At 53.9% G+C, this 57,671-nt stretch carries 47 protein-coding genes and 2 tRNA genes (1 of these 49 running past the window's edge); 22 read left to right on the top strand and 27 right to left on the bottom strand.

Annotated elements, in window-relative coordinates; translation table 11 throughout:
* Nucleotides 1-118: 118 nt before the first annotated feature.
* Complete coding sequence (tnpA, locus tag BM258_RS15565; protein ID WP_090073844.1) at nt 119-553, top strand: IS200/IS605 family transposase; 435 nt, start codon at nt 119-121, stop codon at nt 551-553.
* A gap of 119 nt (nt 554-672) precedes the next feature.
* Here the strand turns inward: tnpA and BM258_RS15570 are convergent, their stop codons facing one another.
* Nucleotides 673-2,070, bottom strand: coding sequence for a hypothetical protein (locus BM258_RS15570; protein ID WP_090073845.1), 1,398 nt, complete (start codon nt 2,068-2,070; stop codon nt 673-675).
* Between the two features lie 228 nt (nt 2,071-2,298).
* A tRNA-Arg gene (locus tag BM258_RS15575) sits at nt 2,299-2,375 on the bottom strand.
* Between the two features lie 444 nt (nt 2,376-2,819).
* Here BM258_RS15575 and BM258_RS15580 point away from each other — a divergent pair.
* Entirely contained in the window at nt 2,820-3,458 is a 639-nt protein-coding gene (locus BM258_RS15580) for a thermonuclease family protein (protein ID WP_342029360.1), read from the top strand.
* Nucleotides 3,459-3,552: 94 nt separating this feature from the next.
* Nucleotides 3,553-5,028, top strand: a complete 1,476-nt coding sequence (locus tag BM258_RS15585; protein WP_139229294.1) for a M48 family metalloprotease — start codon at nt 3,553-3,555, stop codon at nt 5,026-5,028.
* Nucleotides 5,029-5,139: 111 nt separating this feature from the next.
* On the opposite strand, the gene BM258_RS15590 is transcribed toward BM258_RS15585, so the two are convergent.
* The 5 genes from BM258_RS15590 to BM258_RS15610 all read right to left on the bottom strand — a co-directional run bounded on the left by BM258_RS15590 (nt 5,140) and on the right by BM258_RS15610 (nt 12,670).
* Entirely contained in the window at nt 5,140-5,694 is a 555-nt protein-coding gene (locus tag BM258_RS15590) for a CarD family transcriptional regulator (protein ID WP_090073851.1), read from the bottom strand.
* 505 nt (nt 5,695-6,199) lie between these two features.
* Nucleotides 6,200-6,535, bottom strand: a complete 336-nt coding sequence (fdxA, locus tag BM258_RS15595) for a ferredoxin FdxA (RefSeq protein ID WP_090073853.1) — start codon at nt 6,533-6,535, stop codon at nt 6,200-6,202.
* Between the two features lie 427 nt (nt 6,536-6,962).
* Complete coding sequence (locus BM258_RS15600) at nt 6,963-7,352, bottom strand: RNA-binding S4 domain-containing protein (protein WP_090073855.1); 390 nt, start codon at nt 7,350-7,352, stop codon at nt 6,963-6,965.
* A 99-nt stretch (nt 7,353-7,451) separates the two neighbouring features.
* Nucleotides 7,452-10,931, bottom strand: a complete 3,480-nt coding sequence (locus tag BM258_RS15605; protein WP_407062730.1) for a helicase-related protein — start codon at nt 10,929-10,931, stop codon at nt 7,452-7,454.
* Between the two features lie 872 nt (nt 10,932-11,803).
* Nucleotides 11,804-12,670 carry a DUF3108 domain-containing protein gene (locus BM258_RS15610; RefSeq protein WP_090073856.1) on the bottom strand — a complete coding sequence of 289 codons (867 nt, stop codon included), beginning with the start codon at nt 12,668-12,670 and terminating at the stop codon, nt 11,804-11,806.
* A 288-nt stretch (nt 12,671-12,958) separates the two neighbouring features.
* On the opposite strand from BM258_RS15610, the gene BM258_RS24500 reads away from it, so the two are divergent.
* From BM258_RS24500 to BM258_RS15620, 3 genes are all read left to right on the top strand, one after another.
* Nucleotides 12,959-13,117 carry a hypothetical protein gene (locus tag BM258_RS24500; protein ID WP_175528102.1) on the top strand — a complete coding sequence of 53 codons (159 nt, stop codon included), beginning with the start codon at nt 12,959-12,961 and terminating at the stop codon, nt 13,115-13,117.
* A gap of 72 nt (nt 13,118-13,189) precedes the next feature.
* Nucleotides 13,190-13,480, top strand: coding sequence for a 50S ribosomal protein L28 (rpmB, locus tag BM258_RS15615; RefSeq protein ID WP_090073858.1), 291 nt, complete (start codon nt 13,190-13,192; stop codon nt 13,478-13,480).
* A gap of 130 nt (nt 13,481-13,610) precedes the next feature.
* Complete coding sequence (locus BM258_RS15620) at nt 13,611-14,246, top strand: VUT family protein (protein ID WP_175528103.1); 636 nt, start codon at nt 13,611-13,613, stop codon at nt 14,244-14,246.
* A 122-nt stretch (nt 14,247-14,368) separates the two neighbouring features.
* Here BM258_RS15620 and BM258_RS15625 read toward each other — a convergent pair whose 3' ends face one another.
* The 4 genes from BM258_RS15625 to BM258_RS15640 form a co-directional block, all read right to left on the bottom strand.
* On the bottom strand, nt 14,369-15,433 hold the full coding sequence (locus BM258_RS15625; protein WP_175528104.1) for an esterase-like activity of phytase family protein: 1,065 nt from the start codon (nt 15,431-15,433) through the stop codon (nt 14,369-14,371).
* A gap of 4 nt (nt 15,434-15,437) precedes the next feature.
* Nucleotides 15,438-17,333, bottom strand: coding sequence for a cobaltochelatase subunit CobT (gene cobT / locus BM258_RS15630; protein ID WP_090073860.1), 1,896 nt, complete (start codon nt 17,331-17,333; stop codon nt 15,438-15,440).
* 51 nt (nt 17,334-17,384) lie between these two features.
* Nucleotides 17,385-18,362, bottom strand: a complete 978-nt coding sequence (gene cobS / locus BM258_RS15635) for a cobaltochelatase subunit CobS (RefSeq protein ID WP_407062733.1) — start codon at nt 18,360-18,362, stop codon at nt 17,385-17,387.
* Between the two features lie 276 nt (nt 18,363-18,638).
* Complete coding sequence (locus BM258_RS15640) at nt 18,639-19,271, bottom strand: J domain-containing protein (protein ID WP_090073863.1); 633 nt, start codon at nt 19,269-19,271, stop codon at nt 18,639-18,641.
* Between the two features lie 315 nt (nt 19,272-19,586).
* Here BM258_RS15640 and BM258_RS15650 point away from each other — a divergent pair, with 315 nt between their 5' ends.
* Nucleotides 19,587-19,847: a BolA family protein gene (locus BM258_RS15650; RefSeq protein ID WP_090073866.1), complete on the top strand. Its 261-nt coding sequence runs from the start codon at nt 19,587-19,589 to the stop codon at nt 19,845-19,847.
* Between the two features lie 29 nt (nt 19,848-19,876).
* Here the strand turns inward: BM258_RS15650 and BM258_RS15655 are convergent, their stop codons facing one another.
* The 3 genes from BM258_RS15655 to BM258_RS15665 form a co-directional block, all read right to left on the bottom strand.
* Nucleotides 19,877-21,148 carry an HlyC/CorC family transporter gene (locus BM258_RS15655; protein ID WP_090073868.1) on the bottom strand — a complete coding sequence of 424 codons (1,272 nt, stop codon included), beginning with the start codon at nt 21,146-21,148 and terminating at the stop codon, nt 19,877-19,879.
* A complete protein-coding gene (gene aroB, locus BM258_RS15660; RefSeq protein WP_090073870.1) occupies nt 21,148-22,266 on the bottom strand; it encodes a 3-dehydroquinate synthase in 1,119 nt (372 codons plus the stop codon). The genes BM258_RS15655 and aroB overlap by 1 nt, the downstream gene beginning before the upstream one ends.
* A gap of 167 nt (nt 22,267-22,433) precedes the next feature.
* The gene (locus BM258_RS15665) at nt 22,434-23,024 is read right to left on the bottom strand and encodes a shikimate kinase (protein ID WP_090073872.1); all 591 of its coding nucleotides are present in this window, start codon (nt 23,022-23,024) and stop codon (nt 22,434-22,436) included.
* Nucleotides 23,025-23,252: 228 nt separating this feature from the next.
* On the opposite strand from BM258_RS15665, the gene BM258_RS15670 reads away from it, so the two are divergent.
* The 4 genes from BM258_RS15670 to BM258_RS15685 all read left to right on the top strand — a co-directional run bounded on the left by BM258_RS15670 (nt 23,253) and on the right by BM258_RS15685 (nt 27,266).
* Nucleotides 23,253-23,393, top strand: a complete 141-nt coding sequence (locus BM258_RS15670; RefSeq protein WP_090074125.1) for a histidine kinase — start codon at nt 23,253-23,255, stop codon at nt 23,391-23,393.
* Between the two features lie 82 nt (nt 23,394-23,475).
* Nucleotides 23,476-24,438: a site-specific tyrosine recombinase XerD gene (locus BM258_RS15675; RefSeq protein ID WP_280141777.1), complete on the top strand. Its 963-nt coding sequence runs from the start codon at nt 23,476-23,478 to the stop codon at nt 24,436-24,438.
* Between the two features lie 277 nt (nt 24,439-24,715).
* The gene (locus BM258_RS15680) at nt 24,716-25,669 is read left to right on the top strand and encodes an acetyl-CoA carboxylase carboxyltransferase subunit alpha (protein WP_090073874.1); all 954 of its coding nucleotides are present in this window, start codon (nt 24,716-24,718) and stop codon (nt 25,667-25,669) included.
* Between the two features lie 355 nt (nt 25,670-26,024).
* Nucleotides 26,025-27,266 (top strand): L,D-transpeptidase family protein, encoded by a 1,242-nt coding sequence (locus BM258_RS15685; protein WP_090073876.1) that lies wholly within the window; start codon nt 26,025-26,027, stop codon nt 27,264-27,266.
* 151 nt (nt 27,267-27,417) lie between these two features.
* Here BM258_RS15685 and BM258_RS15690 read toward each other — a convergent pair whose 3' ends face one another.
* Nucleotides 27,418-28,875, bottom strand: a complete 1,458-nt coding sequence (locus BM258_RS15690; RefSeq protein ID WP_090073878.1) for a methyl-accepting chemotaxis protein — start codon at nt 28,873-28,875, stop codon at nt 27,418-27,420.
* 389 nt (nt 28,876-29,264) lie between these two features.
* Here BM258_RS15690 and BM258_RS15695 point away from each other — a divergent pair, with 389 nt between their 5' ends.
* The gene (locus BM258_RS15695; RefSeq protein ID WP_090073879.1) at nt 29,265-30,299 is read left to right on the top strand and encodes a zinc ABC transporter substrate-binding protein; all 1,035 of its coding nucleotides are present in this window, start codon (nt 29,265-29,267) and stop codon (nt 30,297-30,299) included.
* A 141-nt stretch (nt 30,300-30,440) separates the two neighbouring features.
* Here the strand turns inward: BM258_RS15695 and ppk2 are convergent, their stop codons facing one another.
* Nucleotides 30,441-31,283 (bottom strand): polyphosphate kinase 2, encoded by an 843-nt coding sequence (ppk2, locus tag BM258_RS15700; RefSeq protein WP_090073881.1) that lies wholly within the window; start codon nt 31,281-31,283, stop codon nt 30,441-30,443.
* A gap of 225 nt (nt 31,284-31,508) precedes the next feature.
* On the opposite strand from ppk2, the gene BM258_RS15705 reads away from it, so the two are divergent.
* Both BM258_RS15705 and BM258_RS15710 read left to right on the top strand, forming a co-directional pair.
* Entirely contained in the window at nt 31,509-34,178 is a 2,670-nt protein-coding gene (locus tag BM258_RS15705) for a DUF3772 domain-containing protein (protein WP_175528105.1), read from the top strand.
* Nucleotides 34,171-34,737 carry a CAP domain-containing protein gene (locus tag BM258_RS15710; protein WP_175528106.1) on the top strand — a complete coding sequence of 189 codons (567 nt, stop codon included), beginning with the start codon at nt 34,171-34,173 and terminating at the stop codon, nt 34,735-34,737. The genes BM258_RS15705 and BM258_RS15710 overlap by 8 nt, the downstream gene beginning before the upstream one ends.
* On the opposite strand, the gene BM258_RS15715 is transcribed toward BM258_RS15710, so the two are convergent.
* Both BM258_RS15715 and BM258_RS15720 read right to left on the bottom strand, forming a co-directional pair.
* On the bottom strand, nt 34,704-35,810 hold the full coding sequence (locus BM258_RS15715; RefSeq protein WP_175528107.1) for a GNAT family N-acetyltransferase: 1,107 nt from the start codon (nt 35,808-35,810) through the stop codon (nt 34,704-34,706). The genes BM258_RS15710 and BM258_RS15715 overlap by 34 nt on opposite strands.
* A 240-nt stretch (nt 35,811-36,050) precedes the next feature.
* A complete protein-coding gene (locus BM258_RS15720) occupies nt 36,051-36,590 on the bottom strand; it encodes a DUF924 family protein (protein ID WP_090073889.1) in 540 nt (179 codons plus the stop codon).
* A 155-nt stretch (nt 36,591-36,745) separates the two neighbouring features.
* Between BM258_RS15720 and BM258_RS15725 the strand changes: the two genes are divergently transcribed.
* The gene (locus tag BM258_RS15725) at nt 36,746-36,982 is read left to right on the top strand and encodes a sulfurtransferase TusA family protein (RefSeq protein WP_090073891.1); all 237 of its coding nucleotides are present in this window, start codon (nt 36,746-36,748) and stop codon (nt 36,980-36,982) included.
* A 13-nt stretch (nt 36,983-36,995) separates the two neighbouring features.
* Here BM258_RS15725 and BM258_RS15730 read toward each other — a convergent pair whose 3' ends face one another.
* Nucleotides 36,996-38,219: a D-alanyl-D-alanine carboxypeptidase family protein gene (locus BM258_RS15730; protein WP_090073892.1), complete on the bottom strand. Its 1,224-nt coding sequence runs from the start codon at nt 38,217-38,219 to the stop codon at nt 36,996-36,998.
* A gap of 316 nt (nt 38,220-38,535) precedes the next feature.
* On the opposite strand from BM258_RS15730, the gene BM258_RS15735 reads away from it, so the two are divergent.
* The gene (locus BM258_RS15735; RefSeq protein WP_090073894.1) at nt 38,536-39,702 is read left to right on the top strand and encodes a M20 aminoacylase family protein; all 1,167 of its coding nucleotides are present in this window, start codon (nt 38,536-38,538) and stop codon (nt 39,700-39,702) included.
* Between the two features lie 91 nt (nt 39,703-39,793).
* Nucleotides 39,794-40,561: a sulfite exporter TauE/SafE family protein gene (locus BM258_RS15740; protein WP_244544725.1), complete on the top strand. Its 768-nt coding sequence runs from the start codon at nt 39,794-39,796 to the stop codon at nt 40,559-40,561.
* Here BM258_RS15740 and BM258_RS15745 read toward each other — a convergent pair.
* From BM258_RS15745 to BM258_RS15755, 3 genes are read right to left on the bottom strand one after another with little or no spacing between them, the layout of a single operon-like run.
* The gene (locus tag BM258_RS15745) at nt 40,527-41,270 is read right to left on the bottom strand and encodes an ATP-binding cassette domain-containing protein (RefSeq protein WP_175528108.1); all 744 of its coding nucleotides are present in this window, start codon (nt 41,268-41,270) and stop codon (nt 40,527-40,529) included. The two genes, BM258_RS15740 and BM258_RS15745, sit on opposite strands and share 35 nt — an antisense overlap.
* On the bottom strand, nt 41,260-42,057 hold the full coding sequence (locus BM258_RS15750; protein ID WP_244544726.1) for an ABC transporter permease: 798 nt from the start codon (nt 42,055-42,057) through the stop codon (nt 41,260-41,262). Before BM258_RS15750 ends, BM258_RS15745 begins: the two co-directional genes overlap by 11 nt.
* A 3-nt stretch (nt 42,058-42,060) precedes the next feature.
* On the bottom strand, nt 42,061-43,074 hold the full coding sequence (locus tag BM258_RS15755; protein WP_244544727.1) for an ABC transporter substrate-binding protein: 1,014 nt from the start codon (nt 43,072-43,074) through the stop codon (nt 42,061-42,063).
* 552 nt (nt 43,075-43,626) lie between these two features.
* Between BM258_RS15755 and BM258_RS15760 the strand changes: the two genes are divergently transcribed.
* Together BM258_RS15760 and BM258_RS15765 are read left to right on the top strand one after the other, a co-directional pair.
* A complete protein-coding gene (locus BM258_RS15760) occupies nt 43,627-45,624 on the top strand; it encodes an FAD-dependent oxidoreductase (protein WP_090073898.1) in 1,998 nt (665 codons plus the stop codon).
* Nucleotides 45,625-45,627: 3 nt separating this feature from the next.
* On the top strand, nt 45,628-47,487 hold the full coding sequence (locus tag BM258_RS15765) for a [FeFe] hydrogenase, group A (RefSeq protein ID WP_090073900.1): 1,860 nt from the start codon (nt 45,628-45,630) through the stop codon (nt 47,485-47,487).
* A gap of 41 nt (nt 47,488-47,528) precedes the next feature.
* Here the strand turns inward: BM258_RS15765 and BM258_RS15770 are convergent, their stop codons facing one another.
* Together BM258_RS15770 and BM258_RS15775 are read right to left on the bottom strand one after the other, a co-directional pair.
* On the bottom strand, nt 47,529-48,713 hold the full coding sequence (locus BM258_RS15770) for a response regulator (protein ID WP_210186776.1): 1,185 nt from the start codon (nt 48,711-48,713) through the stop codon (nt 47,529-47,531).
* A gap of 72 nt (nt 48,714-48,785) precedes the next feature.
* A complete protein-coding gene (locus BM258_RS15775; protein WP_090073904.1) occupies nt 48,786-49,472 on the bottom strand; it encodes a phytochrome family protein in 687 nt (228 codons plus the stop codon).
* A 235-nt stretch (nt 49,473-49,707) separates the two neighbouring features.
* On the opposite strand from BM258_RS15775, the gene BM258_RS15780 reads away from it, so the two are divergent.
* Nucleotides 49,708-54,384, top strand: a complete 4,677-nt coding sequence (locus BM258_RS15780) for a CheR family methyltransferase (protein ID WP_090073906.1) — start codon at nt 49,708-49,710, stop codon at nt 54,382-54,384.
* Between the two features lie 17 nt (nt 54,385-54,401).
* On the opposite strand, the gene BM258_RS15785 is transcribed toward BM258_RS15780, so the two are convergent.
* From BM258_RS15785 to BM258_RS15795, 3 genes are all read right to left on the bottom strand, one after another.
* The gene (locus BM258_RS15785; protein ID WP_175528109.1) at nt 54,402-54,827 is read right to left on the bottom strand and encodes a response regulator; all 426 of its coding nucleotides are present in this window, start codon (nt 54,825-54,827) and stop codon (nt 54,402-54,404) included.
* Nucleotides 54,828-54,841: 14 nt separating this feature from the next.
* Nucleotides 54,842-56,062, bottom strand: coding sequence for a hybrid sensor histidine kinase/response regulator (locus BM258_RS15790; RefSeq protein ID WP_090073909.1), 1,221 nt, complete (start codon nt 56,060-56,062; stop codon nt 54,842-54,844).
* Nucleotides 56,063-56,456: 394 nt separating this feature from the next.
* Nucleotides 56,457-56,543, bottom strand: a tRNA-Leu gene (locus tag BM258_RS15795).
* Between the two features lie 250 nt (nt 56,544-56,793).
* Here BM258_RS15795 and BM258_RS15800 point away from each other — a divergent pair.
* A complete protein-coding gene (locus tag BM258_RS15800) occupies nt 56,794-57,375 on the top strand; it encodes a YqaA family protein (protein ID WP_090073910.1) in 582 nt (193 codons plus the stop codon).
* 109 nt (nt 57,376-57,484) lie between these two features.
* Nucleotides 57,485-57,671, top strand: partial view of a disulfide bond formation protein B gene (locus BM258_RS15805; RefSeq protein ID WP_175528110.1) — the start only. 398 nt of this gene lie beyond the right edge of the window; 187 of the gene's 585 nt are visible here — the first part of the coding sequence; it begins with the start codon at nt 57,485-57,487; the stop codon falls past the right edge of the window.

Genomic DNA, 57,671 nt, shown 5'->3' on the forward strand with positions numbered 1-57,671 from the left:
TTGTATCTACATTAAACCTCCACCTACGGTGGAGGATTGGACAAGTTCTACATTTTCGGTAAGAGACCTCCTCACTTGAACCATTGGCGTGGTTATAAGATCAAATGAGGAGGTTTTTATGGACGAAAATCACCTATCACACAGCACTTGGGACTGCAAATATCATATAGTATTCGGCTCTAAATATAGGACGAAACGTCTATATGGGGACTTGCGCCTTGAGCTGAGAGATCAATTTACCAAATTGGCATCACAAAAGGGCTGTCACATTGAGGAAGGGCATCTTATGCCCGACCACGTGCATATGCTGATCTCGATCCCACCCAAATATTCAGTGGCTCATATCGTTGGATTTCTCAAAGGAAAGACGGCTCTTTATGTGGCAAATAAGTATGCTAGAAAGCGCCGCTACAAGGGATATCACTTTTGGGCTCGTGGATACTTTGTCTCGACAACGGGCTATCAAGAGGAGGTCGTCAGACGGTATATCCGCAATCAGGAGAAGCAGGATAAGGCAACGGATTTTGCAGACCTGTTCAAGCCTAATTATTAAAGCGTAACAAAACCACTTCCAGTGGTTCAAGCGTAGCGTTTCAAACCTCCCCCTCTGGGGGAGGTCATGACTTGTTTGTGCCAGATCGCAAGAGGGCCTACGCAGCCCGGGTCAGATGCCTACACGATAAGATAGGCATAGATGAGAATCCAAACCGCCAATAAGCTGACAGCAACGAGAAAATAAGAACGGTTCCACACACGCCCGACATCAACAGTCGGGATACCACCAAAACGACCAATCATCATATTGGTTGCCGTGAAAGGAGATGTCAGCCCCGTAAGCGCCCAACCAGCCAGCATGGCAACGGCAAAGGTTGTCGGGTCCAGATCGAACAATGCCGCATCCGGCAAAAGCGGAGCAACCAGAGACAGGGTCAAAATCGGGTTTCCGCCCAATTGCCCCAGAACAGGCATGATCCACAGAAGGGCGATCAGCAGCAGCCAGGGTGGCAAGACCGTAAGATCGATCCCCGCGCGCGCCATCAGCGGCACCAGCACGGACGATCCGACCACGCCGATATAGCCGGCGCTCATCAGCAAAAGCAGATCCCCACGAAAGGCTGGCAGCTCCTTGTGCACATAATTGACCATCCGCGCGCGCACGACCGCCGCATCGCGAAACTGGATATAGAGCCAACCAACAGACAGCAAGGGCACCACCACCAGCACGATCCCCACAACGCGAATGCCCAGAAGCATTTCAAGTGCCAGCACCGGCAGCAGGATAACCACCAGCAACGCTGCCAGCGGCAAGAGTACCGTCCAGTGCAGATCGCTCTGCGCACGTTTGGGTGTGGCCGCGTTGGGTGAAAGCTTCGGCTTGAACACTGTATCCAGCGCCCAGCCGGTCCCAAGCAGGATCGCTGCCGTCCCAAGCCCTGGCAGCGCAATGCCCAGCCAGGTAATACCCGGAATGGTGGCTACAGCCATGGCTGTAGAAAAGGCCATCGGCGACCATGGCAAAGCTGAAATGAAGCCGCGCTGAATGGCCAGCAACATCCGTCTCGTGCGGATTTGCCGAATCTCCTCGTCAGGCTCATCCTTGCTACTGGCCAGCGCAAGCGTTCCCAACAGCTGGATCGAGCCGAAATTGAGCAAGAGTGCATAAATCTGCGTGCCGAAGGACAAAGATATATAACGGCGACCGGGAGGTTGAGCGGCAAGAAAGCCCCCCGCTTTACCCATGGCAGGAGAAGCCGACGCAGCCTCACGCAACACCGCAAGGGCACTGAAGAAAGAGGCCAGAAAACCAGTTTTGACAATAGCCGCCTGCAGCGCAGGCTGCCAGTCGTCATTCACAAGCACCATAGCCAGTGTAAGACCAGCACAAACAAACAGAAAGATCCGCCCGCCGCGCTTCGCGCTGATGGCCATCATCCCAACCATGAAAATGAGTGCCACCATCAAAGGCCACTGCACCCATTCCACTCCTGTCCACTCCAACAAGGCCTGCATCACGATAACGGAGACAACAACCCAGCCAAAGAAGGGATCAACCAAACGCGAAAAATTCATATAGGCCTGCTTTCGTAGGGAAAAAACAAGAAGACGAACGGCTGCACACCACCGAACTGCCGAACATTATAACTGATAAAAGGGATAGGACCCCAAGCCAAAAACCGGTTTCAGCAATCACTTCGGGTGCAAACATGGATCATTCTGCCTAAAACGCATAAACCGAAACCATAAAATGGATCAAGTCCGACTTTGCAGAAATATGACCATCAGGAGAAAAAGAAGAAATGGTGACCCCGGCGCGATTCGAACGCACGACCTACCGCTTAGGAGGCGGTTGCTCTATCCTGCTGAGCTACGGGGCCTCGTTTTATTCGCCGAACAACCAAAAGGTGCAACATCAACAAACCCACAGCAAAAGTTTACTCCGGGTTCGCCAAGGCTTATCCATGCTTGAAGAATTTGCTAAACTTCAACTCAGCAACACCAAGCACGGATCGGCATTTCAAAAACGCTGACGCTCTGTATCATTTCAACAATCCCAGATCAACCAGCCACACTCGCAATTCAGCATAACCCTTTCGATTTATTCAATTTCATGGTGCAACAGCTTCGTGCATAGATCTTCGTCCGCCCTCGCCATAAGCCTTTTTCTACTGACTGGTCATGCCTTTGCAGAAGAAAAGCATGTCGCAGCGTCTCCCTGCACTGAATCAGAAAAGCCTGTCACGCTAGGTAGCCCTCTGTCCTATAGCGCTCCTGTGGCTATCAAGCCGCGTGGGCAAGGCGGCTTCACCCTTAAGGGCCTTGTGCCGGACCTTTTTGCCAACTCCGAGCTTGAAAGACAAAAGCAAAAGGAAATCAGCCGCTTTTTAAGGAAAGCGCCAATAGAGGCCTATGTGACTGGCCATAAGAAACCAGACCGCTATGGACGACATGAAGCTTTTCTGGCTCACCTCAAAGATGGTAACGAGATCCTGCTTCAGGACAGTCTCGTCGCAAAAGGTCTGGCGCGGGTCTTGACCGACAGCCTTGAGGATGACTGTGCAGACCATCTTCTTTCTATCGAAGCAACAGCCCGCAAAACACAGAAAGGCTTGTGGAAAGAGGCTGCTTACCGCTTAAAAAAAGCTGATGATCTCCACCTTTCTGCCATTGTGTCCACCTACCAGATTGTGTCGGGCATCGTCTTATCCGTTCATCGCAAGGCAGATGGGACAAGCTATGTGAATTTTGGCGACAACTGGTATGAAGATTTCACAATCTCGCTAGGCAAGAAGGGCCTTCAAAGCTGGGAGGCCAAAAATAAATTTTTGGATGATTTACAAAACAAGCCCATATATGTTCGAGGCTGGGTAGAAGATCGTGGGGGGCCATTGATAGAGCTTCAGAATGCCAGCCAATTGACAGTGGCAGGCGAAACCAAAAGTCTCGGCGACACACGATAGCCAATCGGCGATCTTTCCGACAAAAAAGATAGCATTATCCGCTTTGCGAACAGAGCAGGCAGGCAGGCAGGCAAGCGAGCATGGGAACAAAGAAGTGAGCAAGAAACGCATCGACAAGTTGAAGATGGCAGGAGCCCTTTGCCTTTCGCTCATGCTTCTTGCTGGCTGCAAAAGCCTGATGACTGGCTCGGAAGAACCGACCATTTCTGGCGTTGCGCCCGCTGGCCTTTCTCCCAATGATAGCGTTGAACGGGCCATCGGCGCCAAAGAACACCCCAAAATCGTCAAAGCCTATGGTGGTGCTTATGAGAATCGCAAGCTGGAGCAGATGGTCTCCAAGCTGGTCGGTCGCCTTGTGGGGTCTTCCAGCGAGCCAAGCCGTCCCTACCGCGTCACCATCCTCAATTCACCGACAGTCAATGCCTTCGCTTTGCCGGGCGGCTATCTCTATGTTACGCGCGGGCTCATTGCGCTAGCCAACGACAAGGCAGAGCTGGCAGCTGTACTGGCTCACGAGATGGCCCATGTCACCTCTCGCCACGCCATCGCAAGAGCCGCAGCCCGACAGAATTCTGAACTTGTATCCAAAGTCATGGACAAGATGGTCAGCGAACGGACGAAGGGGGCGACCATCAAGGCGCGCCACTTGGTCACACTCGCCAGCTTCAGCCAGGTGCAGGAGCTCGAGGCCGACAAGATCGGTATAGAAACCGCTTATCTTTCCGGTCTGGACCCATTCGCCGCAAGCCGCTTTTTGCAAACCATGGGCGATTATGCCGCCTATCTGACAGGACGCTCAGAGCAGGGCAACAAGGCCAACTTCCTATCCAGCCATCCCGCCACACCGGAGCGCATCAAGGCTGCAGTATTCGCAGCCCGTCGATATGGCGGCCCCGAAATTGGAACGCGCGAAAGAGATGCCTATCTAGACGCGATTGATGGCATTCTATTTGGCGATGCGCCAGATGAGGGATTTGTGCGCGGCAATAGCTATATTCACCCGGCCTTGCGCATCCGTTTCAGCCCGCCAGAAGGCTATCGACTGGAAAACACGTCAAAAGCCGTGCTGGCAGTCGCTCCGGATGGCTCAGCCATGCGGTTTGACGGGGTCAATGTGAGCCCGGATGTTCCCCTGACCAACTATCTTACATCCGGCTGGGTAAGCGGCCTGATAACGGGTTCGATTCGCGAGCAGGTGATCAATGGCCATCCGGCTATTCTCGCGGCAGCTGAGGCCAAAGGCTGGACATTCCGCATTGCTCTTATTCGGGTAAAGTCAGCCACCTATCGTTTTGTCTTTGCGACCACCAAGCCCAATGCTACCTTCGAAAGCGCGATTGCGGAAACAGTCAATAGTTTCCAAACCCTCACGCATGATCAGGCGGCAGCTTTTAAACCGTTGCAGATCACGATCGTCACAGCCGGTTACGGCGATACGGTCCAGAAAATGGCGGCCCGCATGGCAGGTGCAAATGATGGCGAAACACTCTTTCGAATCTTAAATGACATCAAGACAGGCGAGCACCTCAAACGGGGACAAAAGCTGAAGCTTGTCACCCCCATGCGATAGCGCGCAATCTGCTTGAGCCAATGGCAGGCAAAAGAAAATCCCGGAAGCAAGCTTCCGGGATTTTTCAAACAACAACTGCCATTGCAGCAACCAAAGCCTTAAGCGGCTTCATTAGGCTGCAACTTCCTCTTCGCTCTTGCCAGCACCACGACGGGGGCTTTTGGAGAGGTTTTTCTCAATCAGATGCACAGCTTCCGTGGTGGACAGCTTGCGAATAGCAGCCACTTCACGTGCCATCCGATCAATAGCAGCTTCATAAAGCTGACGTTCAGAATATGACTGCTCAGGCTGGGTGTCGGAGCGATAAAGATCGCGAACGACTTCTGCAATCGAGTGCAGATCGCCGGAGTTGATCTTTGCTTCATATTCCTGCGCGCGGCGACTCCACATGGTGCGCTTGATACGAGCGCGCCCTGTAACCGTCGTCAATGCTTTCTCAACAGACTCTTCATCCGAGAGTTTACGCATACCAACCGAAGCAATTTTGCCCGTTGGAACACGCAAGGTCATTTTGTCCTGCTCAAAATTGATAACGAACAATTCAAGAGCGAGGCCAGCAACTTCCTGTTCCTCGATATTGACAATTTGACCCACACCATGAGCCGGATAGACAATAAATTCGTTGATTTTAAAGCCCTGACGTTGGGTGGCTTTTTTGATTGCCATACGCTTGAAACTCCCGCGTCACATAATTTCCAAGCGGACACATTGCCCGCCTGATCTTCCAAAAACAAAAGAGGGATCTCCCTCTTTGTCGGCATCCTTAAAAGGTAAAACCGGTCTAAGGCCCGCCTACAACCGCAAGCCCATTCCGGTTTCACATTTTCGCATCAAAGTCAGATAGGCACACGCATGTGGATTGCGTACTTTCACATTGCATCTTGCTCGAAATACGCATAAAAAAACTCCTGAAGTAGGAGCTGTGTGAACCTTCCTTTATCAGCTGATTGAGGGAGAATATCACATTTTTGCACATTTTCCAAACTTTGATTGTGATCAAAAGTGCGCCCTACCACCCCCCTAGCCTGCCAGACAAGTTGTATAATGCAGTAGAACGCAGATTTCTGCCGATTTCGACAGATTGAACGATGCTTTTTTATGCAAATAAAAAGCCGGTCGCTCAATAAATAGCGCCCGGCTTCGTTATACTAAAATTGCATAACTCCCATTCTTAATCCCCTTCTCCGGGATTGGTTGAGAGATATTGCAGTTTGTTTTCAACGCCGTCCCACTTCTTTGCTTCGGCCATCGGCTCTTTCTGAACCGTGATATTAGGCCAGACTTCACAATATTTCGCGTTGATCTCGAGCCATTCTTCAAGCCCGGGCTCTGTATCCGGCTTGATCGCTTCTGCCGGACATTCCGGCTCACACACACCACAGTCGATGCACTCATCCGGATTGATTACCAGAAAGTTTTCGCCCTCATAGAAACAGTCAACCGGGCAAACTTCCACACAATCGGTGTATTTGCATTTGACGCAATTATCGGTCACGACGTAAGTCATCACAAACTCCGCATACGATGCAGCTTGGTCTCTGCAATCGCAAAATTGGTCTATTACGGGAGTGCCTCACGGCCACATCCCGCTCCTTGCCGATCAAATATGTCATTGATCAAAAAGCCGGAGCGGCAAACTCAACGTGACTGTATAAAGACCACTCCCATTCGAGTTATCTTCTAGCTATCGCTTTTGCGCCCGGCGTTCAAGCAATATCAAATCTCTTCGGCTCCAGCACTGAACTCTTTCAGGCCCGATTCCTAAAGCCTCAGGGGCAGTTCGCTTCAAGACGCCCAGTAAACCGGTAGCCTTAAACCGCGCCCCACTTTTGCAAATGAAAGATGCATTCACAAGTCCACATTTAGGGCAAATGCGCAATTCCAACCGCAATTAAGAAACAGAATTGGCTACCAACCAACTCTTTCCATTTGCCTCATTCAAAAGGCCCTTGCTTCAGCCGCATCAGCTGTCGGCGATCCCTTTTGGTAGGGCGCCCGGTATGAGCCTCATGGGCAATGCCGGTGTCCGTTTCATCCTGCTTCTTTTCAGGAGCTGGCGAATGATCGGTATAAAGAAGCTGAGCCTCCGGAGCCGGCCCTCTGCGAGTACCAAGAGCCACAACTTCAAGGATGCGGATATGGCCAGCTCTGGCAATCGTCAGCACGTCGCCGGGCTTGATCTGGCGACTGGCAGCAGACACCTTCTCTTTGTTCACACGCACATTGCCAGCCGTGACAAGTTTGGCCGCCAGGCTTCTGGTCTTGGCGACTCGGGCAAACCAGAGCCACTTGTCTATGCGCAGTTTGGCACTTTCTTCGCTCATCACTCACCCAATAAAAAGGCACGCCGGAAAGCCGCCCTGTAATGCGACCTTGCGGCATGCCGATTGATTGATCCCGAACCGGTTCCCGTGGGAACAGGCTTATTTCTTGTTGTCCAGATTGGCCTTCAAGGCAGCCAATGCTGCAAATGGCGAATCTGGATCTGCAACCTTCTCTGGCTTGCGAGAGGACTGATCACGTGGTTTGCCGCGGCCCTTATCGCCGCCACCAGAGCGATTGCCGCCCTTGAAACCGCCTTCAGAGCGAGGACCATTGCGCTTTCCACCCTTGCGGAAATCCTTTTGGCCATCTTTCTGCCCCTCATTACGCCCACCGGCGCGAACACCGGGCTTCTGACGCTGACCGGACCGATTCGGACGGCGATCGCCACGACCACCCGGACGCCAGATTTCAAGCCACTGCTCTTCTTCCTCTGCGGTCTCGGTCGCAGCATCTGAAGGGGTAGCTTCTGCATCTGATGAGCCATCAGCTACAGGTGTACTATCCTGTGGAGAACTTGCCTCTGCAGCCGCTTCAGCCGGAGTTTCATCCGTTGAAGGAGCAGATTCGGCAGTCTTTTCAGCGGCCGCATCCCCATTGGAATCATCTTTGGCAGCATCCGCGTCAGCCGGTTTTGGCTCGATCTTGCGGCGCTCAACGCGATAACCCAACGACTTCAGGATGGTGGAGAAATCTTCCCCCGCACAACCCAGAAGAGACGTCATGGCAACCGTAACGGTGAAGCCACGATCCATTACCCCTTCAGGTGGTTCAGGTGATTCCTCGGTTGGACGCCAGCTCAGGAGCGGACGAATAAGGTCTGCCAGACGCTCGAGAATATCGATGCGAACAGCGCGCTTGCCATAGACACCAAAGCCCACGGTCTTGTAGAGCGCTGGAGAAACAGCCTCGTTGACCGGTATCGACGTACGCCCCGAAGCGGACAAGGATGGCACCTCAACGACGCCTTCCTGATCGATCCCGCCATTATGCAGAGCCCACATCATCACCAGCAAAGTGCTGGGGGCAGGCTTCAGCAGCGCCGGAATATAGATATGGTAGGCACCAAATCGAACTCCGAACTTGCGCAAGGAAGCACGGGCATCCTGATCCAGAGAACGCACGTCCTCCGCAACCGTCCTACGGTCCAGAATCCCAAGGTTTTCAACCAGTTGGAAAGCCAAGCCTTTGGCAATTCCATCCAATTCTTCCGTGCTGGACAGTTCAACCAGAGGCTGCAGCAGGAGATTGATATGGTTATTCAGCCAGAGGTTGATACGCGATTGGACATTTTCGAGTGCCACACCGCTTAGACCTTCATCTGCCAAGATGGTCAGACGCGGTTTCAAAACCGTATCGCCAGCCACCATTTTGGCAATCGGGGCTCCCTGCCAACGCAGCATGCCGTCACCAGACAGCAAGAACTGATCATTGGCCGCTCCGGCTATTTTTTCCGATCTGTTTTCGAATTCGACAGACAGGACCTTCTGCGCAGCGGCATGAATGGCTTTGGCATCGTTGCCTTCGGCACTCACATCGGGCGCAAAGCGAAATCCATGCAATTGACCAACATGCTGGCCTTCTACCAGCACGTCACCGGCAGGAGTAATTTCCGCTTCGAGCATTGCTTTTTCTCTCAGACGTTTCATCAATACACTAGTGCGCCTATCCAGGAAGCGCTTGGTAAGTCGCTCATGCAGGGCGTCGGACAGACGATCCTCCACAGCTCTGGTTTTCTCTTGCCACAAAACAGGATCATCTAGCCACCCCTTTTTGTTAGCAACAAAGGTCCAAGTGCGGATATGTGCAATTCTATTGGCGAGTGTGTCAATATCGCCATCAATTCTATCCGCATATGAAATTTGTGCAGCAAGCCATTCCTGAGACAAAGTGCCCCGCTCTTCAAGCTGCTGGAACAGCATACCAATCAATTCGGCATGATTGGTAGGCGCAATCTTGCGATAATCGGGAACTTGACACACATCCCACAGTAATTTGAGCTGATCGGGCTCATGAACCCGCCTTCGGATATCCCTGTTCTTGTATAACAGCTCCAAAGCCTGCACATCGCTGGCAGGTAAAGATCGCGTCAGACCCGGACGCCCCGGAGCGACTTCAAGCGACGCAATCAGATCGGTATAGCTCGAAAAGTCCAACAGCCGGTTACGCCATTGCAGCATCTTAATCGGTTGGAAGACATGCATCTCCAGCTGCTCGACCAGATCATCCTCAAATGGCGCGACCCGGCCCGTCACACCAAAGGTGCCATCGCGAGTGTGCCGCCCGGCACGACCCGCGATCTGGGCCAGCTCCGGCGCGGTCAGGCGTCGATGTTGGAAACCGTCAAATTTCTTCTCTGCCGCAAAGGCAATGTGATCAAGATCCAGATTGAGCCCCATACCAATCGCATCGGTTGCAATCAGATGCTCAACGTCTCCGTTCTGAAAGAGTTCCACCTGCGCGTTCCGCGTGCGCGGGCTAAGACTGCCCATAACAACCGCCGCCCCACCTCGCTGACGCCGGACAAGCTCCGCGATGGCATAGACATCATTGACCGAGAAGGTGACAACCGCAGAGCGTCTTGGCAGGCGAGACAACTTTTTCTGCCCGATATAGGAAAGCTGTGAGAGCCTGGGACGGGAAATGATGGTCGCATGAGGTAGAAGCATCTCGATCATCGGCTTCATGGTCTCTGCGCCAAGCAGGAGCGTTTCTTCCCGTCCACGCAAATGCAGCAGCCGATCGGTAAAGACATGCCCGCGTTCGAAGTCAGACGCCAATTGCACCTCGTCAATCGCCACGAAGGCGACATCGGCCTGGGCGGGCATCGCTTCGACCGTGCAGACATGATAGCGCGCCCCATCGGGAACGATTCGCTCTTCGCCTGTATGCAAGGCCACGAGATCCTTGCCCACCTTGTCCACCAGCTTGCCATAGACTTCGCGGGCCAGAAGGCGCAAGGGAAGCCCGATAATTCCCGAGGAATGAGCCACCATGCGCTCGATGGCCATATAGGTCTTGCCGGTATTGGTTGGCCCCAAAACAGCCGTTACGCGTCCCTGCGCCCCTGGATTGGAAGCCTTGCCCCCGAATTCATCGGCCCAGCCGGGCGCCCTGATGCCGAGCATCTCAGCCTGATTGGTCTTGTTCCGCGCAGAAGGGGCTGGCGCAGGCCGCACCACAGGCCTTGCAGGCTTGGCGGGTCGCTCACCCTCAAGATCTTTCGCAAATGCATCGGCAAAGGAAGACGATCCCGTCGCATCGGACGTCGATGCCTTGGCCGTGTTTGCCTTCTTGGCTGCACTGGCCTTTGCCTTCTCTTCCATCTTGCGAAAGTCAACAGCATCGGGATCTTCGCTCTGCCTCTTGGCCACTTGAGCGCCCTGCGAACGGGCGTGGCGCATAAGCTCCGCTTCGATGCCGGAAAATCCGCCAGCCGGATCGGCTTTCAATGCACGCTTCTTTTCCGCTGCCCGGCGGGCCTTGTCGGCCTCGGCCTTCCTGTCGAGTTCGGTTTTCAGGGATTGTCCGAATTCAGCCAGCGAAGCAAAGGGAGAATCGCTATCGTGTTTTTTGCTCATGGGCCTGGCAATAGCCTATCTCTGAGCCAATCATCGTCAAATGTCGGCTCAGTCATTGTCTTAATCCAAGCGAGGTGGCAACGGCTTAAAGCTTCGCCAACCCATTTCACGTCAGATAGTGGCCCAAACGCCTAAACGCAACAACAAAGCACCAAGTCACATCTGCTTGACCAATATCATGACAACAATTCACCCCATCCGCAACGGTCACGCGCATCTGCAGGCTTGACGAAGCCCTATTGGTAAAAACAATTACCCGCCGAGGCAAATTAATAATTAGAACGAGTCTGGAACGAATCATGGCCGAATCGGCGACTCCCGCAGATTCCTATTTTGTTCTCAACAGATCTGGATGACATTTTTACGTCAGCCACTAAATCTGGTGCCGCCCAAATTTCAGATGCGAACAGGGCTTGAAATTCCTTAACCCGAGCCTTCGGAATTTTTAATCAAGACGCTCCAATATGAAACAAACCCGCTTTTTCAATCCATTAAACAGATGGGCCCGCCGCCATGGCTGCTGTTAACCATTTGAACGCAGCCTGAACAAAATCAGCACGAATCGGCTATGTACGCATGTTTTTGATTTGTTCTCACCAAATATACACAGAAAGAGAGATTGGTTACCATATCTAGTGATGCCCCCACAGCATCAAGACTATGAGATATGGGCCTGTCGCAGCTTCGTTAAGACATTTTCCCGGAATGAGACACTTATGCAGGATTCCGCCAAAAGTCCGTTCGCAAATTGCAAACAGCCGGCTCCGGCCTTGTTGGCCACCAACAGCTTTAGCATTGATCTTAGGCTTTGAACTCAGGCAATAAAAAAGGGGCCCCAAGGCCCCTTGCACTCAATTCATATTGAAGACCATCTATTTGATGGTCAACTCCCGCGCTGACAACACCATGCGTCCAACCATCGTGCCGATCTGCAGCCTGTAGACGGCCACCACGGGTTCATCACCAACAGGAACGAACCAGGCTTCCAGATCCTTGTTCTCTTCCATATATTTGGTGCTCTTCTTGTTCGGGCGATGCCCAGCCACAAACCGGATGCGGGCACCACAGACCGTTGCCGGGCCAGAATAGGCATTCTTGCGCGACGAGCGGATCTCTTTGGTTTCCTTGTAGAACAGCTCGATATTATAGCGCCAGCGGCCATCGAACATGCGTACCGTGCGATTGCAGACAGACTTTCCGACCCTGTGCTTGTTGGAGCGCACTGACATCAACAGGCCGCTCAGCGGATCGACAATACCGCGCGTATGCACACGCCGCAGCGGAATACGGTCCGAATGTTTAGAGAGCGGTGGAGAGGCGGAAAAATCACTCACATTGCCCGACCGCATCGCGATCTGAACAATATTGTGGATCTTGTCTTCCTTGGAATTGAGGGCATACATGGAGGGCAACATGCGATCGCCACGGAAAGAGCCCTCACTGACAGCCCGCCCCTTGCTATCGATAAACAGGCGCGAGATACCAGACGTCTTGGCAAAAGCATCGATGGAATAGCGGTGCCCTTTAACCGAGGCCTCCACCGAGCCGCTTCCAACAGGGATGCCCGCAATGGAAATGGCAAATTTCGCATCGATGTCCGTGGCTTGGGCCTGAGGCGCAAAGGCAGCAAAGCCCAGCGCAGCACCGGCAATAGCCACTGCGCGCAAGGGCACCGTCCATTTTGCGGCCCCAGCTGGAAAATTTTTGCCAAGTGAGGTCATGCGTTTTCGTTCAAGCATGGTTTTCCCCAAACACCCTAAAATCTACAGCCCGGTTGTCTTATTGAACAATTCGGCTTTGTTGACCAATTGGATTTGATGACAATCTGTCCCCAGCCCTGAGAAACAAAGCGGTGCCAATAGACCAATCACCAGATATCTCTGTCCCACTCTCACTGAATATGGTTAACAAATTACAATCACGCGTCCTACGCAAAGTTCGGTATAAGAAAAGTGACCGGGAACTGCGCTACTTATGCAACGCTACACACAAGTCTGCAGCGCATCCGCTCAACAAGAGCGTGCATAATGAAGCGCAATCGCCTATTGAAAACCAACAATGGCGCAGGGGTTATTCGCAAAATAAGTCAGAATCTTGAAAAGAACACGCGAAACCACCCAGAAATGCTTGACGAGCGGCGCAAGGATCACTATACCGAGGCAACTTTCCGCCGTCGAGCATCCTAGCAAAACGGCAGAACACAGAACAGAAAATGAGCGGGCGCCATTGGCGTCCTACTAATTTGTGAGGGATTTTCCATGGCACGTCGCTGTGAACTGACCGGCAAAGGCGTTCAGTCCGGTAACAATGTCAGCCACGCAAAAAACAGAACCCGCCGTCGCTTTCTGCCAAATCTGGTGAATGTGACTCTGCTGAGCGATACACTCGGCACAGGTTTCAAGATGCGCGTCAGCGCTCACGCTTTGCGTTCTGTTGAACATCGTGGCGGCCTTGACGCTTTCCTGGCCAAAGCCAAAGAAGCAGATCTGTCAGCCAATGCGCAGCTGATCAAAAAGAAAATTGAAAAAGCACAGGTTGCTGCATCTTAATGCAGTTTCGGATTAGTCCGAAAATCTGGCTTGATCGTTAAGAAGCAGCGCCTCTTTTGGCGCTGTTTTCATATCCAACGCTGCTTTGGGCTATTCTCCCATTCGCGGCCAACATCAAGGAGGGTGACATATGGTTGCTACTCGTAAAACCCTTGGCCTTTCCGTTCTGGCCATGGTGGGCGTCGTTGCTGCGTCCAACTATCTCGTTCAATTCCCGTTCAAACCGTTTGGCCTGCAGGATCTGTTGACCTGGGGTGCCTTCACCTATCCGATGGCGTTTCTGGTAACCGACCTGACCAACCGCAAATGCGGCTCCAGGAATGCACGCATAGTGGTCGCCGCCGGTTTTGCCATCGCGGTTCTGATCTCTATCTGGCTTGCCACCCCGCGCATTGCCATAGCATCCGGCTCAGCCTTTCTGGTCGCCCAACTGCTCGATATCACGGTCTTCAACCGTCTGCGCCGCAACAGCTGGTGGAAAGCCCCGCTGGCTTCTTCCTTCTTCGGTTCGGTTCTCGACACGGTGATCTTTTTCGGCTTCAGCTTTGCTGCGTCCTTTGCCTTTCTTGATACAAGCTTTGGCATGACACCGGATGTCTTCCCGACAGAAGCCTCTTCTCTGCTGAGCCTTGGCCTGATTGATGCGCCGCGCTGGGTCAGCTGGGCAATCGTCGATTATTCCTGCAAGATGTTTGTCGCACTCCTGATGCTGGCGCCTTACAGATTGCTGCTCAGCCGTCAGGACGCTCTGCCAGCAACCGCTTGAAAGAAGCGGGAGTAAGAATAGAACCCCATCCATGCAAAAAGCCGGTCAATTCCAGACCGGCTTTTTCTATATCCCTTACCGTCATTGTCACCCGTTGTCAGCCATGTTTGCTTACATACGGGTTAGCGATTCGCAGGCAGACGAAACTGCAACAACAGTGTGCTCTGTAGAAAATTGAAATTATCATCAGACATGAGCGTAATCAGATTGTCTCCCGCCCCGCCCATCGGCTGAATATCCAGCGCTTCCATGTTATCCATACCATCGCCCAGATTGGCGCGGAACAGCAAATCGGTGTGAGCGATCGGTCCGGCCTGGAAGTCCTCTGCCCGCACCCGCCGCATTTGCACGACGAGCCCACCCAGAATGGAAAAATTCCGCTCAAGAATAACGAGGTCACCCTCTTGGGTGAAATCCGCATCCGCAGCCAGCAATTCCCCGGACTGAGGCAATGAGAAAGCCAGTGGAGCCCCTGCACCAACAATCCAGCCCAAGATGCGTCCATTCTTCGGCTTCTCGGAAAGAACCACAAAACCTCCGGCAAAAGGGTGTCCGTCGGGAATGGTCGCGATGGACTCCAGCCCCCGGTTGGCCTGATTGGCTTCACCGATCTCGCGCGACAAGGGAAGATGTCCCTCAAGCCGAAACAATTCGTTACCCTTGAGGCTATAGCGTGTCACCCGCGTCTCGCCCTCAAAGCTCACGAAGGCCTCACCGCCCTTGATCGCAAGTCCTTCGGAATCCCTGCGCCATCTTGGTAGCTCGACGCCGACACCGGGCAAGGGACGTATGGACGTATCCGCAAGCGTGATGGGGCGTTCCCCCTCACGGACAAGACGGGCAGACAGAACACTGCCCCTGTCACTGATCGCCAGAAAATGATCTGGATCCACGAAGGCAAGACCGGAAAAGCCACCAAAGGTCGGCTCATCGCTGGAAAGCGTGAGGCCACCAAGCCATTCCAACTGACCATAGGTTGTCCGCCCTGAAGAAAACCGCCCGAGACGGTCGATAATCTGGGCAGAAACATCAATGGCAATGCTGCTCGGCGCAGCCTTGGGCAACGCCTCCATAGGGGCCGTGTGCCCTTGCACAGAAAGGCTGGTCGCAATGGTCACCAAAATAGAAAAGCAGACTGACAATCGCAGTCTGCTTTTACTGAATAAGCCGGTCTTGCTGGACTGCATGCCCTTACCGCCTCCTGAGGCGACGCGACGGTGCATGGGGTTCCTGAGACACATTCTCGTCGAACAATTCCGCCAGCTTTTCGGTCATGGCGCCGCCAAGCTCTTCGGCATCGATGATCGTCAACGCACGCTTGTAATAGCGTGTCACATCATGGCCGATACCAATCGCCAACAAATTGACCGGAGAACGTGTTTCAATCTCTTCGATCACTTCGCGCAGATGCTTCTCAAGATAGGTGCCTGCATTGACGGACAGGGTGGAATCATCGACCGGTGCCCCGTCCGAGATCATCATCAGAATCTTGCGCTGTTCAGGCCGCATCAGCAAACGCTTGTGCGCCCAATCCAGAGCCTCCCCGTCGATATTTTCCTTAAGAAGACCTTCACGCATCATAAGGCCCAGATTGCGCCGCGACCGGCGCCATGGACTATCGGCAGACTTGTAGATGATGTGGCGCAAATCATTCAGACGCCCCGGATTGGCAGGCTTGTCAGCCTTCAGCCACGCCTCGCGGGATTGACCGCCCTTCCAGGCCTTGGTCGTAAAGCCAAGGATCTCGACCTTCACATTGCACCGTTCCAGCGTGCGCGCCAGAATATCGGCACAGACAGCAGCAATGGAGATCGGACGCCCACGCATAGAGCCCGAATTATCCAGCAGCAGGGTCACAACCGTGTCGCGGAATTCAGTCTCCTGCTCCCATTTGAAAGAGAGCGGCCGCATGGGATCGGTGACGACGCGGGTCAGCCTTGCGGTATCCAGCAGGCCTTCTTCCAGATCGAAATCCCAGCCGCGATTCTGCTGAGCCAAAAGCCGGCGCTGCAAACGGTTGGCCAGACGGGCAACAACCTGATGCATATTCTGCAATTGCTTGTCCAGATGTCCGCGCAAGCGATCCAGCTCGGCCTGCTCGCACAATTCCTCGGCATGAATGACCTCATCAAAGGCACGGGTAAACACCTTGTAGCCCTTGTCCGGTTCATTCTTGCCATAGTCCGGTGGCATGACGGATTCGCCGGTATCATCGCCATCCAGCTCATCAAAGTCATCCATGTCCTGACTGAGCTGCTCGTCAGCCTCGGACTGGCCACCTTCAAGATCGTCGGCACCGGCTTCTGCCTGTTGCTGTTCTTCCTGCTCACCGCCTTCGGCATCTTCGGAATTGTTGCTGCTATCAGCATTTTCTTCCGCGCCATTGTCGGTGTCGTCAGCATTCTCTTCGCTGTCTTCAGCCTCACCGCCAAGATCATCGGCCACATCGAGATCCGCCAGAACCCGCCGCAGATGCCGTGCAAATTTGGTCTGGTCGAGCATATCCTCGCCGATAGTGTCCAGACTGTCGCCAGCGGTCTCTTCCACCCAGCCGCGCCATTGCTCCACCAGATGATGGGCAGAATCAGGAATTGGCGCGCCGGTCAACTTCTCGCGCACCAAGAGGGACAACACATGATCAAGCGGCGCTTCTTCCACACGGGAGGAATCGCCACTAACAAAGCGGCTGTAGCGGTCTTCGAGCATGGCAGAGACATTTTGCGCCAATCCCGCCATCTGTTGGGAGCCGATGGCTTCCACGCGCGCTTGCTCAACGGCATCAAAAACACCGCGTGCCCTTGCCCCATCCGGAGCAAGCTTGGCATGCACCCGCGGATCATGGCAGGCCACACGCATGGCCAGACTGTCCGCCTGTCCACGCAGAATTGCCGCCTTTTCCTTGGTCAGCGCACGCGGCGGTTCAGGCAGGCGAGCCTGCCCGTTGATCAGCATCGGGCGGTCCGCCGAAAAATGCACATCCAACTCGACGGGCCCGGCAATCGCCTTGAGCGTACCGCCCACCGATTGCTTGAACCGTTCGTTTGGATCAACAGATCCGCCCAGTTTGGATGAAGACTTGCTCGACATGCCTTGTTATTCCTGCCTGTTCCCTCTTGATCGATGCAGTGACGACAAGCCTTAGCTTACGGCCACATTCAGGGATGATTCTGGCAATTCCTCACCGAAACACCGCTGATAGAATTCAGCCACCAAAGGCTGTTCTAGCTCATCGCATTTATTGAGGAACGTAACCCGGAAGGCAAAGCCAAGGTCGCCGAAGATATCGGCATTTTCAGCCCATGTGATCACCGAACGCGGGCTCATGACCGTCGACAGATCGCCATTCATGAAGGCATTACGGGTCAAATCGGCTACACGCACCATCTTGTTGGCGGTGTCCTTGCCATCGTCACCGATAAGGGATTTGACCTTGGCCAGCACAATATTCACTTCGTTATCGTGCGGCAGATAGTTAAGCGTGGTCACGATAGACCAGCGGTCCATCTGGCCCTGGTTGATCTGCTGCGTACCATGATACAGTCCCGACGTATCCCCAAGGCCAACCGTGTTGGCCGTTGCGAACAGGCGGAAAGCCGGATGCGGACGAATGACGCGGTTCTGGTCGAGCAGGGTCAGGCGACCGGCCACTTCCAGCACGCGCTGAATAACGAACATCACGTCTGGACGACCGGCATCATATTCGTCGAACACCAGCGCCACATTATTCTGCAATGCCCATGGCAGAATGCCATCACGGAATTCGGTGATCTGCTTGCCATCCTTCAGGACAATCGCATCCTTGCCGATCAGATCGATTCGGGAGATGTGGCTATCGAGGTTGACGCGCACGCAAGGCCAGTTGAGGCGCGCTGCGACCTGTTCGATATGAGAGGACTTACCCGTGCCGTGATAACCGGAAATCATCACGCGGCGGTTGTGGGCAAAACCCGCAAGGATCGCCAGCGTGGTCTCCCTGTCAAACAGATAATCAGGATCAAAATCAGGCACATGATCGCTTTTTTCACTGAAGGCAGGAACCATCAGATCGATATCAAGGCCGAATACATCGCGCACAGACACCTCGGTATCCGGCAAATTGGAAATCTCGTTGCTCATATCATTCATAACACTGCTCTGGATGAGGCCGCTCTCGACTCGCATATACGTCACTGGAAAGGGTTGTGATCAACACCTGAAGATGGCCTTCTGGAAAAGCCTAGCTGTTCAGTTGGGCAACTTAAAGCAAACGCGACCGAAAAGGAAAGGAAAGATTATGTCTTTCTGCCTACAACGCGAAAAAAGGATACGAAGCGCGAAGCAGACTAGAAGCGTAAAAAGGCACCAGCTGGGCCTCGGGTGGTCTGGCCAATGAAGGCCAGACACCGGGCATGACTATCCAACATAGCCGCCTGCACGCAAGGTATTATAGGCCGCGATCACGTCTTGCAGACGTTCTTCACAAGCCCGATCCCCTTTATTGAGGTCCGGATGGTTCTCTTTGAGCAGGCGCTTATAGGCGCGCTTCACATCATCTGCGGTAGCAGGCAGCGTCAAGCCGAGCGTTTCAAAAGCCTTGGCCTCCAATGGACGCAATTTGCGGGTTTGGTCCTGGTGACGGGAGCGACGTTTCATGCGCTCTGCGGCACGCTGGGCCCGACCATTGGAAAAGCCGGTTGTCTCCCAGCTCTTGCCCATGGTTTCACCCGCCTTGTCAGTCGCATTACCCCATGCGTTGACACCCATTTTCCAGGTTGGACGTTCGCCAGTGACCGTGCTTGCCTTGGCGGTATCGGCAGTGTCGTCATCCATACCGGTAAAATAGTTGTAGTTCTTGTTGAACTCACGGGCATGCGCCTCACAGAAATTGTGAAACTCGCGACCACCCGAGCCACGCTTTGGAGCCTTGCAGCCGCCCTTCTTTTCACACCCAGGCCACTCGCACGTTTCTTCTTGCTGTTTCTTTTTACGACGATCCGTATCAGGCTTGATGCGGATAGAGTCGAACAGTTTCGAGTCGAGGTTCATGAATCTAATCTTGTCTCCGGACGCCGGTTATCTCTCGTGTCGGTTTCTCTAGTGTATGATCATGGAGGCAAACTGCGCCGAAAACACAGCGCTGAAACACTCCAAGTTGCTCTTTTGGCAGCCATCTCGAAAAGAAAAGCCATCAAAGGCCCTTCCAAGATGCCGCCAAGGATGACAGGATCACAAATTGCAAATGAGCAATTCGAACTTGAACTCTATTGCAAAACGGGAAAATCGTTCCCATTTGCGTAAAGATAACAAAGAGACCCAAATCACCCCAAAATCAGGAAGTGCGACAGTTCACCATTCCCAGCCATGACCGTCAAGCAGAACATCGAGAAAAAATTGAACAATCAACTTCAGCCCACAATGTTAGAGGTGATTGATGAATCAGACCTTCACATAGGTCACGAGCACGCGCGCCCCGAAGGGGAATCCCACTTCAGAGTCCGCATAGCAAGCCCTCTCTTTGCAAACCTCTCTCGGGTCCAGGCCCACAGAATGGTGCATGATGTTATCAAAGAAGAGCTAAAAGGTCCAATCCATGCGCTCGCGCTGGAAACCATAAAGCCCTGAAGGATAAGCGGCGAGAAAAGCCGCCCCCCCTATTGTACCGGCTGCACCGGCGTGATCCGCAAAGACGTAATCCTGTTTCTTTCCTTGCGCAACACACGGAAGCGGAAATTATAGAAAGTGAAGCCCTGCCCCGGCTCGGGGATCTGGCGGGCTTCATGGATGACAAGCCCGGCAATCGTCGTGGCTTCTTCATCGGGCAATTCCCAATCAAGCGCCCTGTTGAGGTCGCGGATCGGTACCGATCCATCCACCAATACAGAGCCGTCAGGCTCCTTGCGCACACCCTTGACGTCGATATCATGCTCGTCGGCAATGTCGCCGACAATTTCCTCGATGATGTCCTCAAGAGTGACCAGCCCCATCACCTCACCATATTCATCAACCACCAGCGCGAAGTGACTCTTGCGCTTCAGAAAGGCATTGAGCTGCGCCTTGAGGCTCGTCGTATCCGGCACATACCATGGCTCGGATGCCACAGCGACAATATCCAGATCCTTGGCTTCGCCCTTCACTTCGGATAGCGCCCGCAACACATCCTTGGCATGCAGAATACCAATGAAATTGTCTTGCTCACCCTGCCAGAGGGGAATGCGGGTATATTGGCTCTTCAGCACCTGCTCGACGATGGATTCCGGCCCGTCATCCAGATTGATGGACTTGACGCCCGTGCGGTGAACCATCACGTCAGATACATCCAGCTCGGCCAAATCCAGCAAACCGCCAAAGCGGTCCTTGTCGGCCTTGACCACACTGCCTTCCATATGCAGCAAATCAACCGCACCGCGCAATTCATCCTGCCCCGACTGGGCATGATTGTCTTTGGCCTCAATGCCCAGCATGGCGATAATGCGCGTCACGATCCATTCAACAGCCGCCATGGCAGGGCCAAAGACCTTGGTGATCACATTGACATAGGGTCCAACCCGCAAGGCAAAGCTGTCCGGATCCGAGATCGCCCATGTTTTCGGCAAAACCTCGGCAAAGACCAGCACAACGAGGGTCATGACCAACGTTGCATAAACAACGCCGGTTTGCCCGAACAGATTGATGAACAGGCTGGTGGCCAGCGCAGACGCGAGAATATTGACCAGATTGTTGCCCAACAGCAGCGACCCGATCATCCGCTCTTTGATCTGGAGCAGTTGGTTGACGGCCTGCGCGCCCGGTTCGCCATTTTTCTCCTTCTGGTGCATGCGAGCACGAGAAGCAGCGGTCAGCGCCGTTTCAGAGCCGGAAAAGAAGCCCGACATCACAATCAAGATCAGTATAGCCAGAGCAATCAGCCAAAGCCCGGTAGCCATCAGCCCAGTTTCTCCTCAAGGAAAGCACGCACCGCAGCTGGCTCTACACCCTTCTCCACGAAGGATTGGCCAAGGCCACGCGTCAGAATGAAATTCAGATTTCCCCGGGACACTTTCTTGTCCTGAGCGATATAGTCCATCAAAAGGTCCACTTTCGGCAATTGTCCCGGAATGTCCCTTATATGGGTAGGCAACCCTACTGCTTGCAAGTGGGCAACCACACGATCTGTCACCGCCGCATCGCAAAGCCCTAGTCGGGACGAAAACTCATGGGCCAGAACCATGCCGATGGCCACGCCTTCTCCATGCACAATGCGCTCGGCATCATATTCGGCCATGCCTTCCAGGGCGTGCCCGAAGGTATGCCCCAGATTAAGCAAGGCACGCTGGTCGGCCTCTTTTTCATCGGCAGCCACCACATCGGCCTTTGCCTGACAGGAACGCGCAATCGCTTCTTCCCGCTCCGGTCCCCCATCAAAAATGCCCTGCCAGTGACGTTCCAGCCACTCAAAGAAATCCGGATCATTGATCAGGCCATATTTGGCCACTTCCGCATATCCAGCCTTGAAATCGCGTGGCGTCAGGGTATCCAGAACAGCCGTATCAGCCAGCACCAGATGCGGCTGATTAAAAAGCCCGATCAGGTTTTTGCCATGACTGGTGTTGATCCCCGTCTTGCCACCGACTGACGAATCCACTTGTGACAGCAGCGTTGTGGGCACCTGAATGAAGCGCATACCACGCCGGACAATTCCGGCGACAAAGCCTGCCAGATCGCCGATGACACCGCCGCCGAGCGCAATGACGATATCGCCCCGCTCCAGCTTGCTATCCAGAACGGCATCTGCGGCCTTCATCAGGCCCTTGTAGCTCTTGCTCTTCTCTCCCGGCTCCATGACGATCACATAAGGATCGACACCAACCTCCCGCAAAGAGGCCTCGGCGGTATCCAGATGCAATCCGGCCACGTTGGAATCGGTAATGATGACGGCTTCGGATGAGGGAAACAGCGTCTTGAATGCCTCCCCTAGGCCGGAAAGGATCGACCGTCCGATCAGGATGTCATAACTGCGTTCACCAAGATCGACGCGCACCGTGCGCTTCACACCATCTATCATTTTATTCCCTCAATCCTCAAAAAAGCCCCAGAAAAGCAACCTCGCCCCCCACCTAACGGTCGATCAGACCGTCGCGACAGACTGCTGCTGTCAGGCGCTCGCGCAGCGATCTCCAAAGATCTTTCATTCAGCACCATCATTTGCCAAGAGACCAAACGGCCTTCCGGTCACCCCTTGTCGGCAATACCGGTGTGGCTCTCCAGAGCCTCGATGACGGATGTTACAATACGATCATGGGGGGCCTCTTTCGAAAGCACCATAACATCGGCCGTTGCATAGACAGGATAGCGTTCATCCATCAGGCGGCGCATGACACCCTCGGGGTCGGGATCTTTAAGCAAAGGGCGATGGGATCTGCGCCGGACGCGCTCCATCAACACATCGAATTCGGCCTTCAGCCAAACGGAAACACCACGTTCGGCAACCAATGCCCGCGTTTCATCATTCATCCACGCGCCGCCCCCGGTGGCAATCACCTGATCGCCTTCATCAAGCAGGCGCGCAATCACGCGTTTTTCGCCATCGCGGAAATGAGCTTCCCCATGCTGCGCAAAAATTTCGGCAATGGTCATATTGGCAGCTGCTTCGATCTCATGGTCGGCATCGCGAAAAGGGATGGACAACCGTTTGGCCAGACGTCGTCCAATCGTTGTCTTGCCAGCGCCCATGAGCCCGACGAGCACGATCGGGCGCCCGCCAAGGGCTGCCACAACGCGTGCTTCCCGTTCTTTGTTACCAGCTGTCTTCGTATCCGCCATATGCGTCCCTGCGCCCGTACACCCTGTCCCGTTAACGATTGGCCCAGATTTGCGCTGGAAAGGTCAAATCTGTCAAGCAACCATTTCAAATTCAACGCTTTCAAAGCGCTACCGTCCCCAATTCAACCAAAAGGGATTGGAAAGGCTCGCCAAATAAATGACATTAACAAACTATTGATGCTAGGTTGGCACGATAATATCGCAAAAACCAAAATCAAGGATTGTTCAATGCCTAGTCTGATCAAAGCACTTGTGTTTCTTCTCGTTCTGGGCGGACTGGTCGCGGGGGGCATCTTTGCGCTGGCCAATTTTGTTGAGCCGACACAGCGCGAAATGGTCGTCCGCATCCCGTCCCGAACCATCAACTGATCCCTAGTCATTCTCTTGACCCGAGCAATTCTTGAACCCGACAAGCACCCAATCTGACGTCCCCTTTAGCTGAGATACCGACGTGACACTGGCAAACCATCAGGCCATTCATCTCTTTCTGGATTCCATGAGCGCGGAAAAAGGCGCCTCGGGCAACACGCTCGATGCTTACCAGCGCGATCTGGACGATCTGGACAGCACGTTATCAGCCAAGGGCATAAAATTCGAAAGCTGCGCCAGCGAGCATCTGCGTGACTATCTGGCGGATTTAGCCGATCGCGATCTGGCCGCCTCCAGCGTGGCACGCAAGATCTCGTCCATTCGTCAGCTCTTCCGCTTTCTTTATCGCGACGGTTTCCGCTCTGACGATCCCTCCACTATGCTCAAGGCCCCCAAACGGTCGCGGCCATTGCCGAAAATCCTGACCGTGCAGGAAGTGGATCGCCTGATTGAAGCGGCCCGTTTCAATGCATCGCTGGAAGGCCCTACCCCGAAACGGCAAATTCGCGCCATGCGGCTTTATGTGCTGCTGGAGCTGCTCTATGCCACAGGCTTGCGCGTCTCTGAACTGGTAACGCTCCCCAGTTCAGCCGCCCATATGGACGGGCAGTTTCTCTCTATTATCGGCAAGGGCAACAAGGAACGTCTGGTGCCTTTGTCTGAGCGGGCAAAGGAAGCCATGCGCGATTACCGCGCCATGCTCAAGGAAACTGGTGCCCCCAAAAGTGCCAGCGCACAGCCATGGCTTTTCCCCTCATCCGGCAAGGAGGGGCACTATACCCGACAGGCCTTCGCCCGCGAGCTGAAGGCCTTGGCAGGCGATGTTGGTCTTGATGCGGGCTCCGTTTCTCCCCATGTTCTGCGCCATGCATTTGCCAGCCATCTGCTGCAAAATGGTGCCAACCTGCGCGCCGTGCAAAAATTATTGGGCCACAGTGATATTTCAACAACCCAGATCTATACCCATATTCTGGATGAGAGACTGATTGAGCTGGTGGAGCACCACCACCCGCTGTCCGATCACTTCGAACCGAAAGCAGAATAAATCCGGCGCGACCTATTTCCGCCATTGTCTTAATCATAGTTGTTGTTAATGGCTCAAAGCTGAGACCGAACCATGTCTGTTGCTTGACAGCCGGACCGAAAAAAGGCCAACGTGGCCGCGACATTTTATTCATGCCTCCTGATGGATCAGGACGGGCAAGAAAATGGCCCCGCTCTGCCGTTCAGAGTCTCGTCCAATGTGCATCTGCGCTGGGCAAGACAGCCAGAGCGCAAGGTGCCTTGGATACCAATAGGAAAGAAGTTGGATCAAACCCGCTATGCATAGTTATCTGGAATTCGAGAAACCCGTCGCTGATCTTGAAGGCAAAGTACAAGAGCTGCTTGTCTTGCAGGAAACCGGGGAAGCCGTAGATGTGGGCGACGAGATCAAACGTTTGCAAACCAAAGCGGACAATGCCCTCAAGGACCTCTATGCCAATCTGACCCCCTGGCACAAAACCCAGATCGCCCGTCATCCGGACCGTCCGCATTTCAAGGAATATGTGTCCGGGCTGATTGAAGAGTTCACGCCTCTCGCCGGCGACCGCAAATTTGCCGAAGACGAAGCCATTCAGGCCGGTTTTGGCCGCTTTCGCGGACGTCCTGTTGCCGTGATCGGGCAGGAAAAGGGCAGCGACACCGAAAGCCGCCTGCGCCATAATTTCGGCATGGCCCGCCCTGAAGGCTATCGCAAGGCCGTGCGCATCATGGAACTGGCGAACCGCTTCAACATGCCCCTCATCACCTTTGTGGATACCGCTGGTGCTTATCCCGGTATCGGCGCAGAAGAGCGAGGCCAGTCCGAAGCCATCGCCCGCTCCACCGACGCCTGCCTTGCCCTTGGAACGCCAAGCGTTGCCACAATCATTGGTGAAGGCGGCTCCGGCGGCGCCATCGCCATCGCCACGGCCAACCGTGTTTTGATGCTGGAGCATTCCATCTACAGCGTCATCTCGCCAGAAGGGGCCGCTTCCATTCTGTGGCGGGATTCCACCCGCGCTGAAGATGCAGCCACCAATATGAAGATCACCGCGCAGGACCTGATGGATTTCAAGATCATCGACCGGATCATTTCCGAGCCGGTTGGCGGTGCCCATCGCGACAAGGAAAAGGTCATCAAGCGCGCAGGCAACATGATCGCTGATTGCCTTGCCGAATTTGACGGCTTGAGCTCAGACGACATTCGCAAACAGCGCCGCGAAAAGTTTCTGACCATCGGAACAAAGCTTTAAGCGCGCTTAGACAATAGCAGACAGTCACAAGGCGGCAGAGCACTCTGCCGCCTTTTTGCGACCTGCGCCAGATTTGCACCAGATCTTTGCCTGACCTATTCCCCTGACATCTCACAAACTTGCGATCCTGCCTGCCACACTCTGGCCCGATTGCCCTTGCAAAAGTCGGTAACCATCTATCAATCTGTTTTGGTTAACGTTTGGTCAAAGACTATTGCCCGGAGAATGGCTCTTTGCCAGTCTTGAGCCATCGGAACTGCTCCCGATTATGTGACCGGCTTCTCCTTGAATGAAACCGCACAGCATGGCAGAAGGGGAATAGTTGGAGCAAACAAACGTGAGTCAGGATTACTGCGTGAAAAAGCACCACCGGCATTGGGTCCGCAATATCGCTCTAGTGACAACGCTGATGGGCAGCCTTGCCTTGAGCGCTTGCAACCCTGAACTGATAGAAGATGGCAAGGCTTCGCAGCCACTGCCGATCAAGCTCAAACACGAAATCCAGAAAATCGGGTCCACCGAGGGCGCGCCGCTCTATATCCGCATCTTCAAGGAGGAAGCGGTGTTGGAGGCATGGAAGCAGACCAAGGATGGAACCTATGCGTTGCTGAAAAGCTATCCGATCTGCGCCTATTCCGGTAAAATCGGCCCCAAGAAGAAAGAGGGAGACCGACAGGCTCCCGAGGGCTTCTATACCATCACACCGGGCCAGATGAACCCGCATTCCAGCTATTATCTGTCCTTTAATATCGGCTACCCGAACAAGTTCGACCGTTCCTACGGGCGCACCGGCAAGCATCTCATGGTGCATGGGTCCTGCTCATCACGCGGCTGCTACGCCATGGAAGACGACCAGATTGCAGAAATCTATGCTCTTGGACGCGAATCCTTCGAGGGCGGACAACGCTCCTTTGCCGTACATGCCTTTCCGTTTCGCATGACGCCGGAAAATATGGCACGCGTGCGCAACAGCGACAACTTCGCCTTCTGGCAGAATCTGAAAAATGGTTATGACCATTTCCAGATCACCCATGTGCCGCCCAAGGTAGAAGTATGCAATCGCACCTATGTCTTCGACCCGCAAGGCGCCAACCATTTCAATGCCTCTGCCCCATGCCCTGATTATACGCTCGAGCCGACCCTTCTGGCCTCTTTGCAAAAGCTGCGCTCGCAAGAAAATGTCCGCTTCAGTCAGGCCGTGCAGAAACAGGATGCAGCCGACCAGAAGGCTGAAACCAAAGCCAACAACCAGATGCTTGAAGCACAGTTGGAGGTTTTGCAGCGCAAAGAACGCATTGCCGAAGGAAAAAATCCTGATGGCTTTCTGGCAGGCCTGCTAAAAGGCAATCCGGCTCCTGCCGCAGCGCCCGCTCAGCCGGTTGCAACGCAATCAACTCAGACATCAACAGCTCAGGCAGAGACACCTCAGACGGTTACTGCTCAAACGCAGCCCAATGCCGGGGCACCCGCCTCCAACAGCTTTTTCTCAAAGCTGGGCTCGGCCATCAGCAAGCCTTTCAAACCCTTGACGGGAGACAGCAGCCAGAGCACAAGCAAGGAAACCGCGACCCTGACAACGCTACCACAGGCCCGCTAGCAAGAGTGCTTGCACCTTCTGCCCATCTAGACCGATAGAGATAGTGTCGAGTGGATTTCAAGCTGAGTAGTGGTCAGGAAGCTGAAAAGAAATCAAAAGAATAAGGGGGCTTTCGCCCCTTTATTTATATCCTCTGACAATATATCGCGCGCTAGGTCACCCGGTATCCCATGCGCAGCCCGCCCCAATGGCGCCCCTGCACATAGATCGGGGCAGAAACATCCTTCATCAAAACATAGCTGCCGCCGCCCATATCCCGACGATAGGTTTGCAGCAGGAAGGGCTCGGTATTCTGCCCGGCGGCCAGCCCAACCCGATCATCAAAGATGCGACGGTTGCGGCAATTGGCGGCATTCCAGACAGGATCATCGCCTTGCGACTTGGAAAAGGCCTTGTTGTGGGTCGGCAGATAGCCGTTTTTGTCAACGGCCGCCACAAAGACCACATTGTCATTCTCAGCCACAATCGGTTCCTGAAACTGCGGCATAACCCTGTCGGTCATTTCAGTGAACGGCGTCATCACCTGCTCGGGATTGGTTCCCGGAATTGGCGTGTAAGAGGAGTCAAACAGATCAGCAAGGGAAATGCGCCCTGCCTTGACCTCTTCTTCAAAGGCCTGCCCGATCTCTCCGGCCAAACGCTGAATAGATTGGATACAGAAGGTATTTTCCGTCTCCACGCCGTCAAGGGAGGTTTCCGCGATCATCTTGTCGGACTTGGCCACGGACTGCAAAAGCCGCTTGCTGGCCTTGTTGAGACCGGAATGGGTAAGATCAAAGGCTTTGTGCACCGCATCCACATCCCCCACAAGGCTCCCCAGAGAGCTGTTATTCTCGGAGACCTGCGTTTCAATGGAAGCCGACGCCTCACGGATTGTCGAGAAGGCCTGATCCAGATCCTGAATGACGTCTTGCATCGAGGCCGTGCTGCTTTCAACCTCCCCCATGAAGCTTGTCGCTTCATCGCTGAGAGAAATGAGCGCCTGTGCCTCGCTATCGAGATCGCTGAGGGTCGCCCCAATCGTCTCTGTTGCTTTACTGGTCTGGCTGGCCAGCGCTTTTACCTCGGTTGCCACCACGGCAAACCCCTTGCCCGCCTCGCCTGCTCGGGCAGCTTCGATGGTGGCATTAAGCGCCAGAAGGTTGGTCTGTCGCGCGATTGCATCGATCACACCGGCCACATCCCGCACGGACGAAAAGGCCGTCTGCAACCCTTGCAACTGCTCACTAATGCCGGTGATCGCCTGCATCAGTTCTCCCACCTTTTCAAGCGTCGTCTCAGACATCTGGCGACTACGCCCGACATCACTGGAGGTCTGTTCGGCTATGGCAAAGGACCGGCTGGCGGAATCCAGAATCTGATCGTTGGTCTTCTGCACTTCGCTCGAAGCCGAGACCAGTTGCGACAGGGACTGGAAACAGGCTTCTGTTTCCATATTGATCATCTCGACTTCCCCGGCCACATCGGCCATATCCTGCCCCAAACCATTGAGGTCTCCCATCAGCCTGACAAGGCCGACATTATCTTTTGAAGATGTGCCCACCGCCTTTTCCAAGGCGTCGGCATCACCATATTGGTCTACAGAAGCATTATTCGCGCGCGTCACCATATTTTGGTTGTCTTTCGTGACTATTTTGTTTTTAGCGAAATTAAACAATTCCCGCTCCTCCCGGTGCGCTCTTGACGTTTCACATTTTATTCAAATTGCGAAACCTCAACCCGAGGTAAACAATGCTGGTTAATAAAAATATTTATTTCAGGAATACTGCTTCTCTTAACATAAGAAAAAACGAATCTATATTGTCTCAATGTGTTTAAAACAATATGGAAACCAAAATTTTGCTTGGACCTATTAAGAAACTCTTTTTGGAGATGTGCTCTAGAGTGAATAAAATGACGCTTGACAGGATCAAAGCAAGCCTATAAATGAAACGTTATAACATATCAATTCACTAAATACTCATCGCACAAGACACCTGAAGGGCATCGTATCAAACCATGAAAAACAGAACCAGACGGACCATGCTCGCTGCCGCATCGGCCTTGTTTCTCTCGACAGTTGCCAACCATGCCGCACAAGCAGCCCCAAAGGTCGCCACATCCATCGCGCCGGTCTATTCGATCACAGCTGCGATCATGAAGGATGTTGGCACCCCAAGCCTGCTCATTGATCAGGCCACCTCTCCGCATGCTGCGAAACTCCGTCCTTCGGACGCAAAGGCACTGCAAGAAGCAGACCTCGTTATTTGGATTGGTGGAAACCTGACACCAAGCCTGGAAAAACCTATCGAAACCCTTCCTGCGAAGGCGCAGATCCTCACATTGGGCGAGTTAGATGGCCTGATCGAACTAGAGGTTAGAACCGGCGGCAATTGGGAAAAGCATGTTCACGATCACGATGATCATCATGACCATGACGCCCATGAAGAAGACCATGATGAGCATGAGGCCGATCATGGCGACCACGAACATGACGAGCATGAGCATGAAGATCACGACCATGACGCTCACGACCATGGGGATCACGACCCGCATGTCTGGCTAGACCCGCAGAATGGCCTGACAATGGCAAAAGCCATTACAGCTGCACTCAGCAAGCTTGATGCTGAAAACGCGGACAAATATGCCGCCAATGGAAAGGCTTTCGAGGAAAAACTGACCAGCACGACGCAAAGCATCAAGGCCGAGCTGGCCGCGATCAAGGACAAGCCCTATATCGTGTTCCATGACGCCTATCACTATTATGAAAATCGCTTCGGCATTGCGGCCGTTGGTTCCGTGATGCTACAGCCCGGTGTCGCCCCTGGCGTTGCGCGTGTCCGCGAAATTCGCTCAAAGCTCAAGGAACTTAATGTGGTCTGCATCATGGCTGAGCCACAATTCTCCGACAAGATCCTCTCAACCCTGATTGAAGGAACGGATACCAAAATCGGCCAACTTGACCCGCTTGGCACCAATCTCGATCTTGGCCCGAACCTGTATGTCGAGCTGATGCGCTATAACGCAGACAAGCTGACCGAATGCCTCCAGTGAGATATCCGACAGCGATCCCGATCAGATTGTTGGATAGTGCCGCAGTTTCCCGATCAAGTCACGAGCGGCAGAGACATTTGGAACGAGAAAAGCGGGTAGCAATACCCGCTTTTCTTATATCTGGCGTATGTCCGCGCGCCCTCAATCGCCATCCTTGAGGAAGTCATAGCCAAAACCGAGAATTTTCGGATCGATCGGCTCAAGCAAGGATTGGTCTTTCTTTGGATAAGGCAACTCGTTGAGAAGATAGCGCATCATGTTGAGCCGGGCCCGACGCTTGTCATTGGCGCGAATGACGATCCATGGCGAATGATCCTTGTGCGTCTCCTTGAGCATCCGGTTGCGGGCAGCGGTATAATCGTCCCATTTTTCCAGCGCCTCCAGATCAATAGGCGACAGCTTCCAATGCTTTAGCGGACTATGGCGGCGATCATGGAACCGCTTCCACTGCATTTCCCGTCCGATATTGAGCCAGAACTTGAAAAGCCGGGTTCCGCTATCACGCACCATCTTTTCAAAGCGCGGCGCATCCACAAGAAATTTTTCCGTCTGCTCGGGTGTACTAAACCCCATCACCGGCTCAACACCCGCACGGTTATACCAGGAGCGATCGAACAAGACGATTTCACCACGTGTGGGCATTTGTGCAGCATAGCGCTGGAAATACCATTGCCCGCGCTCGACATCGCTGGGCTTGGAAAGCGCAACAGAACGTACATTTCTTGGGTTGGTATATTGGGTCAGCACCTTGATGCAGCCCCCCTTGCCCGCCGCATCACGACCCTCGAATACGCAGACGACCCGTTCCCCGGTTTCCTTAACCCACTCCTGAGCCTTCACCAGCTCGATTTGCAGAGCTTCAAGTTCCTTTTCATATTTCTTGCGTTTGAGCTTGCTCTTATAGGGGTACCCCCCGCTCTGCATGATTTCTTTTTCAATTTTTTCGGGAAATACCGGATCATCCAGATCAAATGATAGCGTCATCTTTTTGTCTCAACCTCTTTAATCAAGCATCTTGAAGGGAATCCTACTGCTGGGACAACCATGACACCAGTAGGGAAGTTCCAAAAAGACATATTTCCTTCATATTTGGCGTATGGTTTGATTGACCCATCGAAGCAATTGAGTTCACCTTCGATTTCCATTAGACAAAATATACACTTTGCTCAGCGGGCTCGGCCTGTTTCGTTTTTGCATGAGGATCACTGCGTGGCATATTTCAAACCTGTTCATCGCTTCCTGATCATTGCCAATCTGGCGATCTGTCTTTTTCTCGCGGCTTTCTCCTTTGCCAGCGCACAAGCCATACCAACCTCCGGAGCCAGCAGTACAGAGTCTCTCATTGCCCGGCTTGATCAGGTGGAAGCCACTCTGTCGCGCGCATCTTTATCCGATCAGACCTATGCCGAACTGAGGACAGAGCTCAACGCCATCAAGACCGAGGCAACCGCCCAGAAAGAACGTCTGGAGCCCCAACTGCAGGAGGCTCAGGCCCGGTTCGATGCGCTCAAACCGGCAGCGCCAGCGCAAGACGGAGAAGCCAAGAGCGACACGCAAGCCCCCTCTCTCACAGATCCCTTGCAATTGCAGCAATCCTCAGGCGATGAGCAGGACAATGCAGAGCCAACCACGGCAGCCGCACCGCCAGCCATCGCCGGTCCGAATAGCGAAACTGAAGAACTCGCCAAACGGCGCAATGAGCTTGAAGCCCATATCTCGGAGCTGGATGCCCAGCTGAAGCTGGTCACTTCCACGCTTGTGCGAGCCGAACAGCTGAGCAACCGCATTACGGTGGCCCGTCAGCAGCGTTTCACCAGCCAGTTGCTTGAGCGCAGCAACTCGATCCTCGATCCGACCCTCTGGGTGAAGGGGCTGGCTGGCCTTGCCACAACTTGGCGCGTCGCTGTGACCCTAATGACGGACTGGAGCCACTATATCTCCAACAAGGCCTCCGAACAGATCTGGCAGATACTCGCCACACTGACCTTCGTCTTCTTGTTGATCTTTGGCCCCTTGCGTATCCTGCTCTTTAGAGGCTTATCGCGCCTTGCAAGCCTTGAATCACCAACGGCCCTACAACGCAGCTATTTTGCTAGCTGGGCTATGCTGGTCTATACAATTTTCCCCATTTTCGTTTTCTGGGCGATCACACTCATCCTGATCAACGCGAATCTATTACCAGATCGCATTGAGCTATTGTTCAAGCATCTGTCCTTTGTGATCTTCGCTGGCTCGCTATCCTACGGCCTTGCGCGGGTGTTGCTGGCACCTGGACGACCAAGTTATCGCCCCCTCAATCTGGAAACAGGCGATGCGACCCGGCTCTTCAGCATTGCGTTGGCCCTGATCATCACCTTCATGGTGGAAACCCTATTTGATGAAGTGGACGAGCTGCTCTTCGCACCATTGGAAACCACCATTGTCATCAACGGTGTAACATCTTTCCTTGTTGCCCTGCTTGTTTCCCTCGGTTTGCGCATGCTGATTGCGGCACAGCCGGAGAATGATGGCACAACGGTACTGGAAGAAGAAAAACAGGGCGGCTTTTCCTTGCCGCGCTTCATCCGCTTTCTGCAACCGCTGATCTGGCTGATCTGCCTGATCACTGCCACGGCTCCTATTCTGGGCTATGTCTCGCTGGGGGCTTTCGTGGCCGAACAGCTGGGGCGCCTGTTCATCATTCTGGGCCTGTTGGGCATTTTCTCGGCCCTCATAGACAATTTCCTGCTCGAACACCTCAGCTCGGCGGAAGGCCCCCAAAAGCGCATCTCCAAGGCTATGGGCGTTTCTACCAGTGCAGTCAATCAGTTGGGCGTGCTGCTGAATGGTATCGTCCGGATCTTCCTTTATATCACAGCAGCCCTGTTGATCTTCACCCCGTGGGGCGTTGAATCAACCGATTTCATAACCTCTCTGCAAAACGCCATTTTCAGCGTCAAGCTGGGCGATTTGACCATATCGCCGATCAATATCGTTGGCGCTCTTGTGGTCTTTATCATTGCCATCGTTCTGCTCAAGAGCGTTGAACGCTGGATAGAACAGCGCTGGTTGCCGGCCACCAATCTCGATTCAGGGCTCAAAAGCTCCATCCAGACCAGCCTTGGTTATCTGGGAGTGATCATCGCGGCTATGGTCTCCTTCTCCTATATGGGGCTGGATCTTTCCAACATCGCATTGGTAGCCGGTGCCCTGTCGGTTGGTATCGGTTTTGGCTTACAGAGCATCGTCAACAACTTTGTCTCCGGCCTCATCCTGTTGGTTGAACGCCCCATCAAGACCGGCGACTGGGTCGTTGTAGGTGCTGATCAGGGCTACATAAAAAAAATCTCGGTGCGCGCCACCAAGATCGAAACCTTCGATCGGGCGACGGTTGTGGTGCCAAACTCGGAGCTGATCTCCAACCGGGTCATGAACTGGATGCATAATGGCTCCATGGGCCGCATCATCGTGCCCATTGGCGTATCCTATGATGCCGATCCGGACCGCGTACGCGAAATCCTGCTCGCAGTGGCCGATGCCAATGACTATGTTACAAGCTATCCGGCCCCTGTCGTCTATTTCATGGATTTTGGCGCATCTTCGCTCGATTTCGATTTGCGCTGCTACGTGCAGGACGTCAACAACTCGCTGACAGCAAAGAGCGATTTGCGCTTTGAGATTTTCCGCGCCCTGAAAGAGGCAAATATCGAAATTCCATTCCCGCAGCGCGACGTTCATGTGCGTTCGGTCACCCTTCCTGAAGAATTAAAGGCCGCCGCATCACAGCAGGCGAAAAAGCCGCGCAAAAGACGCGCGCGCCCTAAAGCCGACGAAATTGATATCGATGATGCCCAGACCATAGACACAGCAGAAGGTGACGCCGATGCGGCCGATGACTAAGACCAAAATGATGGCCGCAGCAATGGCGACATTGCTTGTTGCAAACTGCTCGGGCGGCCCAGGGCCAAGCTCTCCGGCCATGTATGACAATCTTGGCCGAGGCGATGTGAGCGTCAATCCGCAAGAGGCGCTGAATATGCTCAACGCCTACCGCAAACGCCATGGCCTCTCCACCCTCACGTTGAGTGAGAAGCTTAACGCAGCCGCTCAGGAAGAGGCTGACGCCATGGCCAAGGCCGTAAAGGTCAGCCACGCGCTCACGCCGGATCTCACCCTCATCAAGCGCCTCAAGCGCGCGAACTATGATCCGGTTCTGGCCACAGAGAATATCGGTGCAGGATACTGGACCCTTGCGGAAGCCTTTTCCGGCTGGCGGGATTCGCGCAGCCACAACAAGAATATGCTCAAGGAAGGTGTAACCGAAATGGGCATCGCCACTCAGTTCAGGGGTGACGCAAAATACAAGGTTTTCTGGTCACTCATTCTGGCCAAGCCGGATGATGGCATCAACCGACGGCCGCTCAGTCAAACGCGCCCAAGCGCTCTCTTTGCCCAATAGCGGGCACTGTCTCTGGCGACATATGCCGTGCGCAGTCCGCGCGCGGCAAGCGTTCCGCGCCGGTTGAGCGGAACAAACAACAAGGCCATGGACCGCCGTCCCGCCCAAATATGCTCTGCAATGGGGTGGCCACTATCTGCCAGACTGTCGATATAATCGATGCCCGGATCGGCGATGGCCTGCCGGCTTGCCTCCAGGAGAATCTGCACGCCGGGGGAATAGCGCTTATAGACATCGTCCATTCCGGTCTTCCACGTAAAGAGACCGCGCCCCACCCTGAAACTCACCAGACCGCCAATACACCGACCGTCAAGCGATAGTAGATCAATCCGCGCACGATCTTTAGCCATCATTTCAGAAAAGACCTTATGCACAAAGGCATTCAACCGCTCATCGACAGCCAGAGCCGTGCCCTTGGACGCCTTCCAGCCAGATGCTTCGACATGCAGAAAGCTCTCAATGGCCTCTCCATAGTCCAACCCATCTTGCGTCGAGAGAACCTCAAGCTTGCCAAGATCTGAAAGCCTGCGCCATTGACGCCCGGTGGTCTTGCGCTTGTTTCGGCTTAAACTCATCCCGCCATCTTCCGCAGCAACATTATCGGATGCACAATTGAGATAGGCCCGCTTATGGCGCCGGGCCATGGGAATGACGTCGGATGCATCGGAACGACCCAAACGAGTTACCAGCCATTTTTCCAGCCAGCCATATTCCCGCGCTTCCAGCGGGAAAAAGGGCCAAAGTAAAACATCTGCCCGCGCTTCAGCGGTGAGTTGATCAAGGGCAGCATGGAATGCCGCTTCCTCACGAACATGTACCCCGTCAGGATTGAAAAAGGCCCCGCCGATAGGACTACTGCCATGAGCAAGAAACCGCACGATGGGTACCCCAAGCGAACTGGCATTCCGCACATGCTCAAAGGGCAGACGATATCCGCCTGACTGCACACAATCGAGCGCGCTCGCCGTGAAAAAGCCCTCACTGGCGCGCATAAATGTGTCATCGACAAACGGATTATCAAACTGATCGGTCAAACTGGCAATTTTCTGAATGAACCTCGTTTGCTGGAGCATCTGATCAACTTCCCCAAAAACGGCGGTCATACGTTTGGATAATGGCTTTGCGTAAATCGCCATACTTTCACAATTCCGTTTCCAAATGGCAAACATTAGAAAGCTTCTGACGAACTACGGCTGCGACCGCCTAAATCGCACCTTCCCCTATTTGGCGTCCAAACTATACGCAAAAACCCAGAGGCGAAAGAAAATCCTTAAATTTTAGTTAATTGTGAGCCAAACACTTTGCTCGCTATGCTAGCCAGAAAAACCGCCACTGGTGAGGAAAGCACGCTCAGTCTCTGTCGTTTCCCGCCCCAATGCGGCATTGCGGTGCGGAAAACGTCCGAACCGCTCGATAATGTCATAATGCTCCTGCGCAGCATTGATCGCCGCTTCTATGCCAATCTGCTTCATCCATGCCAGACAATTTTTCTGATCCTCCAGTGCCTCCGAATGCATCATCGGCATAACTGCGAATTGCTGCTCGGCTGCATTGAGATCGTCCCAATCGGGCATATCAACCATCTCATAGGCCAGCCTCAGGGCGACCTCATCATGGGAGAATGCCTCGGGAAGCCCCCGGAAGAGGTTGCGTGAAAATTGATCGAGCAGAATGATCAGCGCCTGCTTGCCCCGAAGCTCCTCTTCCCAATGCTGAAGGCGCCCCGCACGGGCATCGTCCAGCGCCAACCCGAACGACACACGGATGCACATGTCAAAGGCCGCATTCTTGCTGAACCAGAGCTTCGGATCAGCGGAAAACCAGAAATTCAATACATCATGTGGTTCGGTCATATCTTGTCTCGCAAAATTATGTAAAAACGCATATAGATTTCTTGCAGAGTTGAATGAAACAGTGAAGACAAAGCAAGGCCTTTCAGAAGCCTCGCCCGAACATGTCTTCGTGCCTCGTCACAGGCAGCCCCGCGCAAGAGGAATAGGAGCCGCAGATGAAAGATCTGGATCTTACAGGCCTCAAATGCCCCTTGCCTGTTCTGCATACCCAGAAAGCCCTCGGACAAATGCCTGCAGGCACTCAACTGCGTGTTGTCGCAACCGACCCCATGGCAGCGATCGACCTACCCCATTTCTGCAATCAGAAAGGCCACAAACTGCTGGAAAGCAGCAAGAAAAGCAACGCCCTGACCTTTCTCATTGAAAAGGGAACACAGGCGACAGAAAGCTGAGCTCAAGAAAAAATCATGGCTTGGCGCGCGGCAGCTGAGCCAGCTTGATCTGCGAGCCCTTCTGCTGCTTGAGCGGCAGCACAGACTTGTCCCTCGGAGCATACAAAGGCAACTGAGCCAGATTTTCCGGCAAGATCACCGGCCGTTCCACCGACCGCGCCCCCGCATAGACCCGCACCGGCTCCATGAGTTTGAAGCGCGGCGACAGATAGCTGGAGCTATATTTCACGGTCGGATTCCATTTCACCTGACCATTGGGACAGACCTCAGAGCGCATATTGCCAGCCGAGGCGATAGGCCCGAAGGCGGCTTCCTGCGTGATCGGCACACCAGCACCACTGCGCATATCCTGCCGCTGGAAGCCTTCGCTTAGCAGAAAAGCGGCCGTTTCAGCGCGGATTTGCGCGTTGGGAGCCCCCATGACCACAGCCAGCAACTGTCGCCCGCCACGGGTGGCCGAGGCAACGATATTATACCCTGACGCACAGACAAAGCCGGTCTTCATGCCGTTGGCACCGCGAAAATGTTCCAGCAAGGTATTGTAGGAGCGCAGCACCTTCTTGCCATGCCGGATGGCCGGTATCTGGAACAGGGTGCGATATTGTGGAAACTCAACGAGAATCTGCCGCGCCACCAGCGCCATGTCCCGCGCCGAAGACACATGCCCCGAAGCATAAAGCCCGTTGGCATTGACAAAATGAGACGCATGCATGCCGAGCCGCTGCGCCTCGGCATTCATACGCTTGGCAAAGGCAGGCTCGCTACCAGCAACCCGCTCGGCGAGAGCGGCGGCAATATCATTGGCCGATTTAACCAGCATCATGCGCAGCGCATTGCCAACAGTGAGCTTTGTGCCCACCGGGAAACCCATTTTGGAAGGCGGATAGGAGAGCGCATGCTTGGAAACGGTCAACACACTGTCTTCGGAAATCTCACCCGCCTCGATGGCTTTGAAAATGACATAGGCCGACATCAACTTGGTCAGAGAGGCAGGATACCATTTCTTGTTAGCATCTCGCTGATAAAGCACATTGCCCGTGGCCACATCCATCAGCAGCAGCGGATTGGGGGAAATCTCCAGATCCGGCAAAGTCCCCTGTCCATTGGCGGCAGCATTGGCCAACGCAAGATGGGCATGAAAGATGCCAGCCAGCATGAGAAAGGCCAGAACAACGGGTCGGTAGACCGCCCGTTTGATGGACAGACGCGGGCATCTGATGACAGAAAGGTCGATCATGAAGAAAGAGAACTCCCAAAAGCAGCGGGCAATGGCTTGGCAAATTATCCTGTCCCTTCTCTAACCCAAGATCATGGCACGAACAAGAGAGCAGCGCGCCAAAGATCCATTCTTTGGCCTCCCATGATGGAGGCAAGAAAGGGAGCGAAGAAGGTTCGATTTTACAACAAAAGCGCTTGCCCCCTCCTAGCCATATGACTAATCTGCTCTCAAATGCATGGAAAACCTCATCACCATGCAGTCTTATCCAGACATAAAAATCGCCGTAAATTGACGACGTGCGAGAAGCCTCCCGGAAAAGCAAAAGGTTACTTCAATGCCTATCATCAACCGAATTGCCGAGTTTCAGAATCAGATCAAGAAAGTACGTCAGGACCTTCACGAATATCCGGAACTGCAATATGACGTCCACAAGACAACAACCCGCGTCATCGCCGAGTTGAAATCCTATGGCATTACCAACATCACCTCCGGCGTTGGCCAGTCCGGTGTTGTTGCCGTCATTCAGGGCAAGAGCAACAAGTCCGGCCGCACCATCGGCCTGCGCGCCGATATGGACGCCCTGCCGCTGCATGAGGCGACCGGCAAACCTTACGCCTCCAAGGTTGAAGGCAAAATGCATGCCTGTGGCCATGATGGACACACATCCATGCTATTGGCGGCTGCCAAATATCTTCAGGAAACCCGCAACTTTGATGGCGAAGTGGTGCTCATCTTCCAGCCTGCTGAAGAAGGGGGCGGCGGTGCCCGTGCCATGGTGGAAGACGGTTTGATGGACCGCTGGAACATCGAACAGGTCTATGGCATGCACAACTGGCCCGGCGTGCCTGCCGGTACGTTCCAGATTCGTCCCGGCTCACTGATGGCATCGGCCGACCGCATTTATATCAATGTTGAAGGCAGTGGCGGGCATGCAGCCAAGCCGCATGAATGCATCGACACGGTGGTGGTCATTTCCGCCATCATTCAGGCCATTCAGACCATCGCCAGCCGCAATGTCGACCCGCAAGATTCCATCGTCATTTCCCTTTGCCATGTCGAAGCAGGTTTTACCGACAACGTCATCCCGCAAACCGGCCTCATTGAGGGGACTGTCCGCACACTAAATCCTGAAACTCGCGCCTTGGCTGAAAAACGCCTGAAGGAAATAGTCGAAGGCACCGCAGCTATTTATGGCGCAAAGGCAAGCCTCAATTACAAGCGCGATTATCCAGTGACCGTGAACCATGAGGCCCAGACGGAAACTGCCGTCAAGGTGGCCAAGTCCATCGCGGGAGCGGATAAGGTGGTTGATGACGTGGTTGCCACCATGGGCGCCGAAGATTTTTCCTTCATGCTGCAAGAACGCCCCGGAGCCTTCATCTTTATCGGCAACGGCGACTCTGCTCCGCTTCATCACCCCAACTATGATTTCAATGATGAAGTCATTCCGGTTGGCGCTTCCTACTGGGCCAAACTGGTCGAAGAGCTGCTGCCAGCTTAACGCAAGCCATTTGAAAGAGCCGGCGTCACCCCCGGCTCTTTTTTTCAACGCGGCATAATCAAAATATCCAACGCAAAAGAGACAATCGCCTTTGCTGGAAACCTTGCCCCTCTTTGCCCATACCCAGCTTACCGAGGTGACGCTCTGGGGGCTCATCATCGCGAGCTTCTTCACATCTGCATTCACGGCCGCCTTTGGCATTGGCGGCGGCGTGACCCTTCTGGCGATTTTAGGCATGGTCATTCCCGTGACCACGCTCATTCCCGTGCATGGCACCGTGCAGATGGGGTCCAACGCCGGGCGCGCTTGGCATCTGCGCAATCACATCCATTGGCGCCTGATCGGCCTTATCGCGCTGGGCGCTATTGTCGGCACCCTTCTTGGGTCTCAGATCGTCGTCGCCCTACCCGATGCCCTTCTCAAGACCATTCTTGCCCTGTTTGTTCTGGCAATCACCTGGCTGCCCACCCCAAGGCGAGTGAAAAGCGGAGATCGCACTGTTGGAGTTGGCGCTTTTATCGCTTCTCTGGCAGGTATGTTTGTGGGCGCCACCGGGCCGCTGCTTGCTGCCCTCATTTCCGGCCGGATCGACAACCGGCAAGGGGTCGTTGCCACTCATGCAGCAGCCATGACACTCTCCCATGCCTTGAAGATCATCGCCTTCGGTTTTATCGGCTTTGCCTATACCAACTGGCTGGGCCTTATCGGCGCCATGATTCTGTCTGGATATCTGGGCACCCGCACCGGCAGCAAACTTCTCCATGTCATGGATGAGGTGCTGTTTCGCAAGATTTTCAGAGTGATCATCACGGCGCTGGCGCTGCTCATGCTTTTGGGCGCGGCCCGAAGCGTCCTGTGACATCCCCCATCAGAGCGTGCTCAATCTCATCGGCCAGCGCCAATTCCTGTTGCCGATTGCCCCGACCATAATTCTCAAAACGGGTCACGATGCGTGTCGGTGCGGATGTCAGCAACAAGATTTCATCGGCCAGCGCCACAGCATGGCGGGCATCATGGGTCACCATCAACAGGCCCATTCCGTGTGCATCAACATGATGACACAACAGCGCCTGCATCTGTTGGACCAAACTGAAATCAAGCCCGTGGAATGGCTCATCCAACAGCAGCATATCCGGCTCGACAACGAGGGCCCGCGCCAACGAGACCCGTTGACGCATACCGCCCGAAAGCTGATCGGGAAATTGCCGATAATGCTCCTCAGGCAACTCCACGGCCTTCAGCATAGCCGCCGCCTTTTCCTCCCGCTCACGACGAGCAGCAACCTGCCCCTTCAAGGCAAAAGCCACATTGTCGATGGCCGTCCGCCATGGCAACAAGAGTGGCTCTTGAAACATCACTGAAAGGCGCTGCACAGCACAGACAATCCGGCCAGCATCGGGATTCAAAAGTCCAAGCATCAGAGACAGCAAAGTTGTCTTGCCGCATCCCGAAGGCCCCATAAGCGCCACCACTCCCTGTGTCGAGCAGGTCAGCGATATATCCGCGAGCACCGGTTGGGAGCCATAGGCAAAATGAACATTCTCGATCAAGAGCAGATTATCCCCCATGATTGCCCCTTTCCTCCTGCCTGCGCCAGACATGCATGCGCTCGCGCACAAGGCGCAACAGCAGATGGTCAAGCACAATCAGGATAAAGACGACGACAACCACCCACGCCAGCAATTGGGCCGTATCCACCCGCGCCCGCGCAGCTGCGATGCCATCGCCGATGCCACCCGAGCCAGAGAGCAGCTCAGCCATAATGGAAACTTTCCATGACATGGCCAACGTTGTGGCCAGCGCCGGATAGAGATAGGCCAGCATATGAGGCCCATAGACATCGCTTACCATCGCCCGTGGTGGCGCATGGAAGGCGCGAGCCATCCGCGCCAGATCCCCATCAAGGCTGCGCACAGCTTGCAAGGCGGCAGCAAAGATCATCGGCGCGGTCGCCACGGCAACCGTGAAGACCACCGCCCACCGGCCACCAAACCACAGCAGAGCCAACACGATCCACGCGATCGCCGGAATGCCAAGAAGGATGATGGACACCGGCTGCAACACAAAACGCACATCTTTGAAGCGACCGGCCATACCTCCTGCCATCACACCCATCACGACACTGATGCACCAGCCTAAAAGCGCATTGAAGGTCGTGGTCTGAAGCGCAACCACCACCTCCCCTGCCCTGATCATCCTGCCAAGCATGACGAAGGTTTCGCCGACGCCGGGCAGCACGAGCGAGCCATAGGCAACATGGCCCGCCTGCCACAGCGCCAGCATTCCCCCAACGCCGACAGCAAACAGCAGCCACCGCTTCAGATATCCGGATCTTTGTCGATCACGCTTGGCCACCCGTTACCCCCAGTAAAAATCCGGCGTCGGCTTCCTACCACCAACAATGCCCGGATCAAGGCTCATCAGATGCTCAAAATAAAGCTCGATATCCGCACGCGCCTCTTTGGCCGACTGCACATCCAGATGTACATAGGGCAGAGACTGGGCGATCACCGGCGCAGGCAGGGGAAGAGATTGCGCAGCCAGCTTACCCGCCTCATCCCAGTTGGCCTTTGTCCACTCGCCCGCCTCAACGCAGGCCTGATGCACGGCGGCAACGACCTCCGGCTTCTCTTCAAGAAAGGCAGGGTTGACCGCCAACCCCACCTGCGGAATGCGTGGCCCTCGCCCCGTGTGAGCGCCGTAAACCTTTGTGATATCGATGGCGCGATAGAGAGGCAGCCCGGCTTTTTGGGCCCGAAACAGCGCCGCAGTCGATGCAGGTTCATGCAACACCGCCACATCGCCGCGCCCTGAGAGATAAAGCGGCACCGCTTCCCCCGGCGAGCCGACATAATCCAGCGTCACATCCTTGTCCGGATCCAGTCCGGCCCACATAAGCACAAGACGAAACAGCAAATCGGGCGCTTCATTCTTGTTGGACAGCAAAACCCGCTTGCCCGCCAGATCCTCAATTCTGGTTATGCCCTCCTCACGCGCCATCACATAGAGCACACCCCATGTCACCACATTGAGCATCACCGTGCCTGCGCCGCGATTGAAGAAATTGGCAGCAGCATAGGTGGAGGTTGCAAACAGCTTGAAGTCGCCAGAGGCAATGCCCGCGCGCATCTGGTCGGTGCTTTTCCAAACATCAAACCGTAAATCCGGCGCGATCCCCTCCAATGCACCAGAGGCCACTGCGCGGGCAAAGACGGCAGAAGGAGAGGCAGGAATGCCCCACAGGGTCAGACCACCAGAAGCGGCCTTGGCCGACAGACCACCCAGAGAGAAAGGAGCCCCCGCGATAGCCAACCCAACGGCCCATTTGAGCAACGAACGCCTTTCGAGCGGCATGTCCGACGGTAAAAACATCTCCCAACCTCCCTTTTTACCTTAAGCTGCCCCACCGACTAGAACACCACTAAAATCCAAAGAGAAAAACAGAATTCAAGGCAATTTCTGGCAAACCGACCCCAAAGGACCATATTCAACAAGTCTTTCACACTTATAAGACGAAAGTATTGAATACATCGTACTTCCGCCAAAAACAAACAATTCTCAGTATTCTTACCGCGACAAAACAACATTCTGGAAAAATTTGAGAATTTACCATAACACCCTCAATCTAATCACATTTTCAAAAAAATTATATAGATAAAAAACAAACAGATAAATATTTCACACATTGAATTAAAAATATTTCTCTTCAGATCCGACGGGTTGCTTTGTAGCAGTTTGACTTACCGCAAGATTTTTACCCTTTTCTGGCCGAACATAGCCACAGACAAGAAAACGGCTTTGTCCAAAGGGTGGATCTACAAGGAAGGCACCGTATCAGCTGCGGGGCGCTCTGCCTTCTTGCTTCGCATCTAACCATAGATGCCTTCCGGTTTATGATGGTTATTCTACGCGACGGGGGTCAGTGTGGCACAAGTGGTGTATGGCGTTTGGGATGGGGTTGTTCATGATGCACGGCGCAATTTGCCCGGCACGGACACGCCACTCGCAGCCTTGCGAAATTTCGACGAATTTGACGAAGGAAATGCAGTCCGTGCCTTTTTTGCGGACAGGGGCTTTTTCGTCTTTGATGAGAGCGTCAGTCTGGTCGACGGGCTTTTTCATTATATCAACAAGGCTGCGGAACAATCCTGCGGTGCCTGCACGCCCTGCCGCATGGGCACAGTGCTGATACGGGACGCGCTGGACAAGATGCGCCGCGGGCTGGATTCCCCGCTCGATTTCGATGATATCGAAATGCTGGCTGACCAAATGAAGGAAACCTCCCTTTGTGGCCTGGGACAGACCTGCTGCATCGCCCTGTTGGAGGTCATCCATCACTTCCGCGAGCAGATCGAGAAGGAAGTGGCCGATCATATGCCCATCCGCGCCCAGCATGGCATGGCCTATATGACAGCCCCCTGCATCGAGGCTTGCCCCTCCAAGGTCAATGTGCCGCGCTATATCGACTATATCCGCGATGGCAAACCGGAAAACTCACTGGGTGTGTTGCTACAGAAATACCCCATGGCCGCCACCTGTGGCCGTGTCTGTGTGCGCTATTGCGAGCAGGCCTGCCGACGTAAATTCGTGGACGAGGCAGTGGGTATCAAAACCCTCAAGCGCTTTGTCGCAGACCAGCAGAAAGGGCCGCATGCCCTCAAATTCACTCGGGAAATGATCCAGAAGCCCCTTGCCGATGGCATGAAGGTTGCCGTCATTGGCGCCGGACCAGCAGGCATTTCCTGTGCCTATCACCTGCTGCTACACGGCTATCATGTGGATGTGTTTGAAAAGCAGGATAAAGCCGGCGGCATGGCCCAGATCGGCATTCCGAATTATCGCCTGCCCAAGGATACCCTCGCCATGGAAACCGACATCATCGTTGATCTGGGGGGCCGTTTCCTGTTTGGCCAGCAATTGGGAGCCGATTTCACCATCGACGATCTGTTCCAGCGCGGCTACAAGGCGGTTTTCCTTGGCCTTGGCTGTCAGGAAGGCACCATGTTGGGCCTCAAGAATGAAGAACAGGTACGCGAAGGCTATTTCACCGGCATCGATTTCCTGCTCAAGGTACATGACCATGTGGATGGCATTAACACCTTCCAGCTCAAGGGCGATGTGGTGGTCGTAGGCGGCGGCAACGTTGCCATGGACTGCGTCCGCTCGGCGGTCCGCCTTGGTGCCGACAATGCTCACCTCATCTATCGCCGCACCCGCGATGCCATGCCCGCCGACACTGAAGAGGTGGAAGAGGCAGAGAAGGAAGATATCGACTTTCATACCCTTTGCACACCGACCCGTATTATCAGCGAGAATGGCAAGATTACCGGCATTGAACTGGTTGAGATGGAAGAAACGGAGCCGGACGAAAGCGGTCGCCGAAGCGTGCGCCCCATCCCCGGCACGGAACATGTCATGGCCTGCTCAACGGTCATTGCCGCCATCGGCCAGCAGGTGGAAAGTCAGGAACGCATTGCCGAGGAAGGCATCGACTTCAACCATTGGAAATGCGTGGAAGCGGACAAGTCTCTGACCACCTCCCGACCTGGCGTCTTTGCCGGTGGGGACTGCGTTACCGGCCCCTCTACTCTCATCTACGCCATGTCGGCAGGGTTGAAGGCCGCACGCAGCATCGACGACTGGATCCAGTTCGGCACGCCGCGCTTCTTCAAGCGCTCTCGTATGCGCGAGCTGATCAACGAGAATGCCTTCCTCGCCAATGACGCGGTGGAAACGCCGGTGCGCAATGGCTATCGGGTGCATAATCCGGCGCTTGATCCGGATTTGCGCAAGAAAATGTTCAGCGAGGTGGAACAGACCATCAGTCTGGAAGACGCCTATACCGAGGCGCAACGCTGCATGCGCTGCTATCGCCTCTATTCCGTCATCACCAAGCATTCCATCCCCGAAGGAGCGGCCTGAGCCATGTGCACCACTGAGCCCATCAGCTATGCCGGACGCGATCCTGCCGAGGCAACCATCAAGCTTCAGATCAACAACAAGCAGTGCATGGCCTTTCCCAACGAGACCATCCTGTCCTGCGCGCGGCGCCACGATATCTACATCCCAACCCTGTGCGAACTGGATGATATCGATCACACGCCGGGCACATGCCGCGTCTGCGTCGTGGAAATCACCCATTCAAAACACAATGGCGCGCAGATCGTTACCTCTTGCAACACTCCGGTGCGTGAAGGGATGACCGTCCAGACACGATCCAAAAAGGCGCGCGACATGCAGAAGCTGCAGGTCGAACTGCTCATGGCGGACCATCTGCAGGACTGCGCCACCTGCATCCGTCATGGTGATTGCGAGTTGCAGGACGTGGCCCAATATGTGGGCCTGACGGAAAACCGCTTCTTTGACCGGCTTCTGGCCGAGAGCCGCCCGGTGGACGAAGCCTCCACATCCATGATCCGCGACATGCGCCGCTGTATCCGCTGTCAGCGTTGCGTTGCCATTTGTCGCGATCATCAGGGCATTGATGCCCTCGTCATGGAAGGCACCGGCAACAACCGCGTCGTTGCTCTGCGCGATAGCACCGATCCGATGAGCAATATCTGCGTCTCCTGCGGGCAATGCGTTCTGGTCTGCCCCACCGGGGCGCTGGGCGAGAGAGACGAAATCGACAAGGCTCTCGATTATATCTGTGATCCGGACATCACAACAGTGGTCCAGTTTGCACCAGCCGTGCGCGTTGCCTTTGGCGAAGAATTCGGCATGCCTGCGGGCACCAATGTAGAAGGCCATGTCATAGCAGCCTGCCGCAAAATCGGCGTCGATATCGTGCTCGACACCAACTTCGCCGCTGACGTCGTTATCATGGAAGAAGGCACCGAGCTGCTCGGCCGCCTCAAGGAGGGCCGCAAGCCAACCTTTACCTCTTGCTGCCCGGCATGGATCAATTTTGCAGAAACTCACTATCCCGATATCCTGCCTCTGCTGTCGTCAACCAAATCACCCCAACAGGTGCTTTCGACCATTGCCAAGACTTACCTACCGGAAAAACAGGATATTGCAGCCGACAAGATCCGCGTCATCTCAATCATGCCCTGCATCGCCAAAAAAGACGAAGCAGCCCGCCCGCAATTGGGTGAAGCAGGCAAGCAGGATACGGATGTGGTGCTGACCACCCGAGAATTCGCCCGCCTTTTACGGCGTGAAGGGATTGACCTCAAGACCATCAAGCCTTCCAGCTTCGACAACCCGTATATGAGCGAATATTCTGGCGCTGCCGCCATCTTCGGCACCACGGGCGGCGTCATGGAAGCCGCCGTGCGGACCATTTATTCGGTGGTCAACGGCAAGGAGCTCGACAAAGTGGAGCTTACGCAGTTGCGCGGCTTTGAAGGGGTACGCGAAGCAACGGTTGATCTTGGTGGCCCGATCGGCGCGGTCAAGGTCGCCATGGTCCATGGGCTCGGTGACACGCGCAAACTGGTGGAAATGGTCCGCTCTGGTGAAGCCGATTATGACTTTATCGAGGTCATGGCCTGTCCGGGGGGATGCGTCGATGGCGGAGGCTCCTTGCGTTCCAAGAAAGCCTATTTACCGCTGGCCATGGCGCGGCGGGAAACCATCTATAATGTCGACCGGAAAACCAACGTGCGCCAGTCGCACAAGAATATGCAGGTGCAGGCCCTTTACAGGGATTTTCTGCAAGCACCAAACTCGGAAAAAGCCCATCACCTGCTGCATACGCACTATGAGGATCGCCGCAAGGACCTTCGGCATACGGTGAAGGAAATCTGGGACAATCTGTCCATGAGCTCGGTTCTTTACTGAAAGAGTAAAATCAGATCATTAAAACCAGTCGGGCCTGCGCATCAGGACAGGCCCGATCCCCGCTCCTGCAACAGATCCGCATTGAGCGGAATCCGGCAGCTGATTTCAAGATTGCGGTTCGCGTAGCCAACCGTCCAGTCTCCTCCCAGAATCTGCAGGATATGTTCAGCCAGCAGAAGGCTGCCCGCCCGTTCGGTGCCAAACAGATAGGCCAGACTGATGGTGCCGGAAACATCAAATTGACGAATATCCTGCGCCTGATCCTCTGCGGTGCCAAACTCGGAGATAAAGATATCGAGCGTCTCGGAGCCGAGTTCATAACTCACGGCGACATCAGAGCTTTCGCTCGCGTAGCGCACGGCTCCGCGCAGCAGAACAAACAGCAGTTCCCTGAGTAGCCCCTCGTCACTGAGAATGATCGAATCAGCAACATGCTCGCAAAAGCTCAGCGTCTTGCCAAATTGCTCGGCTTCAAAGCGACATTCCTCAACCACTTCGGTCAAGACGGTGCTGACGTCAAACGGCTTGAGTTTGAGGGCACTCTCCTTGTTCAGCATGGATATGCCCACGCCGACATAGGACACCTCATTCCGCAGCGCGGCAATCCGTTCGAGTGCATCGGAGATGAGGCCCTCGGCCTCCTGTCCGCGTCCAGCCTTAAGCGCATCAAGGGCCAGAACGGCGAATCCGTGAGACTGATCGAGCCCGCCATTGATATGCTTCAGCCAACCGCCAATCTTGTCCGCATCAAGCTGTTTCTGATGATAGTTCAAGCGGGTGTTCGATGCGATCTGGGCGATGTTGCGCAGCATCAGTTCAAGCGTCTTGGCTGAAAGCTCCTGTTTGGCCAGAAACATGTCCGCGCCGGAATTGAGGCTGACCTCCTGAAAAGACGTATCATCAAGCGACGACATGACAACGATCGTACCGGCAGTGTCGCCTCCCTCTCTCAGAGAGGAAACAAGGGAAACAGAGGAATCCTCCCCCATCCAGTAGTCGAAAAGATAGAGATCAAAATGATTGTCTGAGCAAAGTTTCTCAGCTTCTTTCAAACTGTCGGCAAAGGTCACGTCAAACCGAAACCCTGTCAGCTGTTGCAGCAACCAATGCACATAGCGCCTGTCAATCGGATCATCATCCAGCAGAAGACATGAAAGATGAATATCTTCTCCAGCGGCTTGAGATATCCGCTCGAGTTCGCTCGCCATTCCCTGAGAATAGCTCATCCAGGCCGCACACATCTGAAACCCCCGTGATCAGAATATCGGTCCAGAAGAGGATAGTTAAAAATCTGTAAATCACAAACAGATATTCACCCTGAGCACATCATCTCCGTTCTTCTCCATGTAAAGCGCCCAACCATGCCGGAGGCAAATCTCACTACACTCATGAAGACAAAGAAGTTCGAACAGATCTCCAGATTTATACTGCGCCAACTCGCTCAACTGGAGTTTCTCCGAAAAATCAATGCTGCAAGGCGAGAAATCGAGACGAATATGAGCGGCAGATGCCTCATCGTGACAAACGGAAAGAACCAGTTCTGCGGATTGCTCTTTGGCAACATCGAAGGGAATGCTTCTCAAGAGCCGCTGGATAAACTGCCGCAAAAACTGGGGATCGGCGGTCACCGAGATCGAATTTTCCCTTTTGAACAAAACTGTTTCAAATTGGAGTGATTCTATTTCCGTCGACAGAGCAGCCGCAAAATTGGCCTCCTGCAGTGCAAGAGGCTTGCACATGGCATCAGAATACGCACGCACGGCCTGTGTCATTTCGGACAACTGTCTGGTCTTGTCTTGCACCATCCCCAGAATGACCTGCGCATCCTCATCAAGCGAGTCAGCATGCTCTGCCTTAAAAATCTCGATCAACTGGGCAATCTGCCTGATGGGGGCCATGGTGTCATGGGCAATCCGGCGGCTAAGCTCATAGCGCGCTTTCATGCTCTGTTCGGAAGAGGATACGCCGCCGTCCTCATTGGTCATCACAATAGCCCTCCCGATACCGTGAAAAATCAACAACCAAACAACCTTAAGATGTATAGACATATTTAACTATGGTTAATTTGATGTTAATCTTCCCTCTAAGTTTCGGATATGTCTAGATAAAACTGATCATTTATAGTGATTACAAAAGCCTTCGCTCAATGGATCATCAGCCGAGCGCAAGGCGACATTGCATCGAAAACCGTGTTTTTCATTCCTTGGGGGAGGATTGATCATGAGTAAAGATACTGATTCCGAACAGCTTTCGGCGACACCGGCCCAAGAAGCGCTCGACCAGAAAGTGCAGAACAGCTCAGCCCCTTCGGAAAACACCAAAGTGGATGCATCTGAACAGCTATCGCATCCGCCCGCAGAAGAAACAGCTCTGGACGATCCGCAAACAGAGCCCGGTCAACAAGGCAATACGATTCGCATCGTTGCGATCGGCGCCTCGGCCGGTGGTTTGGAGCCAATAGAGCAGTTTTTTGATGCCTTACCCACAGATCCCAATGTGGCATTTGTCATCATTCAACACCTCTCCCCCAACTTCCAGTCGATGATGGATCAGTTGATCGCCCGCCACACGCATATGCGCATCGTCCATGCGGAAGATCAGATGGCCATCGAGCCCAACGTCATCTATCTCAATCCGCCCCGAACCGAGCTCTCGGTCAAAGAGGGCAAACTCTCGGCAACCGCTTATCCCGACAATGATATGCTGAGCCTGCCCATCGATGCCTTTTTCACCTCTCTCGCCAAAGAAGAGGGGGAACACGCCATCGGGATTGTCCTGTCGGGAACAGGATCGGACGGCACCAGAGGCAGCTTGCAGATCGTGCAACATGGGGGTGTCGTCATTGCGCAAGAGCCATCCAAGGCCAAGTTCGACTCCATGCCCCGCAAAGTCATCGACACCATCAACACCGCCTATGTTGCCGACGTGACGGATATGCCGGAAATCCTCGCGGCGGTGATCAGCGGCTCAGAAGTACCCCGCCCAGAACCGGAAGCCATTGATACGGAGATAGGCAATCCTGAATCCCGTATTCTGGCCATTTTGCAAAAATCCTACGGCACGGATTTCACCTTCTACAAGAACGCGACCATCCATCGCAGAATCCAGCGCCGCGCCCTGCTCAAGCGCGAGGCCAGCCTCGACAAATATTGCGAGAGCCTACTGTTTGACAAGGAAGAAATGGACACCCTTTATTGTGACTTGCTGATTGGGGTCACCGAATTTTTCCGCGACAAGGAAGCCTTCGAGGCAATCAAGTCGAAGGTTCTGCCCGACCTTGTTGCAAATATGACTGAGGAGAGACAAATCCGGATCTGGGTGCCCGGCTGTGCAACCGGTGAGGAAGCCTATTCCATCGCCATACTGGTGAGCGAAATCGCCAAGCGCAACGGTATCACGCCCAACCTCAAAATATTCGCAACCGACATCCATTTCAGATCCCTCGAAATTGCGGCAGAAGGAAGCTACAACGCCGAGAGCGTGGCCCATATTCCAGAGACATTGCTCAAAACCTATTTTGATTTTGTCGACAACCGCTATCAGGTGAAGAAAAGCCTCAGGCGCAAGGTCGTCTTCTCGACGCAAAATCTGCTAAAAGATCCGCCCTTTACCAAAATAGACCTGGTTACCTGTCGCAATTTGTTGATTTACTTTAATGAATTGGCCCAGCGCAAGGTGTTGTCGCTGTTTCATTTTGCCCTCAAGGAGAAAGGACACCTCTTCCTGGGATCAAGCGAAACCGTGGGCAATCTGGATGAAGAATTTACCTCCATCGACAAGAGATGGCGCATCTTCCAGAAAAAACACAACAGCCAGATCCGCGATGCAGCCTTCTTGATGCCCGCCACGTCACGCTCACAAGAGGACACGGAAAATGGCCTTTCCCTAAGAGAAACGCGCTCTCACAATCTGGCAGCAGCCAAAAAGGAAAGCCTCACCCGCCAAGCCCTCTATGGCGCCTATGACAGGTTGCTAGAGCGGTATGCGCCGACAGGGTTCCTGATCAATGACCTTGGCGAATTGATGCATATCTTTGGCAATGCGGACAAATTCCTGCAAGTCCGCAAGGGGTTGTTCAGCAATCGCATCACAGATCTGGTGCAGACGGATCTCAAACTCGCGATCACGTCTGGCATCGAACGCGCCATGACGATCAACCACGAACCAGACTTCGAACGCTCCGTCCAGATCAAGGAATCCGAAGACAATCTGACCCGTCTGACCATCCGGGTCACCAAGATCCTGAATGTGGAAAGCCACAGTGTTTTCCTGCTGATCACACTGGAAGAGAGGAAATCCCCGCTTTCCGAGCGCACAATCAAGAACAGCAACGCCCCCATATTGGGCCATGAAGAGATCTATGTCAGCCGCATTGCCGAACTGGAAAATGAACTTCGCTCCACGGGTGAAAGCCTTCAGACAACCATCGAAGAGCTGGAAACGAGCAACGAGGAACTGCAGGCGACAAACGAAGAACTAACCGCCTCCAACGAGGAACTGCAAAGCACCAACGAAGAGCTGCATTCGGTCAACGAAGAGCTCTATACCGTCAGCGCCGAGCATCAGCGCAAGATTGTCGAACTGACCGAAATGACGGATGACATGGAGAATCTGCTGCGCAGCACGCAAATCGGAACCATCTTTCTTGATGAAGAGGCGAGAATCCGCCGCTTCACACCAGCCTCAACAAAAGCCTTCAACCTGATGCCTCATGACGTAGGCCGCCCCATCGGCCATGTCACCTGCCGTTTTGACAGCACCGACTTGCTGACCCACACGCAGGAAACCATCACCAGAGGCACCGAACATTCAAGAGAAGTCGAATGCGATGGCATCATCTATCTGCTGAATATTCTACCCTATAAGACCGAGCTGGAAACCATCACCGGCGCCGTCATTACTGTGTTTGAAATTGATGAATTGAAACGCGCGCAGGAGCGTGTGAAACAAGAACGCGAATTCTACAAAACCGTCGTCGATCTTCAGAGCGACCTCATCTGCCGCTTCAAGCCGGACACGACCATCACCTACGCCAACAGTGCCTTTCATGCCTTTTTCGACATCACCCCGGACGCCATAAAGGGAACCCTTTTCAAAAATCTTTTGAAAACCCCGCAAAAGGAAGATCTGGTCAATGCGATTGAAAATCTGGAGCAGGATGTCTCCATCGAATGGGAGTTCAAACAGGCAGACAAGTCCAGCAAATGGCTGCAATGCCGCTTCAACATCCTGCGAGACGAGCATGGAGCGATTTTCGAGATTCAGGCGGTCTTGCACAATGTGACGGAAATTGTCGAACGGGAGAATTTGATTAGCGAGTTCAACCGCATAGCGGCCAGCACCAATCTTGACCTCAACGACAAGATCGAGCGTATTCTAACCCGCGTATCCGAGGTCTCAAGGCTACCTGCTGCGCTGAAAATAAGTTTCGAAAATCAGCAGATCGCAATCGACACCATTATCGGGATGAAAAAGGGCAAGCTCTCGGTTGGGCAGACCTTCTCAACCCCGTGCGCTTCTTGCCAGCATGCTCTGACCTCTGACGAGGGCATACCCTATCGGGACTATTTCATCGCCTGCATTGTCAGGACCACAGACATATTCCATTCCAAAGGCTATCAAACAGTCATCGGCGCGCCGACCATAAGCAATGGCGAGGCCAACGGAGCCATTCTCCTTGCCTCGAAATTCCACATCAGCAAAAGCTATCTTGAAAATTACCAGCCAATAGTCGACCGCATTGCCGACTGGATCGGCTATGAGCTGTTTCGCAGAGACCAGCAAGAGAAGCTGGAAATGCTCAATAACATGTTCATGGAAGAAGAAGAGCGCTTCCGCAAGCTCTATATGGAAACCCCGGTCATTATGCATTCCCTCGACAAGGATGGCATTATTGTTGAGGCCAATGAAGAATGGCTCACAACGCTGGGCTATGAACGCGAGGACGTCATCGGTCACCATTGGGAAGAATTCATGACGGAGGCCTCAACGCAATATGCCTATGAGGTGGTATTGCCCGAGACCACCAAGAACAAGCAAGCCGACAATGTGCCCTTCCAGATGGTTAAAAAGGACGGGGGCATCATAGATGTCGAAATGTCGACCATCATCGTTGCAGACGGAAAAGGCGTTGAGCAGACTCGCACCGTACTCGCCGATGTGTCCGACAGGGTGCGCGCTGAAAAGGAACTCGAAGCACACAATCAGGAACTCAAGCTGATCAACGAGAATCTCAATCAGTTCACCCATATCATCAGCCACGATTTGGCTGGCCCGCTCCGCGCCATCCAGCATACCGCGACCTGGATCGAGGAAGATCTGGACGAAAACACCCAAAACGAAATCCAGGAGCATATCGACCGGCTAAAGGACCAGATTTCGCATCTGGGCAGCCTGATCGCAGATCTGTCAGATTATTCCAAAGCCGGTTCTAATGTTCAGGAAGCTGAAGAAATCCATCTGACAGTCAATCTGCAAAGCATCTTCGATATCGTGGACGGCAGCGACGCCATCCGCTTTGAGACCAGCTTGCCACAGGAGAGCATTCTTACCTACCGCGCGCCCCTGTTACTCGTGCTGCGTAACCTGATTGAAAACGCCATTAAATATCATGACAAGGACAATGGTATTGTGAAGGTCTGGCAGGAAGATCTGGGCGATGCATGGGCCTTTGCTGTCTGCGATGATGGGCCGGGCATCGACCCCAAACATCACGGCAAGATCCTGCTCCCCTTCAGGAAGCTGGAACGCAAGGACAAGGTTCCCGGAAACGGCATGGGACTGGCATTGGTCAAGAAAGCCATTGAGTCCGTAGGCGGAACGCTGACAATCCTCTCGGATCCATCCATAGAGCCGGGAACGACATTTCGTTTCACCTGGCCCAAACAAGGGAAATAGCCTGCCGCTAGCAACATTCAGGATGGCAAGCGGATGATCTCGCAAAAATCGAACAGCAGCTGCATGGAGCGCGCCATCTTGGCAGGCTCCATTTCCTTGACGATATAGCCGGACGCAAAATGCTGATAGGCAAGATTGACATCTTCGGCCAGATTTGAGCTGGAAATGACAAAGATGATGCTGTCTCTCAAAGCGGCATCTGCCCTGATTTCATCAAGGAATTCATAGCCCGACATACCCGGCATGTTGAGATCGGACAAGATGACGAACGGTCGCTCGATCTCTCCCCCACGCAACATCTCCAGCGCCTCCGCCCCGTCCCGGGCATTGACAAGCGCGATGTTCCCACCATGCTTTGCCAGCGCACGCTTGACCAGAAACACATCCGCCTGATCGTCTTCAATCAGAAACAGGGTCGCCTTGCTGTCATTTTGTGAAGTCAATGGCCGGGTTTCTTTCACGCCCGCACGCGGCACAGACGCAGGGAAACACAGGTTCCCTCACCCGGCGTACTCTCTATCAGAACCGCGCCACCGTGGCCGTCCATGATCTTCTCAACGATCGGCAGCCCGAGCCCTGTTCCCTCCTGTGTCAACTCGGCAGAGGGTAGCACACGTCCATAAGGCTTGCGTGCCAACTCGATCTCTTCGGGACTCATTCCCGGACCGTTATCCCTGACCGCAATGCAATAGCCATCCGATGTCGCGGCCAGTGACACATCAATCCGGCCATCTGCCGGGGTATATTTGATCGCATTAGACAGGAGGTTCACCAGCGCCTGGGTCATCAACGATCGGTGACAGTGCGCGCAGAGCCTTTCCTTGTGCAATTGCACAGCAAGCTCAATCCCCTTGTCTGAAGCAAAGAACTGGACCAGTTCGACCGCTCGGGCAATGACTTCATCAAGATAGACATCTTCAAGCTGTTGCTTGACCGTCTCAAGCGCATTGCCATTCTGCAGCATCAGATTGTTAATGACCTCAAGCAGATGCAGGCCGCCGGTATGAATTTTAGTGGCAAATTTTTGATATTCTTCTGGCACTTGCAGATTGAGACTGTTGCCCAAAATCATTTCCGAATAGCCCAGTATGGCATTCAGAGGCGTACGCAAATCATGCCCCATGGTGGCATAAAAGCGATCCTTGGCTTCATTGGCCTTCTTGAGATTGTCTATGGTTTGCTGCAGCTGCTGTTCCAATCGATGGGTATGGCGCGCGCTGCGAATGGTCGCCTCCAGCAACACAGGCGTCAGCTGGTTTTTGTTGATACAGTGCCTGGCCCCTGCCTTGAGCGCGATTTTCTGCACATCTTCTCCGGGCATTCCCGTCAGCAAAATGACAACCGAATTGGAATTGATGTCCCCGATAGCATTGATCGCAGCCACGCCTGTTTCCATGCCAACCCAGAAATCCACCAGCACGACATCATAATGCGTCTTTCTGGCAGCAATCACCGCATCAGAAACAGACGTCACCCAGTCCAGATCCACCCTGTAGGAATCCAGATAGAGAAGCGCCTTCTTGGTGATCAGGAAGTCGGTTTCGTCATCTTCCAGTACCAACACGCGAAGCGTCTTTTCAAGCGGGAGCTGCTCCTCTGAGAATATATCGACAGAAGTAACCTCACTTAATGCCTCACTCGATGATAATCCCCCCAGATCCCATCCCTCCAAGTGCATGGCTAACCCCCTGTCAGCAACACTGCCTTATCACCGGAAACAACAAATAAAGCCAAGTTTAGAATCAATTCAGTTATTAACAAATAATTAACATATTTGTACTTTGGAATCAAACACCTATTGGATTTCAGGAAATTCCATTGCTCTAAAATAATAAACAACGCTGAACATAAACACTGTTTTCACCAAGGAAAAAACAGCCAGATAACATCAGACGATCCCAATAGCTTCATCTACACTTACGCATGGATAATCTACCTCTACACTCTGCTCGTTAGCACTTGGATTGAGGTCTTATCCCCTCCTCTTGCCTTTCCGCCAAGGCGCATACACAAACGCAAAAAACCACCCGACCATTGAAGGTCTGAGTGGTTTTGATGATCCATAAAATGGATGGTGCCCCTGGCCCGACTCGAACGGGCACTCCGGTGAAGGAAACGGATTTTGAATCCGTCGCGTCTACCAGTTCCGCCACAGGGGCTATTTGAGGGCCGAATATAGAAGCAAAATTTGTCCCGTCAACTCATAACCGTCATAAATTTCTTATAGTCAACACGAATTGACACTTGTTTGCACCTTCAGATATGAACGCGACTGGTATTAGCACGCGCAATTGCTTACTTATAACCAACACAACAAAAAGTCAGAGCCGATGAGAATGAGACCACGGGCGACTAAAAAAGTACCGTAGTGTCTTCACTTGACGCATGAAATCAAGGATAAGAACGGGCATGCTTCGCAAACTATATGATTGGACGATGGGGCTGGCCAGCAGCCGACGAGCCACTTGGGCGCTCGCTGGCGTTTCCTTCGTTGAAAGCTCCGTTTTCCCCATTCCGCCCGACACACTGCTCGTGCCCATGGTCATTGCCAAGAAGGAAAAGGCATGGTTTTACGGAGCAATATGCACCGTTGCTTCGGTGATTGGCGGCCTGTTGGGCTACACCATCGGGGCGTTGCTCTTCACACAGGTGGCAGAGCCTATTCTAGCTTTCTATGGATATGCAGACAAATTCGCATCATTCACCGAGCGCTACAATGACTGGGGAGTCTGGATCGTGTTGATCGCAGGGCTCACACCCTTCCCCTACAAGGTAATCACCATTGCCTCAGGCGCAACCGGGCTTTCCCTGCCCGTCTTCATGGTCGCTTCCATCGTGGCGCGTGGTTTGCGCTTTTTCATTTTGGCCGCCCTGCTCTACTGGCTAGGCCCTCCAATCCGCGATTTCATCGAAAAGCGCCTCGGGCTTGTCTTCACCATTCTCATGCTTCTGCTCGTGGGCGGTTTCGCTGCCGTCAAGTATCTCTTGTGATCCACCCCCGCCCTTGAGACGAATTGCAGCAGCCATGGCCATTGACAAAATTTGGACACGGTTGCTCTTTAGCGACATATCGGAAGATATATTTCTGAAAGATAGTTTTATGAACCTGACCGCTCCAATTGGCAAATCCCAAGCGCTGGCTGGTACACTTCTCGTACTGGGCGCACTTTTCATGTCCGCCTGTTCTCTGGGCTTTGAGCATATCGGCGGCTATCAGCCCTGCCAACTATGTTATGTTCAACGCCATGTCCACTATGCTTTGATTCCGCTAACGCTGATCACCCTGC

It is taken from the genome of Cohaesibacter marisflavi (genome assembly GCF_900115225.1).
Classification (GTDB): Bacteria; Pseudomonadota; Alphaproteobacteria; order Rhizobiales; family Cohaesibacteraceae; genus Cohaesibacter; species Cohaesibacter marisflavi.

Coding starts and splice junctions, on each gene's coding strand:
- tnpA (WP_090073844.1), top strand. CDS start 119: ATGGACGAAAATCACCTATCACACAGCACTTGGGACTGCAAATATCAT.
- BM258_RS15570 (WP_090073845.1), bottom strand. CDS start 2,070: ATGAATTTTTCGCGTTTGGTTGATCCCTTCTTTGGCTGGGTTGTTGTC.
- BM258_RS15590 (WP_090073851.1), bottom strand. CDS start 5,694: ATGGCAATCAAAAAAGCCACCCAACGTCAGGGCTTTAAAATCAACGAA.
- fdxA (WP_090073853.1), bottom strand. CDS start 6,535: ATGACTTACGTCGTGACCGATAATTGCGTCAAATGCAAATACACCGAT.
- BM258_RS15600 (WP_090073855.1), bottom strand. CDS start 7,352: ATGAGCGAAGAAAGTGCCAAACTGCGCATAGACAAGTGGCTCTGGTTT.
- BM258_RS15605 (WP_407062730.1), bottom strand. CDS start 10,931: ATGAGCAAAAAACACGATAGCGATTCTCCCTTTGCTTCGCTGGCTGAA.
- BM258_RS15610 (WP_090073856.1), bottom strand. CDS start 12,670: ATGCTTGAACGAAAACGCATGACCTCACTTGGCAAAAATTTTCCAGCT.
- BM258_RS24500 (WP_175528102.1), top strand. CDS start 12,959: ATGAAGCGCAATCGCCTATTGAAAACCAACAATGGCGCAGGGGTTATT.
- rpmB (WP_090073858.1), top strand. CDS start 13,190: ATGGCACGTCGCTGTGAACTGACCGGCAAAGGCGTTCAGTCCGGTAAC.
- BM258_RS15620 (WP_175528103.1), top strand. CDS start 13,611: ATGGTTGCTACTCGTAAAACCCTTGGCCTTTCCGTTCTGGCCATGGTG.
- BM258_RS15625 (WP_175528104.1), bottom strand. CDS start 15,433: ATGCAGTCCAGCAAGACCGGCTTATTCAGTAAAAGCAGACTGCGATTG.
- cobT (WP_090073860.1), bottom strand. CDS start 17,333: ATGTCGAGCAAGTCTTCATCCAAACTGGGCGGATCTGTTGATCCAAAC.
- cobS (WP_407062733.1), bottom strand. CDS start 18,362: ATGAGCAACGAGATTTCCAATTTGCCGGATACCGAGGTGTCTGTGCGC.
- BM258_RS15640 (WP_090073863.1), bottom strand. CDS start 19,271: ATGAACCTCGACTCGAAACTGTTCGACTCTATCCGCATCAAGCCTGAT.
- BM258_RS15650 (WP_090073866.1), top strand. CDS start 19,587: ATGACCGTCAAGCAGAACATCGAGAAAAAATTGAACAATCAACTTCAG.
- BM258_RS15655 (WP_090073868.1), bottom strand. CDS start 21,148: ATGGCTACCGGGCTTTGGCTGATTGCTCTGGCTATACTGATCTTGATT.
- aroB (WP_090073870.1), bottom strand. CDS start 22,266: ATGATAGATGGTGTGAAGCGCACGGTGCGCGTCGATCTTGGTGAACGC.
- BM258_RS15665 (WP_090073872.1), bottom strand. CDS start 23,024: ATGGCGGATACGAAGACAGCTGGTAACAAAGAACGGGAAGCACGCGTT.
- BM258_RS15670 (WP_090074125.1), top strand. CDS start 23,253: ATGCCTAGTCTGATCAAAGCACTTGTGTTTCTTCTCGTTCTGGGCGGA.
- BM258_RS15680 (WP_090073874.1), top strand. CDS start 24,716: ATGCATAGTTATCTGGAATTCGAGAAACCCGTCGCTGATCTTGAAGGC.
- BM258_RS15690 (WP_090073878.1), bottom strand. CDS start 28,875: ATGGTGACGCGCGCGAATAATGCTTCTGTAGACCAATATGGTGATGCC.
- BM258_RS15695 (WP_090073879.1), top strand. CDS start 29,265: ATGAAAAACAGAACCAGACGGACCATGCTCGCTGCCGCATCGGCCTTG.
- ppk2 (WP_090073881.1), bottom strand. CDS start 31,283: ATGACGCTATCATTTGATCTGGATGATCCGGTATTTCCCGAAAAAATT.
- BM258_RS15710 (WP_175528106.1), top strand. CDS start 34,171: ATGACTAAGACCAAAATGATGGCCGCAGCAATGGCGACATTGCTTGTT.
- BM258_RS15715 (WP_175528107.1), bottom strand. CDS start 35,810: ATGCTCCAGCAAACGAGGTTCATTCAGAAAATTGCCAGTTTGACCGAT.
- BM258_RS15720 (WP_090073889.1), bottom strand. CDS start 36,590: ATGACCGAACCACATGATGTATTGAATTTCTGGTTTTCCGCTGATCCG.
- BM258_RS15725 (WP_090073891.1), top strand. CDS start 36,746: ATGAAAGATCTGGATCTTACAGGCCTCAAATGCCCCTTGCCTGTTCTG.
- BM258_RS15730 (WP_090073892.1), bottom strand. CDS start 38,219: ATGATCGACCTTTCTGTCATCAGATGCCCGCGTCTGTCCATCAAACGG.
- BM258_RS15735 (WP_090073894.1), top strand. CDS start 38,536: ATGCCTATCATCAACCGAATTGCCGAGTTTCAGAATCAGATCAAGAAA.
- BM258_RS15745 (WP_175528108.1), bottom strand. CDS start 41,270: ATGGGGGATAATCTGCTCTTGATCGAGAATGTTCATTTTGCCTATGGC.
- BM258_RS15755 (WP_244544727.1), bottom strand. CDS start 43,074: ATGTTTTTACCGTCGGACATGCCGCTCGAAAGGCGTTCGTTGCTCAAA.
- BM258_RS15765 (WP_090073900.1), top strand. CDS start 45,628: ATGTGCACCACTGAGCCCATCAGCTATGCCGGACGCGATCCTGCCGAG.
- BM258_RS15770 (WP_210186776.1), bottom strand. CDS start 48,713: ATGAGCTATTCTCAGGGAATGGCGAGCGAACTCGAGCGGATATCTCAA.
- BM258_RS15775 (WP_090073904.1), bottom strand. CDS start 49,472: ATGACCAATGAGGACGGCGGCGTATCCTCTTCCGAACAGAGCATGAAA.
- BM258_RS15780 (WP_090073906.1), top strand. CDS start 49,708: ATGAGTAAAGATACTGATTCCGAACAGCTTTCGGCGACACCGGCCCAA.
- BM258_RS15790 (WP_090073909.1), bottom strand. CDS start 56,062: ATGCACTTGGAGGGATGGGATCTGGGGGGATTATCATCGAGTGAGGCA.
- BM258_RS15800 (WP_090073910.1), top strand. CDS start 56,794: ATGCTTCGCAAACTATATGATTGGACGATGGGGCTGGCCAGCAGCCGA.